The organism is Skermania sp. ID1734, from assembly GCF_007489285.1.
Classification (GTDB): Bacteria; Actinomycetota; Actinomycetes; order Mycobacteriales; family Mycobacteriaceae; genus ID1734.
Genome location: NZ_VLIY01000025.1, coordinates 1 through 47,358 on the forward strand (window position 1 = coordinate 1; position 47,358 = coordinate 47,358).

Annotated in this window: 46 protein-coding genes; 34 read left to right on the plus strand and 12 right to left on the minus strand. The window is 66.5% G+C overall.

The window, feature by feature from the left end:
* Together FOS14_RS22745 and FOS14_RS22750 are read left to right on the plus strand one after the other, a co-directional pair.
* The coding region (locus tag FOS14_RS22745; protein WP_143770502.1) for an HNH endonuclease signature motif containing protein at window positions 1–933 on the plus strand (933 nt) is incomplete at its 5' end.
* 76 nt (window positions 934–1,009) lie between these two features.
* Window positions 1,010–4,378: a DUF499 domain-containing protein gene (locus FOS14_RS22750; RefSeq protein ID WP_143773147.1), complete on the plus strand. Its 3,369-nt coding sequence runs from the start codon at window positions 1,010–1,012 to the stop codon at window positions 4,376–4,378.
* A gap of 3 nt (window positions 4,379–4,381) precedes the next feature.
* Here FOS14_RS22750 and FOS14_RS22755 read toward each other — a convergent pair whose 3' ends face one another.
* A complete protein-coding gene (locus FOS14_RS22755; protein ID WP_143773148.1) occupies window positions 4,382–5,653 on the minus strand; it encodes a hypothetical protein in 1,272 nt (423 codons plus the stop codon).
* A 177-nt stretch (window positions 5,654–5,830) separates the two neighbouring features.
* On the opposite strand from FOS14_RS22755, the gene FOS14_RS22760 reads away from it, so the two are divergent.
* The 11 genes from FOS14_RS22760 (at window position 5,831) to FOS14_RS22810 (ending at window position 16,509) form a co-directional block, all read left to right on the plus strand.
* A complete protein-coding gene (locus FOS14_RS22760) occupies window positions 5,831–7,612 on the plus strand; it encodes a dynamin family protein (protein WP_255450536.1) in 1,782 nt (593 codons plus the stop codon).
* Window positions 7,609–9,039 carry a dynamin family protein gene (locus tag FOS14_RS22765; protein ID WP_143773149.1) on the plus strand — a complete coding sequence of 477 codons (1,431 nt, stop codon included), beginning with the start codon at window positions 7,609–7,611 and terminating at the stop codon, window positions 9,037–9,039. The genes FOS14_RS22760 and FOS14_RS22765 overlap by 4 nt, the downstream gene beginning before the upstream one ends.
* A 38-nt stretch (window positions 9,040–9,077) precedes the next feature.
* Window positions 9,078–9,611 (plus strand): RNA polymerase sigma factor, encoded by a 534-nt coding sequence (locus tag FOS14_RS22770; RefSeq protein WP_143773150.1) that lies wholly within the window; start codon window positions 9,078–9,080, stop codon window positions 9,609–9,611.
* Between the two features lie 31 nt (window positions 9,612–9,642).
* Window positions 9,643–11,349, plus strand: coding sequence for an Hsp70 family protein (locus tag FOS14_RS22775; RefSeq protein ID WP_143773151.1), 1,707 nt, complete (start codon window positions 9,643–9,645; stop codon window positions 11,347–11,349).
* A 103-nt stretch (window positions 11,350–11,452) separates the two neighbouring features.
* Entirely contained in the window at window positions 11,453–12,079 is a 627-nt protein-coding gene (locus tag FOS14_RS22780) for a hypothetical protein (protein ID WP_143773152.1), read from the plus strand.
* A 26-nt stretch (window positions 12,080–12,105) separates the two neighbouring features.
* Window positions 12,106–12,924 (plus strand): C39 family peptidase, encoded by an 819-nt coding sequence (locus tag FOS14_RS22785; RefSeq protein WP_185981904.1) that lies wholly within the window; start codon window positions 12,106–12,108, stop codon window positions 12,922–12,924.
* Window positions 12,925–12,952: 28 nt separating this feature from the next.
* Complete coding sequence (locus tag FOS14_RS25340) at window positions 12,953–13,369, plus strand: hypothetical protein (protein WP_255450537.1); 417 nt, start codon at window positions 12,953–12,955, stop codon at window positions 13,367–13,369.
* A gap of 124 nt (window positions 13,370–13,493) precedes the next feature.
* Window positions 13,494–14,228 (plus strand): UMP kinase, encoded by a 735-nt coding sequence (pyrH, locus tag FOS14_RS22795; RefSeq protein ID WP_143773154.1) that lies wholly within the window; start codon window positions 13,494–13,496, stop codon window positions 14,226–14,228.
* 56 nt (window positions 14,229–14,284) lie between these two features.
* Entirely contained in the window at window positions 14,285–14,842 is a 558-nt protein-coding gene (gene frr / locus FOS14_RS22800) for a ribosome recycling factor (RefSeq protein ID WP_143773155.1), read from the plus strand.
* 31 nt (window positions 14,843–14,873) lie between these two features.
* Window positions 14,874–15,800 carry a phosphatidate cytidylyltransferase gene (locus tag FOS14_RS22805; RefSeq protein ID WP_143773156.1) on the plus strand — a complete coding sequence of 309 codons (927 nt, stop codon included), beginning with the start codon at window positions 14,874–14,876 and terminating at the stop codon, window positions 15,798–15,800.
* A 7-nt stretch (window positions 15,801–15,807) separates the two neighbouring features.
* Window positions 15,808–16,509 (plus strand): class I SAM-dependent methyltransferase, encoded by a 702-nt coding sequence (locus FOS14_RS22810; protein WP_143773157.1) that lies wholly within the window; start codon window positions 15,808–15,810, stop codon window positions 16,507–16,509.
* Here FOS14_RS22810 and FOS14_RS22815 read toward each other — a convergent pair.
* Window positions 16,495–16,836: a lipopolysaccharide assembly LapA domain-containing protein gene (locus tag FOS14_RS22815; RefSeq protein ID WP_143773158.1), complete on the minus strand. Its 342-nt coding sequence runs from the start codon at window positions 16,834–16,836 to the stop codon at window positions 16,495–16,497. The two genes, FOS14_RS22810 and FOS14_RS22815, sit on opposite strands and share 15 nt — an antisense overlap.
* A gap of 90 nt (window positions 16,837–16,926) precedes the next feature.
* Between FOS14_RS22815 and rlmN the strand changes: the two genes are divergently transcribed.
* Together rlmN and FOS14_RS22825 are read left to right on the plus strand one after the other, a co-directional pair.
* Window positions 16,927–18,078: a 23S rRNA (adenine(2503)-C(2))-methyltransferase RlmN gene (gene rlmN / locus FOS14_RS22820; protein WP_143773159.1), complete on the plus strand. Its 1,152-nt coding sequence runs from the start codon at window positions 16,927–16,929 to the stop codon at window positions 18,076–18,078.
* Window positions 18,079–18,179: 101 nt separating this feature from the next.
* The gene (locus FOS14_RS22825; protein ID WP_143773160.1) at window positions 18,180–19,571 is read left to right on the plus strand and encodes an acyl-CoA dehydrogenase family protein; all 1,392 of its coding nucleotides are present in this window, start codon (window positions 18,180–18,182) and stop codon (window positions 19,569–19,571) included.
* Window positions 19,572–19,581: 10 nt separating this feature from the next.
* Here FOS14_RS22825 and FOS14_RS22830 read toward each other — a convergent pair whose 3' ends face one another.
* Window positions 19,582–19,827: a DUF2631 domain-containing protein gene (locus FOS14_RS22830; protein WP_143773161.1), complete on the minus strand. Its 246-nt coding sequence runs from the start codon at window positions 19,825–19,827 to the stop codon at window positions 19,582–19,584.
* A gap of 113 nt (window positions 19,828–19,940) precedes the next feature.
* Between FOS14_RS22830 and dxr the strand changes: the two genes are divergently transcribed.
* The 3 genes from dxr (at window position 19,941) to ispG (ending at window position 23,574) form a co-directional block, all read left to right on the plus strand.
* The gene (gene dxr, locus FOS14_RS22835) at window positions 19,941–21,095 is read left to right on the plus strand and encodes a 1-deoxy-D-xylulose-5-phosphate reductoisomerase (protein ID WP_143773162.1); all 1,155 of its coding nucleotides are present in this window, start codon (window positions 19,941–19,943) and stop codon (window positions 21,093–21,095) included.
* A gap of 27 nt (window positions 21,096–21,122) precedes the next feature.
* Window positions 21,123–22,349: an RIP metalloprotease gene (locus tag FOS14_RS22840; protein WP_143773163.1), complete on the plus strand. Its 1,227-nt coding sequence runs from the start codon at window positions 21,123–21,125 to the stop codon at window positions 22,347–22,349.
* Between the two features lie 79 nt (window positions 22,350–22,428).
* The gene (gene ispG, locus FOS14_RS22845) at window positions 22,429–23,574 is read left to right on the plus strand and encodes a flavodoxin-dependent (E)-4-hydroxy-3-methylbut-2-enyl-diphosphate synthase (protein WP_143773187.1); all 1,146 of its coding nucleotides are present in this window, start codon (window positions 22,429–22,431) and stop codon (window positions 23,572–23,574) included.
* A 42-nt stretch (window positions 23,575–23,616) separates the two neighbouring features.
* On the opposite strand, the gene FOS14_RS22850 is transcribed toward ispG, so the two are convergent.
* Window positions 23,617–24,039, minus strand: coding sequence for an Hsp20/alpha crystallin family protein (locus tag FOS14_RS22850; protein ID WP_304944905.1), 423 nt, complete (start codon window positions 24,037–24,039; stop codon window positions 23,617–23,619).
* Window positions 24,040–24,194: 155 nt separating this feature from the next.
* Here FOS14_RS22850 and FOS14_RS22855 point away from each other — a divergent pair, with 155 nt between their 5' ends.
* From FOS14_RS22855 to FOS14_RS22865, 3 genes are all read left to right on the plus strand, one after another.
* A complete protein-coding gene (locus tag FOS14_RS22855) occupies window positions 24,195–24,518 on the plus strand; it encodes a heat shock protein transcriptional repressor HspR (RefSeq protein WP_143773164.1) in 324 nt (107 codons plus the stop codon).
* Window positions 24,519–24,625: 107 nt separating this feature from the next.
* Window positions 24,626–25,462, plus strand: coding sequence for a GNAT family N-acetyltransferase (locus FOS14_RS22860; RefSeq protein WP_143773165.1), 837 nt, complete (start codon window positions 24,626–24,628; stop codon window positions 25,460–25,462).
* Window positions 25,463–25,516: 54 nt separating this feature from the next.
* A complete protein-coding gene (locus tag FOS14_RS22865) occupies window positions 25,517–27,310 on the plus strand; it encodes a penicillin-binding transpeptidase domain-containing protein (protein ID WP_143773166.1) in 1,794 nt (597 codons plus the stop codon).
* Here the strand turns inward: FOS14_RS22865 and FOS14_RS22870 are convergent.
* Both FOS14_RS22870 and FOS14_RS22875 read right to left on the minus strand, forming a co-directional pair.
* Window positions 27,304–27,792, minus strand: a complete 489-nt coding sequence (locus FOS14_RS22870; protein ID WP_143773167.1) for a peroxynitrite isomerase — start codon at window positions 27,790–27,792, stop codon at window positions 27,304–27,306. The genes FOS14_RS22865 and FOS14_RS22870 overlap by 7 nt on opposite strands.
* A gap of 18 nt (window positions 27,793–27,810) precedes the next feature.
* On the minus strand, window positions 27,811–28,677 hold the full coding sequence (locus FOS14_RS22875; protein ID WP_143773168.1) for a LuxR C-terminal-related transcriptional regulator: 867 nt from the start codon (window positions 28,675–28,677) through the stop codon (window positions 27,811–27,813).
* A gap of 105 nt (window positions 28,678–28,782) precedes the next feature.
* Here FOS14_RS22875 and FOS14_RS22880 point away from each other — a divergent pair, with 105 nt between their 5' ends.
* Genes FOS14_RS22880 through FOS14_RS22890 form a run of 3 tightly spaced genes read left to right on the plus strand, consistent with a single transcriptional unit; the run spans window position 28,783 to window position 32,850 of the window.
* A complete protein-coding gene (locus FOS14_RS22880) occupies window positions 28,783–30,384 on the plus strand; it encodes an AMP-binding protein (protein WP_143773169.1) in 1,602 nt (533 codons plus the stop codon).
* 58 nt (window positions 30,385–30,442) lie between these two features.
* Window positions 30,443–31,300 (plus strand): type I methionyl aminopeptidase, encoded by an 858-nt coding sequence (gene map / locus FOS14_RS22885; RefSeq protein WP_143773170.1) that lies wholly within the window; start codon window positions 30,443–30,445, stop codon window positions 31,298–31,300.
* Between the two features lie 44 nt (window positions 31,301–31,344).
* On the plus strand, window positions 31,345–32,850 hold the full coding sequence (locus FOS14_RS22890) for a cobyric acid synthase (RefSeq protein ID WP_143773189.1): 1,506 nt from the start codon (window positions 31,345–31,347) through the stop codon (window positions 32,848–32,850).
* Here the strand turns inward: FOS14_RS22890 and FOS14_RS22895 are convergent.
* Genes FOS14_RS22895 through FOS14_RS22905 form a run of 3 tightly spaced genes read right to left on the minus strand, consistent with a single transcriptional unit; the run spans window position 32,847 to window position 34,848 of the window.
* On the minus strand, window positions 32,847–33,590 hold the full coding sequence (locus FOS14_RS22895) for an ABC transporter permease (protein WP_143773171.1): 744 nt from the start codon (window positions 33,588–33,590) through the stop codon (window positions 32,847–32,849). The genes FOS14_RS22890 and FOS14_RS22895 overlap by 4 nt on opposite strands.
* Entirely contained in the window at window positions 33,587–34,489 is a 903-nt protein-coding gene (locus FOS14_RS22900; RefSeq protein ID WP_143773172.1) for an ABC transporter ATP-binding protein, read from the minus strand. Before FOS14_RS22900 ends, FOS14_RS22895 begins: the two co-directional genes overlap by 4 nt.
* Entirely contained in the window at window positions 34,486–34,848 is a 363-nt protein-coding gene (locus FOS14_RS22905; RefSeq protein ID WP_143773173.1) for a GntR family transcriptional regulator, read from the minus strand. The genes FOS14_RS22900 and FOS14_RS22905 overlap by 4 nt, the downstream gene beginning before the upstream one ends.
* A 202-nt stretch (window positions 34,849–35,050) precedes the next feature.
* Here FOS14_RS22905 and FOS14_RS22910 point away from each other — a divergent pair, with 202 nt between their 5' ends.
* Window positions 35,051–35,605: an alpha/beta hydrolase gene (locus FOS14_RS22910; RefSeq protein ID WP_143773174.1), complete on the plus strand. Its 555-nt coding sequence runs from the start codon at window positions 35,051–35,053 to the stop codon at window positions 35,603–35,605.
* 24 nt (window positions 35,606–35,629) lie between these two features.
* Here the strand turns inward: FOS14_RS22910 and FOS14_RS22915 are convergent, their stop codons facing one another.
* Complete coding sequence (locus tag FOS14_RS22915; RefSeq protein WP_370512286.1) at window positions 35,630–36,673, minus strand: alpha/beta hydrolase; 1,044 nt, start codon at window positions 36,671–36,673, stop codon at window positions 35,630–35,632.
* A gap of 125 nt (window positions 36,674–36,798) precedes the next feature.
* Between FOS14_RS22915 and mqo the strand changes: the two genes are divergently transcribed.
* Together mqo and FOS14_RS22925 are read left to right on the plus strand one after the other, a co-directional pair.
* Complete coding sequence (mqo, locus tag FOS14_RS22920) at window positions 36,799–38,364, plus strand: malate dehydrogenase (quinone) (RefSeq protein ID WP_143773176.1); 1,566 nt, start codon at window positions 36,799–36,801, stop codon at window positions 38,362–38,364.
* 14 nt (window positions 38,365–38,378) lie between these two features.
* Complete coding sequence (locus FOS14_RS22925) at window positions 38,379–38,828, plus strand: GNAT family N-acetyltransferase (protein WP_143773177.1); 450 nt, start codon at window positions 38,379–38,381, stop codon at window positions 38,826–38,828.
* 1 nt (window position 38,829) lies between these two features.
* On the opposite strand, the gene FOS14_RS22930 is transcribed toward FOS14_RS22925, so the two are convergent.
* Complete coding sequence (locus FOS14_RS22930) at window positions 38,830–39,321, minus strand: pyridoxamine 5'-phosphate oxidase family protein (RefSeq protein WP_143773178.1); 492 nt, start codon at window positions 39,319–39,321, stop codon at window positions 38,830–38,832.
* A gap of 247 nt (window positions 39,322–39,568) precedes the next feature.
* Here FOS14_RS22930 and FOS14_RS22935 point away from each other — a divergent pair, with 247 nt between their 5' ends.
* The 7 genes from FOS14_RS22935 (at window position 39,569) to FOS14_RS22965 (ending at window position 47,024) form a co-directional block, all read left to right on the plus strand.
* Window positions 39,569–39,985 (plus strand): globin domain-containing protein, encoded by a 417-nt coding sequence (locus FOS14_RS22935; RefSeq protein ID WP_143773179.1) that lies wholly within the window; start codon window positions 39,569–39,571, stop codon window positions 39,983–39,985.
* A gap of 110 nt (window positions 39,986–40,095) precedes the next feature.
* Entirely contained in the window at window positions 40,096–41,946 is a 1,851-nt protein-coding gene (locus tag FOS14_RS22940) for an ATP-binding protein (RefSeq protein ID WP_143773180.1), read from the plus strand.
* A gap of 12 nt (window positions 41,947–41,958) precedes the next feature.
* Window positions 41,959–42,573 (plus strand): cob(I)yrinic acid a,c-diamide adenosyltransferase, encoded by a 615-nt coding sequence (gene cobO, locus FOS14_RS22945; RefSeq protein WP_143773181.1) that lies wholly within the window; start codon window positions 41,959–41,961, stop codon window positions 42,571–42,573.
* Window positions 42,567–43,928, plus strand: coding sequence for a cobyrinate a,c-diamide synthase (locus tag FOS14_RS22950; protein WP_143773182.1), 1,362 nt, complete (start codon window positions 42,567–42,569; stop codon window positions 43,926–43,928). The genes cobO and FOS14_RS22950 overlap by 7 nt, the downstream gene beginning before the upstream one ends.
* Window positions 43,916–44,272, plus strand: coding sequence for a cobalamin biosynthesis protein (locus tag FOS14_RS22955; RefSeq protein WP_143773183.1), 357 nt, complete (start codon window positions 43,916–43,918; stop codon window positions 44,270–44,272). Before FOS14_RS22950 ends, FOS14_RS22955 begins: the two co-directional genes overlap by 13 nt.
* Before the next feature lie 3 nt (window positions 44,273–44,275).
* Window positions 44,276–45,523: a uroporphyrinogen-III C-methyltransferase gene (gene cobA, locus FOS14_RS22960; RefSeq protein WP_143773184.1), complete on the plus strand. Its 1,248-nt coding sequence runs from the start codon at window positions 44,276–44,278 to the stop codon at window positions 45,521–45,523.
* Window positions 45,516–47,024: a DHA2 family efflux MFS transporter permease subunit gene (locus FOS14_RS22965; protein WP_143773185.1), complete on the plus strand. Its 1,509-nt coding sequence runs from the start codon at window positions 45,516–45,518 to the stop codon at window positions 47,022–47,024. The genes cobA and FOS14_RS22965 overlap by 8 nt, the downstream gene beginning before the upstream one ends.
* A gap of 132 nt (window positions 47,025–47,156) precedes the next feature.
* Here the strand turns inward: FOS14_RS22965 and FOS14_RS22970 are convergent.
* Window positions 47,157–47,358, minus strand: a 202-nt coding sequence (locus FOS14_RS22970) for a transposase (protein ID WP_185981746.1), incomplete at its 5' end; no start/stop codon positions are given.

Consider the following 47,358-nt stretch of genomic DNA (forward strand, 5'->3'; position numbering starts at 1 on the left):
CACGCACTGGCCACGGCGGCGGCCACATTGCGCCCCGACGAGCTGCGCCGGGTGGCCAACCGCCTCGACGGGTATTTGAATCCCGACGGTGACTACGACGAACACGACCGCGCTCGTAAACGCTTCTTCCACATGGACCCCCAGGGTCCGGACAAGATGACCAGCGGGCGGTTCTGTGTCGAACCCGAACTCGCCGCCTACCTGGAGGCGATCTTCGCCAAATGGGCCAAACCCGGCGCCTGCCACCCCGACGACGAACACCCGGCCGTCGACGAGGAACCCTCCGAGGACGCCGTCAAACGCGACCGCCGCACCACCGGACAACGCCAACACGACGCGCTCAAGGCGTTGTGCCGGGCCATGCTGGCCTCCGGCCAACTCGGCCAGCACCGCGGGCTGCCGGTCACCGTCATCGTCTCCACGACTTTGAAGGAACTCCAAGACGCCACCGGCCACGCCGTCACCGGCGGCGGTGCCCTCCTGCCGATCCGCGACCTCATCCGGCTGGCCGGCCACGCCCACCACTACCTGGTGCTCTTCGACGACCACGGCCGCCCGCTGTATCTGGGCCGGTCCAAACGCATCGCCAGCCCCGATCAACGCATCGTGCTGCACGCCAAAGACCGCGGCTGCACCGCACCCGGCTGCGCCGCCGCCGGCTACCGCTGCCAAGTCCACCACCTCGCCGAATGGGCCGACGGCGGGCCCACCGACATCGACCAACTCACCTTCGCCTGCGACACCCACCACCGCGACATCGACACCGAAAACGGCTGGCAGACAATCAAAGACCCCAAAACCGGGCGCACCCTGTGGATCCCACCCGCCATCCTCGACCCCAACCAACTACCCCGACGCAACAACTACCACCACCCCGGCGAATACCTCACCACCGACGACGACCCCGACGACCAACAACGCCGCGCCGGGTAGCTGCCACTTGATTCGGCGCACCCCCTACAGTGAGACACACAACACGTTGTGCGCTTGTGTAGAGGGGGAATCTTCCGTGGCAATCAGCAACCGCGACCGGATCGACCGTGCGCTGAGTCTGCTCGGCACGGCGCTCGACGCGTTCATAAACCGGGTCGTGGGTCCAGAGCTACCCGCGGGCCTCGACTGGACGGCGCTGCTCGCGGCCAAAGACTCCGGCAAGGGGGCTACGAACAAGACCTACAACCGCCTTGACCCCCAGAACGGGCTGCGGGTCCTCACCGAAAAGGCCACCGCTGCATATAAACCGAGGTGGTACCCGTTCGGACAACACCTGTCTCGCGCTGAGGAGAGCTGGGCCAGCGAACTGCGTGACGTCCGTGATCGTCACGCTCACCACCAACCCTTCTCCGTCGACGACGCCTACCGCGCACTCGACACGACGGAACGGTTCCTGCGCGCGATCGGCGCGCCCAAGGAAGCCGACGAAGTCAACAAGAGTCGAATCGACCTACGCCGCATATCGTCCGAGCAAGAAGACCGAAAGGCGGTCCGCTCCATACCAACTGCGGACGTCGGATCCGAGAACCTCCTACCATGGCGTGAAGTCCTCGTGCCTCACCCCGACGTCGCCAGCGGAAACTTCCACGCCGCCGAGTTCGCAGCCGACCTCGCCATGGTTGCTCGCGGCGAAGGCGACTCCGAATACACCGACCCGGTCGAATTCTTCAGCCGAACCTTCCTCACCGGCGGACTGAGCGACCTCGTCAAACGGATGGCACGTCGCGTCACCGGCGACCGTAACGCCTCGCCAGTCATCAATCTGCAGACCAACTTTGGTGGCGGCAAGACGCACTCGATGCTGGCGCTGTGGCACTTGGCGTCGGGTCGCAGGCTGATCGAATACCCACAGGAACTGCAAGATCTGCTCAAGGACATTCCCTTAGACAGTGTTTCTGGCCGTGTGCAGCGAGTTGCGCTGGTGGGCAACGATCTTGCGCCAGCCGAGCCGCTGGTCAAGCCTGGCGGGATCAGGGTGAACACGCTGTGGGGCGAACTTGCCTGGCAACTCGGTGGACGCGACGCCTACGAGCTGCTTGCCGAGGCCGACCGTACCGCTACCAATCCCGGCCACACCCTGCGTGAGCTGTTCGAGCTCTACAGCCCCGCAGTGATTCTCGTTGACGAGTGGGTTTCCTATGCGCGCCAGCTCTACGGCCGCGACGACCTGCCAGGCGGCACCTTCGACACGCAGTTCACATTCGCTCAGACGCTCACGGAAGCGGCAAAAGCAGTGCCCGGCATCCAGGTGGTCATCTCGATCCCGGCCTCCGATGACGCCAACGACGACACCGGCGCCAGTGACGAAGAAGTCGGCGGCGAATACGGCCGCGAGGCACTGCGCCGCCTGCAAAACGTCGTCCGCCGCACTGCTGATCAGTGGCGCTCGGCCAACCCCGAGGAAAGCTTCGAAATCGTGCGACGGCGCCTGTTCGTGGCACCCGACGGTGCCGCGTTGGCGAAGATCAGCGCGACCGCCAATGCGATGGTCAAGTTCTACCGCGAGCACGACAGCCAGTTCCCCCGCGAGGTGCGGGACAACGCCTACATCGACCGGATCAAACGGTCTTATCCAGTCCACCCCGAGTTGTTCGACCGGCTATATGAGGACTGGTCCACCCTCGACCGTTTCCAGCGCACTCGCGGCGTCCTGCGTTTGATGAACACAGTGGTCGGGGAGCTGTGGCGATCCGATGATGTTGCACCACTGATCATGCCCGGCTCAGTGCCGCTGGCCAACGACAATGTCGTCACCGAGCTCACCCAATACCTCGACGACCGGTGGAAGGCGATCATCGACGCTGACGTCGACGGTTCCAGTTCCACGCCAGCGAAGGTCGACGTCAACCCCCTGTTCGGCAAGCGGCGCGTGACCCGTCGACTCGCACGAGCCACCTTTATCGGCGCGACTCCGACACTGCACACTGCGCACAAGGGCATCGAAAAGGCCCGGATGTTCCTTGGCGTCGCTATCCCGGGCGACGTGCCGGGAAATTTTCACGCCGCGCTCGACAGCCTCTCGAACTCTGCCACCTATCTCTACAACGATGGTGCGAAGTATTGGTATGACACGCAAGCCAATACGACCCGCACCGCGCGCGACTACGCCGAACAACTACACGCCGAAGACGTCTGGCAGGAAGTGGTCAGGCGGCTGGAAGAACACCGGCGCACGAGCTCGGACGGGTTCACCGCCGTCCATGTCGCACCGGGGAATTCCGCTGACGTCCCTGACATTCAGGAAGCGCGACTGGTCATCGTGCCGCCCGCCTTCGCCTACCGCAAGCAGGGCAACGATTCCCCGGCGGCAAAGTGGATCGAAGATGTTCTCCAGCACCGTGGTTCGGCGGCGCGCACGTACGCCAACACGCTTTGCTTCCTCGCTCCCGATGCGACCCGCATCCCCGAACTCGATGTCGCTACCCGCGAATACCTGGCATGGAAGTATGTTGCGTCGAACGCAGTTGCGCTGGATTTGAAGCCGCAGCAAATCGAGCAAGCGGTCAAGCGCAGGGATCGCGCGGATGAAACGGTCCGCCATCGCCTGCTGGACTGTTACACCTGGCTGCTCTACCCCGAACAGATCAGTAGCCCTAAGCCCGTGCTCAGCGCTATCAAGGCGGAGGGAACCACCACCAACCTCGCTGAGCGCGCGGCAAAACGCGCGAAAGATCAGAATCAGCTCGTCACCTCGCGGGCTGCCCCACTTCTGCGTTACGACCTCGATACCCATCTCGCGGCGGTGTGGCAGCGCGACGGACACATCAGCGCGGGCGAGCTTTGGGCGCTCTACACCACCTACGCCTATCTTGCGCGCCTACGCGATCGCACGGTCTTCGAGCATTCCGTGCTCTCGGTCTTCGACCAGATGATCTGGCAGCAGGAAGGTTTCGCGCTCGCTGACTCCTTCGACGGAGAGCAATACCACGGTTTGGTGCTCCCTAGTGACGACGTCACGCCGCCACAAATGATTGACACCTTGCTCCTCGTTGAGCCGAGTCGTGCACTGGCACAGCGCGAGCGCGAGATCGCGGAGTTCTCTGCGCCAGAGCGGGAACCAGCTGAGCAGACCACCAGCGTTACTATTTCGGCTCCGCCAGCCCATGGGTTCGGGAAATCGCCCGCTCCCACGCACGTCGGTCCCAAACCAAAAACCCGCTACTTCGGCTCCCGCACGCTCAACCCTGAAAAGTACGCGGCCGACTTCGGCAAGATCAGTATGGAAGTGCTGCAACACCTGGCCGCTCAGCCAGGTGCGCAGCTCGATGTACGGATCGAAATCTCCGCGACCGCTCCCAATGGATTCGACGACCATCGAATCCGCACCGTCTCGGAGAACGCAACCACTCTGAAGTTCGAGCAGTCCGGATTCGAGGAAGCCTGACCCCTACTTCTGCCCGGCCAACACTTCATACTGCGCGGCCGCCATCTGCTGGGCCTGCGTCAGGTCGGTGCCTTTGTTCTGGACGTCGGTCGCATTGATCTGAGCGACGAACCGGCCGCGGGCGAGCAGGCAGGTGGTCTGCGAATCGCTCATGTTACCGTTGCCGACCCAGCACTTCGCACCGGGCACGCCGACCGGCGCCGGGCCGACGTGCATCGTCTTGCTGAACTGCTTGCCGAACCCGTCGAGCAGCACCTGCGCGCCCTTGTCGTCGCGTGTCCGGTAGACGGTGGAGGCGCCGATCGCGATCCGGTCGGTGCCGGACTGCTGCAGCAGGAGTTGGTCCTGCACCGGGCTGCCCGAGAAGTGCAGGAACCCGCTCGGGCCGTACACCGCCTGCTGGCTGGTGCTGGTCTGGCCCAGCTTCGTCGGCAGCGTCAGGCGCAGCACACCGTCAACGTCGATCGGCAAGTCGGCGAGCTTCGCCGGGTCGGTCGCCGGGAAGGCGTCGATCTTGGGCGTCTGCAGCTTGACGGACCTGGCCACCGACTTGTTGGCCCAATCCTTGGTCGCCGCCAACTCGCTGCCATCATTGCCCTGGAACCAGTCGTAGAGCACGTACGGGCCGTGCACGGTCAGCGCGTCGACGCTGTACTTACCGAAGTAGTCGTGGCTGACGGCGAGAGTGTCGGGCAGCCCCGGAATCTGTGCCTCGGTACCCACATTCGGCGGCGAGGTCGGCGTCGGCGGGTTGATGGTCGGATCGTTCAGGTCCGTGGTCAGGATCGACTGGTGCAGGTCTTGGGCGGCCTTGGCGGCGCTGGCCGGGTCCGCGAAGCGCAGCACCGCGTGCACGGTCGAATGCCCGACGTCGCCAACCTCCCCGGCTGCCGTCGAAAAGCCGGTGACGAAGTTGTCATTGCGGATCGAATCCGGAATCGGCTTGGCCAGAATCGCGCCCAGCGCGGCGGAATTCTTGATCACGTAGGTCCCCATCATGCCGACCTTCGTGAGGTTGATGTCGATGTCGAACGGGTGGATGACGAACTCGGCCATCCGCTGCCCCTCGATGATCGCGCCCATCGCCGGGCTGCCGGCCTTACCGAAGTCGGGCTGCGGGGTGGTGCGGTAAGAGCCGGTGTCGAGCTTGGCGGTCGCGGGACCGCTCGACGCCGCGCGTGCCGACCCCTCGTCCGACTTCGAGCACCCGGACAGGGCGACGGCCGTGACAGCAGCCAGCGCGGAGACTGTCAGCAGAGCAGAGTTGGTCTTCATCAATGGTCCTTACGTCGATTTCCAGGCAGTTCGCACGTTCGATGCACCGAACCCGCGAAAAGTTCCCACCCCGTTGCGCGGCACGGTCGCAGCGCCGCGCGGTCGCGCCCGATATCTTGACAGAAATCTACCGGCCAGCAGGGGAGTGCACGTTTGCAGAGTCCGCAGCCCACACCGGTGCCCAGTGTTGGCCCGGCCGCCGTGCTAGGCGACGCGACCAAGATCCTGCGCACCTTCGGCCTCGACGCCACCGCGGACTTGGCCGAGCGCAAGCTCGCCGCCGGGCCGCCCCTGCGCGCAGTGGTGATCGTCGGGGAGGTCAAGCGCGGAAAGAGCGCACTCGTCAACGCGCTGATCGGCGAACGTGACGCCGCGCCGGTCGATGTCGACGTCGCGACGTCCGCGGTCGTGCAGTTCGTCGCTGCAGATCACGATCATCCCGCTGACGCGGTCGAGCTTGTCTTCCCGGGCAGCGCTCAGCGCGTACCGCGTTCGGAACTTGCCGACTGGGTCACCGCGTCGGGCAAGCACGTCGCCGATCCCCTCGCCGAGTCCCTGCCCACCCGGGCCGTCGTCGCTGTGGACGCGCTCGTCCCGGGCGATCCGATGATCATCGACACCCCGGGCGTGGGCGGGCTCGACCCGATGTATGCCCAGTTGGCCGTGCAATCCACCGAGCGAGCCTGTGTCGTGGTTGTCGTTTGCGACGCCACCTCGCCGATCACGGCCCCCGAAATGAACTTCGTCAAGCAGGCAGTCGCGACGGTGGAGTCGGTGATCGTGGTGGTCACCAAGACCGACAAGAACATTCGCCGGTGGCAGCCCATCGTCGCGGAAAACCAGCGACTGTTGCGTGAGCACCTGCGCCGCGACATTCCGGTGCTCGGCGTCAGCAGTACGCTCGCGGTGGCCGCGGCCCAAATGACTGATCTAGACCGCCGGCACCGCCTCGAACAAGCCTCGGGCGTAACACAATTGCGTGCTCTGATTGCCGCCCGACTGGCGATCGGAAACCAGCTAGGCACTGCCGATGCGCTGCGCACCGCCGCCGAGGGCCTGCGTGAGGTACACAAGCGAATCACCACCGACATCGCGATCACCTCGGACGCACAGGTCGCGGTTCCCGACCTCACCGCCGAGCGTGACCGGCTCCAGAAGCTCAAAGATCAAGCCTCGCAATGGGAACACTATCTTGCGCGCGACATGACGCTCGCCCGGCAGGCCGCGATGAATCACCTCGACGAGCAACTCGAGCAGGTCCGTACCAAGTGGAACAAGCGCCTGGCCAAGAACGGCTTTGCGGTCCTGCGCCGAAACCCGCAGGTATTCACCGCCGAGATCGAGGCAGACCTGCTTGCCGCCATGACCGCGACCTGCCAGCTGTATCTCGACCGCTTGCAAGAGATCGTCACTCCGCTGTGCAGCGGACCCGAAGACTGGCAGGCCATTTCGGAATTCGTTGTTGCCGCACTGCAAGTCGGACCTCTCAATGCCGGTGAGGTGGCCAAGAAGCGACAAAACTTGCTCGATCCGACCGTCTTGTCCATGGGGACGCTCGGCACCAGTGCGCTCGGGACAATGCTGGGCATCGGACCGCTGGCCGGGGTGCTGTGGATCGCCGTCAATCTGTCCTACCGCGCCATGCGTAACGGCAAACAGCACCTGTTGACCTGGCTTCGAGAAACGTTGGTACTCGCCAAGACTCAGGTCGGTCGGATGCTGGAAGCCGCCACTTCGATTGCCCGGCCGGAAATCGTCATCCGCTACCGCGAGGATCTGCGCAGACAAATGGAAACCGTGCAGCGCCAACTCGCCGAGGCCGCGGAGGCCGCCAAGATGGATGCCGCGAAACGGGACGCGACGCTCAAGCGCCTGGCCAGCAACCAACGTGCGGTCACCGCCCGCCTCAACGCCTTGGAGAGCGAAATCGCCGCGCTGACAGCGGGACTGGCATCATGAACGACCCACTTGTCGCCGTGCTGGACCGGTCGTTGCACGCGCTGGCGGGACTGAGCCCGGATCTTGTCCCGCACGCGAACCGGATCGGCGCGATGCTGTGGTCGCCGCCGCGGATCGTGGTGGTCGGTCGGCTCAAGGCCGGTAAGTCGACGCTGGTCAATGCGTTGATCGGGGCGCCGATCGCCGAGACCGCCGCGCTCGAGGCCACGAACGTGGTCACCGTCTACCGCGACGGCGCACCCTCGCGGGCAGAAATCGTCGGGCACGACGGCACCAGGCACATCGTCGCGATCGACAACACGGCGGCGCCGCACACCATCGACCCACTGCAAACCGCCTGGGTGGACCGGTATCTGCCGTCCGCGGCGATCCGCGACATCAGCCTCATCGACACCCCAGGCCTGGCGACGCTGACGGTGGCGAACGCCGACACGACCCGCCGGGCGTTGATCGACGGCTTCGCGCAGACCCAGTCCGCCTCGGTCGACGCCGACGCCGCCGTCTTCCTCTTCGACTCGGCGCCACGGGCCGACGAAATGGAATTCATTGCGCGACTCGGGTTTACCCCGCTGAACACGCTGGGCGTGCTCTCCCGCGCGGACGGATTCGGGGAAGGTGCGTTCGGTGCTCGCGACCCCATCGAGCACGCGAGCCGGCACGCCGAGGCGTTGGCCGCGAAGCTGCAAGGGCAGGTGCTGACGGTAGTCCCGGTCGCCGGATTGCTCGCCGAGTCGACGCGCACCGGCCGCATCACCGAGGCCGACGCCAGAGCCTTGTCCCCGCTGGCCGGGATCGACGGCTGGGATCTTTACAGCCTGCTCAACTCCACCGACCCGCACCCGCTTTCGCCACAGCAGCGTGATCGGCTGCTCGACATCGTGGGGGAGTACGGCGTCGTGCGCGGACGGGCCGTCGCCGCCGGCGGCGCCCACGCCCTGGCCACCTGGCTCGACCAGGCCAGCGGTATCAGTGCGCTGCAGTCGGTGCTCTACGCGACCATCGGCTGGTTCGCGGCTATCCATCGAGCGGGGCGGATCCTGGCCCAACTCGAAGCGCTCACCTATAGCCATCCAGCGCGGGAACAGATCCGCTCGATCACCCGGCAGGTGCGGGCTGACCCCGCGATGAACCCGGTGCTGTTGCTCGACGCGCTGAAATCCATGCTCGCCACCGATCCGGCGTCGCCCGTGGTGGCCGAACTGGTTGCGGTCTTGCGGGCGACCACGGATGCACAACGCGTCGGCGCGGCCGGTGATGCCACTGTCGAGCAGCTGCTCGCTGCGACGATCGACAGGCGCAACCGGGTCGCCCACGCTGCGGTCGCCACCCGCAGCGCGGCCGAAGACGCCGCATTGACTGCGCTGGCCAGCGCCTACGACCTGCAGCGCCGCCGCCTCAGCGCGTTGACGGGCGATCTGCACCGATAGGATCGGTGCCTGGCGGCGGGAAGGAGCGGTAGGGACTCATGGACGAATCCGAACTGCTCGCGCTGTGCCGGGAAGGACATTCCCACGCGTTTGCCGAGTTGGCGGGGCGGTGCAAACACGCCATGTGGTCGATCAGCTACCAGATCACCGGCAACGTCGAGGACGCCCAGGACGTCATGCAGGAGGCACTGACTGCGGCGTGGCAGAACCTGCACCGCTTCCGCGGCGAATCGGGCTTTCGCACCTGGATGTACCAGATCGCCAGAAATGCTGCGCTGCAGCATGTTCGGCGCCGCCGTGAAATTCTGCATGACAATCCCGACGACGAGATCCTGCTCGCCGACGACGCGCCCAGCACGGCAGACCGGGTGGTCGACGTGGACGCCGTGCGCTGGGCACTGACCCAACTACCCGAGGACTTCCGCGAGGCGCTCGTGCTGCGCGAATACGCCGACCTGTCGTATGCCGAGATCGCCGAGGCGCAGGGCGTGCCGGTCCAGACCGTTCGCAGCCGGATCAACCGGGCGCGCAACAAGGTCGTCGAGCTGCTGACGCCGTCGCAGCTGCTCTGAGGTCGACGCAGCCGGGTGCCGACCAGCGGTCATGGAATACTTGCCGCTCGGAAAGCAGTTGGGAGGTGGTTCGGTGGCGTCGGGTTGGGCACTGGCGATCGATTTCGGGACGTCGAATACCGCGGCTGCGCAGCTGGCGGCCGGTTCGAATGCCGTTGATGCCGTCGCGCTGTCGCACGCGAGCAACCTCATGTCGTCGGCGGTCTACGTCGAGGGCCCCGAGTCGATCCTGGTCGGCGATGTCGCGCTCGACCGCGCGCTGGGCAACCCGGCAGCGTTCCTGCCCGCCCCGAAGCGCACGATCAGCCATGGCATGACTTACGTGGCCGGTTACGACCTGCCCAGTTCGATGCCGGTGGCTGCGGTGCTGCGATCGGTGATCTCCCGGGCTGTCGCCCAGCATGCGGGTCAGTTCCCCGAGCGGGTGGTGTTGACTCACCCGGAAGCCTGGTCACGGCCTGAAGTCGACGTGCTCATCGACGCCGCACGGCGGGCCGGGGTTCCCGTCGAGCGGATCGCCACCGTGTCCGAACCCCGGGCGGCTGCGGCCTGGTACGCCCGGTCGGCGTCGACGCCCACCGGCGCCCGTATCGCCGTGTTCGACTTCGGCGGCGGCACGCTCGATGTCGCCGTGTTGGCCGCGGCAGCCGACGGCACGTTCAGCGTGCTCTCGGCGCGCGGCGACAACGGACTGGGCGGCAAGAACCTCGACAGCTTCATCCGTCGCTGGGTCGACGACCAACTGCAGCAACGCAATGCGCGATTGCTTGCGACGATGCGTGCGGGGGCAAGCCCCGATTCTGTTCGCATGCTCGACGACTCGATCCGCCGCGCCAAAGAACTGTTGTCGGAGGCGCCGTCGGCGAGCATCGCCGTCACCGTGGGCGGCGAGCGGGAAGTGTTCGTGCTCACCCGGGAGGAATTCGACGACATTATCGGGCCCGAGATCGACCGCGCGGTGGCGCTGACCCGGGCGGCGCTTGCGGATGCGGGTGTCGGCGCCGACGGTGTGCAAGCGCTCTACCTGACCGGTGGTTCGTCGCGAATTCCGTTGGTGCACTCCCGGCTCGGCCAGCTCGGCGCCATCGCTACCCTCGACGACCCGAAGACTGTGGTCGCCAAAGGCGCGCTCGTCGCGTTGGCGGCGGGAGCGGCAACGCCGGCGGTCGCGCGCCCAGAACCGCCACAACGCCCGGCACCACAGGCACCCGCGCCGCGAACTGTTGCGCCGCCAGCGGCGGTGCAGGCGCCGGGTCCGTCCGCTCCGCCGAAGAACCGCCGGAAGCTGGTGCTGGCCGCGGTGGGAATAGCGGTGGTCGCAGTTGCGGTGGGCGTCGGAATTGTCGTCAGCACCCGCGGTGGCGACAGTTCGCCGAATGTGCCCGCGGTCAGCGAATCACGTTCGCCGGCCGCAGATGAGCAGGCGATTCGGGACCTGATCGGCAAGTACATCGTCGCCGTCAACAACTCCGACCACGCTACGTTGACCGCGCTGCGGTGCTCGAGTTTTGTCGCCGAGACGACCACCACCGATCCGTTCGACGCCGCACCGAACACCACGAAGTACACGGTGACGCTGCAATCGGTGTCCTCGCTGACGATCATCGGCGACAACGCCACCGCACGGGCAACGGTCAACAGCGTCGCCCAGACCGCCGGCGCCACCCCCTCGTCGATCGACTTGCTCTTCGATCTCAGCAGGGAAGGCGGGCAGTGGAAGGTGTGCCGGGCGGAATAGCCGCGAAAACTTTTCACGAACCCGGGAACTTTCCGCAGTGAGCGTGCATCTCACCTTCGACAAGCCGAGAACAACGTCTTGGCGACAACAAGGGAGGCACCACATGTCCGGCAACACCAACTCCAGCACCAACGACGACCCGACGACCGGCACCAGCGACTACTCGAGCACCTATCCGAGCACGACCGGCAGCAACGATTACTCAGGCACTGACAGCCACTCGGGCACGCCGGGTTTCGGCGCCTACAGCGCTTCGGAGACGACGGTGACGACCACCACGGTGACCCGCACGTCCGTGTTCGGTGTCGGGGGAACAGATCCGTCCACCGACGACACCTCGTCTTCCTCGTACGGCACCCACGACCCCGCCTACTCGTCGAGCGATTCCTACCCTTCGGCAAGCTCCACACACGACACCAGCGGCACGTCTTCGCACGGCTACGTCCCGGTCGACCTTGACGGCGACGGCTCTGCCGACACCGTGGTCCCGATGGGCGACGACGCAAGCGGATACTCCGCGGGTGACTACGGCTCCGACGGCCAGGGCCCGACCGGCACCGGCGTGGCCGTCGAGCACTACGAGTTCGAGACCACCTCGCACTACGACTACACGGCCGCCTACGCCGACGGTTCGAGCTTCGACACTCCCGAGACCGACCCCAGCAGCCACTACGGCAGCGGCGACACCGACGACTACTCGGACCTGCACCAGGGCCACGGGCAGTACTGAACACCGACCCGAACAAGGTGACCACGGTGCACACCTTCGACACCGACCCGGCCGAAGATCCGGGTACGGACTGGTTCGACAGCGGGTGGTTCGACGACAGCGTCAGCGCTGCATCGGGCCACTCGCTGCTCGACGACGCACTCGGCGGGATAGAGGAACTGCTGCGGTCGATCACCGGGTGGCTGCATGAGCCGACCCCGCCGGGCGCGCACGAGGAACACGCCGCGCCCGCCGACGGAATCGATGGCAACCCGACCGCATGGCAGGCGGACTGGTTCTTTCAGGGCCGCGACGGGTATTGCGGGCCGTCGAGCATTGCCCAGGTCGTTTCCGAATACACCGGAGTGCACGCGCACAATCCGCAGGAGATGGTCGATCATGCCGTCGCATTGGGCGTGTTCGATCCGGACCACCCAGAGCAGGGGATGAGCTTCCAGGGCATGCAACGCTTGATGCAGGATGAGGGTGTGCCGTGCCACCTCGAACACAGCTCGATGAGCGATCTCGAAGCCAAATTGGACGATGGATACGGCGTGATCGCCATGGTCAACGCGGGCGCGATCTGGGGCGCCGGGCACGATTCGGGTCATGGCGCCGACCACGCGCTGGTGGTCGCCGGCATCGATCGGGAGCACGGAACCGTGATCCTGTCGGACCCGGGAAACCCGAACGGAAATCAGGAAACGGTGCCGATCAGCCAGTTCGAACAAGCCTGGCAGGCCTCGGGTGACACGATGCTGGTCGCGGACAATCCCGATCCCGACCTCGCGGACAGTTCGGCAACCGACACAGCCGACGCGGTGTATCAGCGCTGGGCCATCGCCGACCTGACCGCAGCGCACTGACATTGCCCGACCAGAAAGGACCACCGCGATGGGCGAGCCCGACTCGGATCCCAGTCTGTGGGAGATGCTTGGCATCCCGCGAGATTCGGTGCTGCCCGAACTCGATGACGATGCCTGGGACCGGGTCGTGCACGCAGCCGTTGACCCGGCCGCACCGGAAGTCGATGACACGCTCGTGCCGGTGCATGATCCGGCCGACGACCCGGCCAGCTGGTCGGGCGACGATCTCACCGATCATGCGTCTCTCGACGCCCACGATGCCGGCGGTCACCACGATGGCATCGGTGACCTCGGGTGGGCCGACGACACGGGACACCAGCACGACCACGGTGTCCACGACCACGGGGTCCATGACCATGACGCGCATGACCAGGGCGACCACGACCCCGGACACGACAGCGGGTTCGGCTATGGCTTCGACGACGGCAGCCAGCACGAGTTCTGAACCCGGCTTGCCGCACCTGCGCGGTTGGAATAGGGCAGGATAGGAGAGCCGTCCCGCGCGTAGGCGGGATGGCTGTTTCGTGTGGCGCGCCACCCGCAGACGAGTTCACCCCGTGAGGAGATCCATGAGCCAACCGCACTCGGACGGTCCCCGTCACCCGTATCGCCGCGTGCTGCTCAAGCTCGGCGGCGAAATGTTCGGCGGCGGCAAAGTCGGGCTCGACCCGGACGTGGTGACCACGGTTGCCGCGCAGATCGCCGAGGTGGTCAAGTCCGGCGTCGAGGTGGCTGTGGTGATCGGCGGCGGCAACTTCTTCCGCGGCGCCGAACTCGAGGAGCGTGGCCTCGAGCGCGCCCGCTCGGACTACATGGGCATGCTCGGAACCGTGATGAATTCGCTTGCGCTGCAGGATTTTCTGGAGAAGCAGGGAGTTCAGACGCGGGTGCAGACGGCGATCACCATGGGTCAGGTGGCCGAGCCGTACCTGCCGCTGCGGGCGCGTCGTCACTTGGAGAAGGGCCGCGTGGTCATTTTCGGTGCCGGCATGGGGATGCCCTACTTCTCCACGGACACCACGGCCGCCCAGCGTGCGCTCGAGATCGGCGCCGAAGTGGTCTTGATGGCCAAGGCCGTGGACGGCGTGTACAGCGCGGACCCGCGAATCGACCCCGATGCGACGCTGTTCACGGAGATCACCCACCGCGAGGTGATCGAGCGCGGTCTCAAAGTCGCCGACGCGACCGCGTTCAGTCTGTGTATGGACAACCAGATGCCGATGCTCGTGTTCAACCTGCTCACCGAGGGGAATATCGCTCGCGCAGTGTCCGGTGAGAAGATCGGAACATTAGTCCGGTCATGATCGCGGCGGAAAAACCGCCGATCGTGACGCCAGCAGTTTCATGGGAGGAAGCAACCGTGATTGATGAAGCCCTCTTCGACGCCGAGGAGAAGATGGAAAAGGCAGTCGCGGTAGCCAGGGACGATCTCGGCGGCATTCGGACGGGTCGGGCGAACCCCGGCATGTTCAACCGGATCGTCGTCGACTACTACGGCGCGCCCACCCCGATCACCCAGCTGTCCAGCATCAATGTGCCCGAGGCGCGGCTGGTGGTCATCAAGCCCTACGAGCAGTCCCAGCTCGGCCCGATCGAGACAGCGATCCGCAACTCCGACTTGGGCGTGAACCCGACCAACGACGGCAATCTCATCCGCATCGCGGTCCCGCAACTCACCGAGGAACGCCGCCGCGAACTGGTCAAGCAAGCCAAGAGCAAGGGCGAGGACGCGAAGGTCGCCATCCGCAACGTCCGGCGCAAGGCCAACGAGGAGCTGCACCGCATCCAGAAAGACGGTGAAGCCGGCGAAGATGACGTTCTCCGCGCCGAAAAGGAACTCGACAAGACCACGGCGCGCTACGTTGGGCAGGTTGATGAGCTTGTCAAGCACAAGGAAGCCGAACTGCTCGAGGTTTAGCCCCCCACCGCGACACGAATCGACCCGGTAGATGAGCGTGCCCACACACGAAGACCCCGTCGAGCAGGACGGCTCTGCAGTCACCGCCAACAAGGCGCCGGATCCGGAGTCCGGCGCGCCGGCCACGCCTGAGAAGAAGCCTTCGCGCGCCGGCCGGAACCTGCCCGCGGCACTCGGTGTCGGCTTTGGCCTCGGCATCTCCTTGATCTTGGTGCTGGTCTTTGTGCCCAAGGTGATGATTCCGATCGTCGCCGTCGCGATGGCAATCGCGACCTGGGAGGTGACCCAGCGGCTGCGGGAAGCAGACGTGCAGGTGCCGCGGATTCCGTTGCTGGTCGGCGGGCAGGCGATGATCTGGCTTGCGTGGCCGTACGGCACCACCGGCACGCTCGGCGCCTTCGCTGCGACCGTGCTTGTCACGATGACCTGGCGGTTGTTCGACCACGGCCTGCACGCGACACCTAAGAACTATCTGCGCGACACGGCGGTCGCGGTGTTCGTCGCCGCGTGGATCCCGTTGCTGGCCTCGTTCGCGACACTGCTGGTTCTCGAGGACGACGGCGGCAAGCGGGTGCTCACCTTCATGATCGGTGTGGTCTGCTCCGACGTCGGCGGATACGCCGCCGGGGTGCTGTTCGGTAAGCATCCGATGGTTCCGGCCATCAGTCCGAAGAAGTCCTGGGAAGGTTTCGCCGGATCATTGCTGTTCACGATCGTCGGCGAGGTGCTGACGGTCACCTTCCTCCTCGGTGCGAGTTCGTGGATCGGCGTAGTGCTCGGCGTGGGACTGGTGATCGTGGCGACGCTGGGAGACCTGCTGGAATCGCAGTTCAAGCGCGACCTCGGCATCAAGGACATGGGCACCCTGCTGCCCGGCCACGGCGGCATCATGGACCGGCTGGACTCGTTGCTGCCCTCGGCATTCGTCTCGTGGGCGGTCTTCTCTGCGCTGATCTAGCGCTGCCATGCCGATCATCCCCAGCCCCGACATCTGGTACTGGCCCGATGTCTACGAGCGGGAAAACGCCGCCCAGGACGTCGACGGTGTCATCTTCGCGACATTGCGGGAAGTGGCCGACTGGACCGGTCGCGACGTCGTGGACATCGGTTGCGGCACCGGATTCCACCTGCCGATCTTCGCCCGTGACGCACGATCCGTCCTCGGCGTGGAACCGCACGCCAAGTTGCGCAAGATCGCGGCCGACCGCGTCGCCGGAACTGGGATCGGTGTGTTGGCTGGCTCCGCCGAGGCGTTGCCGCTGCCCGATTCCAGCGTGGACGTCCTGCATGCGCGCACCGCGTACTTCTTCGGCGCCGAATCGGCACCCGGGCTCGCCGAGGCCAACCGGGTTTTGCGGCCCGGGGGAGTGCTGGTCATCGTCGACCTCGATACAACTGCCCACGATTACGGTTCGTGGATGCGCGCGGACCTGCCGCATTACAACGCCGTGGCGGTGGAAAGGTTCTTCGCGGACAACGGATTCGACCTGCGCCGCGTCGACACCCGCTGGGAATTCCCAGACCGGCCGACCCTTGCCTGGGTGCTGGCAATCGAGTTCACGGCCGCGACGGCCGCGCGCGCGTTGGTATCCACGCCCGGGCTGGCCCTGACCGTGCGCTACCGCATCCACACCCGAGTCAAGCCGCGCGGCTTAGCGTTGCGGTAGCTTCGGCCCGCGCTTGGCGACCCGCCTGATCTGCACGATCCGCGCCCCACCGACCACCGTCATGATGAGCGCGCCCACGATCGCCGATAGCAACACGGTCACTCCGAGCGGCAGCGACACGTCCCAGAAATACAAGTGAATCTGGACCGTGTCGAGGTTCTGCAGGATGAACACGAGCAGCAGAATCAGCACAATGATGCCGACCACCAGGCCGGTCCACGCCCAGCTGACCCGGGTTCGTTCGATCTTGATCTTTCCGTGGTCCACCGGCGGGGTGTATGCGGGCTCGCCGGGTTCCTCGGGCGGCTGCTGGGGATCCGTCGACATAACTCGATCTTGACCTAGCCTGTGGCGCAATGCACGCCATCTTTGATGAATTCGCCAGTCTGTTACCCGGAATGGGACACTGGGAAAACTATGGCTGCCTCCCTCCCGTTGGTTTTCGACGCCCCGCGCCGCGGGATGCCGCCGCGGCACCTGGCCGACCTCGACGCCGACGGCCTGCGTGCGGCGGTCCGCGAACTGGGCCTGCCCGCGTTTCGCGCCGACCAGTTGGCCCGGCACTACTACGGCCGGCTGGAAGCCGATCCCGAGCAGATGACCGATCTACCGGCAGCAGCGCGCACCCGCGTGGGTGAAGCCTTGTTCCCGCCGCTGCTGACGCCCGTTCGCGAGATCAGCTGCGACGACGGTCAGACCCAGAAAACGCTGTGGCGGGCCGGCGACGGCACGCTGCTCGAAAGCGTTTTGATGCGCTACGGCGGCGGTGCTGATCGGTCGCTTCGCGGGCTGCGCTCCGGTGCTGACGGGTCCCGGTCCGCGCGGGCGACTCTGTGCATCTCCAGCCAGGCCGGCTGCGGCATGGCGTGCCCCTTCTGCGCCACCGGGCAGGGTGGGTTGCAACGCAATCTGTCGACTGCGGAAATCGTTGACCAGGTGCGGGCGGCGTCAGCGACCATGCGTGACCTTGGGGAGCGCCTGTCGAACATCGTCTTCATGGGCATGGGTGAGCCGCTGGCCAACTACAAGCGCGTGGTCGCTGCAGTCCGGCGCATCGTGTCGCCCGCACCCGCGGGCTTCGGCATCTCGGCCCGGTCGGTGACGGTGTCGACCGTCGGGCTGGCGCCCGCGATCCGCAAGCTAGCCGACGAGGGCCTGAGCGTCACCCTCGCGGTCTCCCTACATACCCCCGACGACGAGCTGCGCGACACCCTCGTGCCCGTCAACAATCGCTGGCCGGTCGCGGAGGTGCTCGACGCCGCCAAGTACTACGCGGACCGGACCGGGCGGCGGGTTTCGATCGAATACGCCCTGATCCGCGACGTGAACGACCAACCGTGGCGGGCGGATCTGCTCGGCAAGAAACTGCATAAAGCGCTCGGGCCGCTGGTGCACGTGAACCTGATTCCGCTCAATCCCACCCCCGGCAGCGAATGGGATGCCAGTCCCAGACCGCGGCAGGACGAATTCGTGCGCCGGGTGCAGGCCCAGGGCGTCACCTGCACAGTCCGCGACACGCGCGGTCGTGAGATTGCCGCCGCGTGCGGTCAGCTGGCCGCGGAGGGTTGAGCGCTTAGTTCTTCAGGCCGATCCGCGTCGCATTGCCTGAACAAGAACACGCTCAAGTGGGCAGACGTTTAGACGAGCGTCCAATTGCCCATCCCCATGCCGTGAGCTTCGATCTGACCTTGACTCCGGCGCAGCACGAGCTCGTGGAGCGCACCCACCGCTTCGCCGAGGAGGTGGTGCGACCGGTCGCCGCGGAATACGACGCCAAGCAGGAATTCCCGTGGCCCGTGCTGGAAGAAGCTGCGAAGCAGGGCTTCTACAGTCCACTTTTCTACCGGGACCTGATCGGCGACAAGACCGGCCTGTCCCTGCCGGTGTTCATGGAAGAGCTGTTTTGGGGTTGCGCGGGAATCGGGCTATCGATCGTCATGCCGGCTCTGGCGCTGTCGGCAATCGGGCAGGCCGCCACGCCTGAGCAGATGCTGCGTTGGGCGCCGGAGTGCTTCGGTGAACCCGGCGACATCAAGCTCGCTGCCCTGGCGATCTCCGAACCGCAAGGCGGCAGCGACGTCCGAAACCTGCGCACCCAGGCCCGGCGCGACGGCGATGACTGGGTGATCAGCGGCCACAAGATGTGGATCGGCAACGGCGGCATCGCGAACGTGCACGTGGTGAACGCTGTCGTCGACCCGGAACTCGGTCACCGCGGGCAGGCGCTGTTCATCGTGCCCGGCGGCACGCCTGGCCTGGAACTGGTCCGCAAGCTCGACAAGTTGGGCTGCCGGGCCTCGCACACCGCGGAGTTGCTCTTCGACGAATGCCGGGTGCCTGCCGAGAATCTGCTCGGCGGCGAGGAGCGACTGCAGCGCAAACTCGAGCATGTCCGCGAGCGAATGTCCGGCCGCGACGGCAAACGCTCCTCAGGATCGGCAACGCTGAGCACCTTCGAGCAGACTCGACCGATGGTCGCCGCCCAGGCGCTCGGAATCGCACGTGCCGCTTTGGAATTCGCCACCAACTACGCCAACAAAAGGGAGGCGTTCGGTGCGCCGATCATCGACAACCAGGGTGTGTCGTTTCCGCTCGCGGACCTGGCCACACAGATAGACGCTGCGCGTCTGCTGACTTGGCGGGCGTCGTGGATGGCCGCGAACGGGATTGAACTGACCCGAGGTGAGGGCTCGATGGCGAAGCTGGCCGCGAGCGAGGTCGCGGTTCGCGCCACCGAACAGGCGATTCAAACGTGCGGAGGGTGGGGCTACATCACCGATAATCCGCTGGAGAAGTGGTACCGCGACGCGAAGCTCTACACCATTTTCGAGGGCACCAGCGAGATCCAGCGCCTCGTCATCGGGCAGTCCCTCGGCGCGGCAGACGGCGCCCCGCCGCTGCACGTCGACATGGAGCCCGAAGGGTTCGCCTTCGGTCGGCACTTCGGTCGCGGCAGCAGGCTGCGAACCCGGCTTGGACAGGCCGCGATAAGCGCGAAAGACAAAGTGCCACAGCCGGTGTTGCGACAGGCGATGCGAGTGCTCAGCCCGCCGGGGCGTTAATACACCCCGGCTAGCGCTCCTTGCGCCTGATGATCGCGCCGCGGATCAAGATGGCGAAGATCGCCGCCGCGAAACTCGCGAGGTAAACGTTTCCGACGTTGCCGCTGCGGCTGCCGAAGCTGACCAGCATCGCAATCAGGATCAGCGCGACGATGATGCCACCGGCGTAGTAGCTCTTGCGGGACTCTCCGCTCCAGCCCCAGCGAGCCGATGGAACCTCGGCTTCGGTAATGGGATCGATCTCCTTACCTGCCACGTCTGCTCCTCGAGTTGATCGGCGCTACTGGCCAATATCGTGACATACGACCGAACGTCGTACATACGGGAGTCGCAAAACGGCGCGCATGAGCCACACCGCGGCGGTGCCGCATGAGCCACAATGTGGCGGTGACAGACACAGTGCGGGTGCTGCTTCTCGGCAGTACCGGTTCGATCGGTACCCAGGCGCTCGAGGTCATCGCGGCGAATCCGGACCGATTTTCGGTGGTCGGCTTGGCGGCGGGCGGCGGAAGTCCCGATGTGCTGGCCAAACAGATTGAGGACACGGGTGTGTCCAACGTGGCGGTGGCCGATCCGGACACCGCCCTGGACGTGCCGCTGAAGGGCCCCGACGCGGCCACCGAGCTGGTCCGGCGCACCGACGCCGACGTCGTACTGAACGCGCTGGTGGGCGCTGTGGGACTGGGCCCCACGCTGGCGACGCTCGAATCCGGGACCCGGCTGGCACTTGCCAACAAGGAGTCGCTGGTCGCCGGCGGTTCTCTGGCCACGCGGCTGGCCGCGCCGGGCCAGATCGTGCCGGTGGACTCCGAGCACTCCGCCCTCGCGCAATGCCTGCGTGGCGGCACCCGCGCGGAGGTGGCCAAGCTGGTGCTCACCGCCTCGGGCGGGCCGTTCCGCGGCTGGCAGGCCGCCGACCTGGAATCGGTGACACCGGAGCAGGCCGGGGCGCATCCCACCTGGTCCATGGGGCCGATGAACACGCTGAACTCGGCGACCATGGTCAACAAGGGACTGGAAGTCATTGAAACGCATTTGCTCTTCGACGTGCCGTATGACCGCATCGAGGTGACGGTGCACCCGCAGTCGATCGTGCACTCGATGGTGACGTTCACCGACGGTTCGACACTGGCCCAAGCCAGCCCGCCGGACATGAAGCTGCCGATCTCTCTCGCGCTGGGCTGGCCGGACCGCGTGCCGGGTGCGGCGCTGGCGTGCGACTGGTCCAAGGCAGCGACCTGGGAGTTCGAGCCGCTCGACAATGTGGTGTTCCCCGCGGTGGACCTGGCCCGTGCCGCCGGCACCGCGGGCGGTTGCATGACCGCGGTCTACAACGCTGCCAATGAAGTGGCCGCGCACGCCTTCCTTGACGGCGCTCTGGCCTTCCCGAGAATCGTGCAGACGGTGGCGCGCGTGCTCGACGGTGCGAGCGAATGGTCGGCCGAACCCGCTACCTTGGAGGACGTGCTCGCAGCCGACAGCTGGGCGCGCGGCCAAGCGCGCGCTGCGGTGCGGGCCGGCTGATTGCCAACCTAGGAGGACGGGCACCGGATGATTTTTGTGGTGGGCGTGGTGCTGTTCGCCCTGGGCATCGCCGCATCGGTTGCCCTGCATGAGTGCGGCCACATGTGGGCTGCCAAGGGCACGGGCATGATCGTGCGCCGGTACTTCGTCGGCTTCGGACCCAAGATCTTCTCCTGGCGTCGCGGCGAAACCGAATACGGACTCAAGGCGATTCCGGCGGGCGGGTTCTGCGACATTGCCGGCATGACCATCCACGACGAGCTGGAGCCCGAGGAGATCGGGCGCGCTATGTATCGGCAGAAGACGTGGAAGCGGTTGCTGGTGATGTTCGCCGGCATCGCCATGAACTTTGCGCTCGGGTTGCTGCTGATCTTCATCCTCGCCGTCACCTGGGGGCTGCCGAACAACAATTCCAACGACGCCAAGGCGCAGGTCGGCACCCTTGGGTGTGCCGCGGCGACCCAGTCCCCGGACGGCACGCTCGCCGCGTGCACCGGTGCCGGCCCGGGTGAGACGGCCGGCATCAAGACGGGCGACATCATCACCGCGGTCAACGGGGTGCCCACGCCGACCTCGACGGACGTGGTCAAGCAGACCCAGGATGCCAAGGGAACCGCGCAATTCAGCATCACCCGCGACGGCCACGACCTGACCATTCCGGTGCAGGTCCAGCCGGTGCAGCGCTGGGTGGTCGACTCCAGCACCGGGCAGAAACGTTCCGAGACCGTCGGCGCGGTCGGGTTGAGTATCGAGACCGTGCCGCCGGCGCCGCTGACCTACAACCCGCTGGCGGCCGTGCCCGCCACCTTCGCCTTCACCGGCAACCTCATGGTGCAAACGGTGCACTCGATGGCGCAGATGCCCAGCAAGGTCGTGGATCTGTGGCATGCCGTCACCGGCGGGCAACGGGACATGGACACTCCGGTCAGCGTCGTGGGCGCCAGCCGCATCGGCGGCGAGGTCGCCCAGCACGGCTTGTGGGGCATGTTCATCCTGCTGCTGGCCATCCTCAACTTCTTCCTGGGCGCGTTCAACCTGCTGCCGCTGCTCCCACTGGACGGCGGGCACATGGCGATCACGCTGTACGAGAAGATCCGCAACAGCTTGCGCGCCTGGCGCGGGTTGCCGCCCGGCATGCCGGTGAACTACCTGAAGCTGATGCCGGCCACGTACGTGGTCATCGTCATCGGCGGCGCCTACATGCTGCTGACCGTCACCGCGGACATCGTCAACCCGATTCGACTGTTCCAGTGAGAGTTCCGCCGCCGACTAGACTTGCAGGCAGCGAAGCACATCCAGCGACAGGGAAGGCGCGATTGTGACCGCTCTGGGCATGCCGGCGCTCGGGAATCCGGCCGAGCCGTCCGCTGTTTTGGCGCCCCGACGTAAGACCCGGCAATTGCATGTCGGCTCGGTGGGCGTGGGCAGCGATTATCCAATCTCGGTGCAGTCGATGTGCACCACCAAGACGCACGACGTCAACGCGACTCTGCAGCAGATCGCGGAGCTCACCGCGTCCGGTTGCGACATCGTCCGGGTCGCGTGCCCCCGCCAGGAGGACGCGGACGCGCTGGCGACCATCGCGAAGAAGAGCCAGATCCCGGTGATCGCGGACATCCACTTTCAGCCGCGCTACATTTTCGCGGCCATCGACGCCGGATGCGCTGCGGTGCGGGTGAATCCGGGCAACATCAAGGAGTTCGACGGCCGGGTCAAGGAAGTGGCCAAGGCCGCGGGCGAGGCGGGTATTCCAATCCGCATCGGCGTCAACGCCGGTTCGCTGGACAAACGGATGCTCGAGAAATATGGCAAGGCCACCCCCGAGGCTCTGGTCGAGTCGGCGCTGTGGGAGGCCAGCCTCTTCGAGGAGCACGGTTTCGGCGACATCAAGATCTCGGTGAAGCACAACGACCCGGTGGTCATGGTCGAGGCGTACCGCCAGCTCGCCGCCCAGTGCGACTACCCGCTGCACCTCGGGGTTACCGAGGCCGGTCCCGCATTTCAGGGCACCATCAAGTCCGCGGTGGCGTTCGGCGCGCTGTTGTCGCAGGGCATCGGGGACACGATTCGGGTGTCGCTGTCCGCGCCGCCGGCCGAGGAAGTGAAGGTCGGCGCGCAGATCCTGCAGTCGCTGAACCTGCGCCCGCGCAAGCTCGAGATCGTGTCCTGCCCATCGTGTGGCCGCGCGCAAGTGGACGTCTACACGCTGGCCAACGCGGTTACGGCGGGGCTCGAGGGTCTCGAGGTGCCGCTGCGGGTCGCCGTGATGGGTTGCGTCGTCAACGGTCCGGGGGAGGCGCGCGAGGCCGATCTCGGTGTGGCGTCCGGCAACGGCAAGGGCCAGATCTTCGTCAAGGGCCAGGTGATCAAGACGGTGCCGGAGGCACAGATCGTGGAGACGCTGATCGAAGAGGCGATGCGCATCGCGGCGGACATGGACGAAGCGTCCGCCGGCGCGCCAACGGTAACCGTCACATAAGCAAGAATGCGGCCGCCCCCGACGGCCGCATTCCTTATTCCATCAGGCGTCGATTGCCTTGTGATGGCCGTTGCTGGTGATCGCGATCTTGCGCGGCTTGGCCTGCTCGGCAACCGGGATGGTCAGGCGAAGGACACCGTCGGAGTACTCCGCCTCGATCTTGTCGGTGTCCAGAGTTTCACCCAGGAATAGTTGCCGGCTGAACACGCCGCGGTTTCGTTCGGCCGCAATCATTTCGCGGCTTTCGTCCAGCGTCGGCCGTTCGGCTCGCACGGTCACCACGTTGCGTTCCACATCCAGATCGATCGAATCCGGCGCGACACCCGGGAGATCGAATTCCACAACGAACCGGTCGCCCTCGCGCCAGGCGTCCATCGGCATCACCGTCGGCCTAGCGGCCGTTCCGAGCACTTGCTGGGCGAATCGGTCGAGGTCACGGAACGGATCGGTACGCATCAACATCATGTCCACCTCCAACACGCTCCATTCGTTGTATGTGGTGCTTCCTGTCCCTTATGTAGCGTCGGTATCAGATGATCTATTCCATCTGGTACAGATTTTTTATACCTCTTGTGCTAGCCTGACCGCAAGGGGGTGCAACGGAGATTTCGAGGAGCGCGATGAACCCGACCGACGACCCATTCTCGGTGAGCCGCGGCGTGTATGCGATCTCCGTTGCCGCCGAGCTCACCGGTATCGGCGTGCAGTCGCTACGCCTCTACGAACGCCACGGACTGGTCCAGCCGGAGCGCACCGACGGTGGCACTCGGCGTTACAGCGCGGCCGACCTGGACCGCCTTCGCCGCGTCAGCGAACTCCTGGCGGAGGGCATCAACCTGGCCGGGGTGGCCCGAATCCTTGCGTTGCAGGATGCCAACGACGCGTTGACAGAGGCCAACGCCCGCCTGGAAGACACCCTCGACGCCCAGCGCGAGGAGGACTGACCACTCTTTCGGCGTTAGATGTGCCGTCGCAATAACGACGCATATCTACGCCAGCGGCCCAGGTCGTGGCACGCTGGTCACGTGCATGTCGATCCGAGGCCGCACCCATGCTGAAGCTGCTCGGTGCGCGTCAACTCGGTAACCGCGATACCGCGGCTGTCCTGCGCGTATTGGACAACGATCCGGTCGCCAACTGCATGATCGCCGCCCGGGTCGAAGAGTTCGGCGTGGCGGGCCGGGGCCTTCAGGGTGAGCTCTGGAGCCGCGGCGGCCCAACCGATTCCTTGTGCTACTCGGGCGCGAACCTGGTGCCGTTGCTCGGTGACCAGTTGGATCTGCGGGCCTTTGCCGATCGGGCGATCCGCGAGCCGAGGGTCTGCTCGTCGCTGGTCGGCCGGCGCGAACTGGCGTTGCCGCTGTGGGACATGCTCGTCGCCGAATGGGGGTCGCCGCGCGAATTACGCCCCGACCAGCCGTTGCTGGCGACGCGCGAGCGGTCGCAGGTGGCCGGCCACGAGCGGGTTCGCCAGGTCCGGCCGGAGGAGATCGAGAACTACCTGCCCGCTGCCATCGCCATGTTCGTCGAAGAGGTAGGGGTGGATCCGCGAATCGGTGACGGCGGGCGCGGATACCGCCGCCGCGTGGCCCACCTGATCGCCGCCGGCCGCGCCTGGGCGCTTTTCGAGGACGGCGAGGTCGTATTCAAGGCGGAGGTTGGTTCCGTCTCGCGCAGCGTCGGGCAGATTCAGGGTGTGTGGACTCATCCCGATGTCCGCGGGCGCGGAATCGGCTCGGCGGGGACGGCGACGGTCACCAACGCTGTCGTCGCGGGTGGGCGCACCGCGAGTCTGTACGTGAACAGCTACAACGCCGCGGCGCGCCGCGTGTACGAGCGAATCGGCTATCACCAGGTAGCGACTTTCGCCACAGTACTGATCGAATAGCCGCGGGCTTGTCGCTACCCGGTGCCGGGCGGCGCCGGACGTAGGATGCCAGCGATGTCCTACCGCAGTATCGTCGCCGTTTGCGCAGTTCTCGTCTCGATGGCCGCGGTAGTGACCGGATGCACGCTCAGCTCCGACGGGCCGCTGCCGGCCGCGCAGACCTTCCTGTCCGATCTCGCCGAAAACGACACCGACGCCGCCGCGCAAGCCACCGACCAGCCGGCTGCGGCCAAGACCGCGATGGCGCAATCATGGTCCGGCCTGCAGGCCGAATCGCTGCGTGCCAGTACGGGTTCCGTCCGGGTGATCGGTGACACGGCCACCGTCGACTACACCTACGAGTGGCACCTGCCCAAGGATCGAGTGTGGCGCTACGACGGCCAACTGCAGATGGGCCGGCGCAACGGCGGCTGGATTGTGCGCTGGACGCCCACCGACCTGCATCCCAAGCTCGGCGGTGCCCAACACATGGTGCTGCATTCGATCCCGGCGCCCCGGGCCCGCGTCAACGAGCATTCCGGCACCGATGTGCTGGTCCCGGGCGTGGTGCACCGCATCCACCTCGACGCGAAGCAGGCCGGTGACATCGTCAAGGTCGCCACCCAACTGGCCGCGGTTCTCGCGCCCTTCGACCCGACCCTGACGCCGCAGTCGATCGCGGAATCAGCCACCTCTGTCAAGGGCAGCTACGTGGTGGCGACGCTGTCGGAGGACCAGTTCGACCAGGTGCAGTCCCGAGTGGTCACGTTGCCCGGGGTGAGCGCCACCGATGAAGCCGACCTGGTCAACACCGATCCGAACTTCGCGCCCGCGTTGGTGAATCAGGTGAAGAAGACGGTCGCCGACGAGGTCGACGGTAAGGCCGGCTGGAGCGTCGTCACGGTCAACAGCAACGGCGCCGAGACCGATGTGCTCACCGAAACCGACCCGCAGCCCTCGCCGTCGTTCTCGATCAGCCTGGACCGCTCGATTCAGAACGCCGCCCAAGCGGCGGTGGACCGGCGCCAAGAGCAGGCGATGATGGTGGTGGTGCAGCCCTCGACCGGTGCCATTCTCGCGATCGCGCAGAACAAGGCCGCCGACAAGGAGGGGTCACTGGCCACCACAGGCCTGTATCCGCCCGGTTCGACGTTCAAGATGATCACCGCCGGGGCCGCCATCTCGAGCGGGCTGGCGACCCCGGCAACAACGGTGCCATGCCCCGGACACATCGTGATTGGCGAACGAACCATTCCGAACTACGACGAATTCGCGCTGGGCAACGTGTCGATGGCCACCGCGTTTGCCCGGTCCTGCAACACCTCGTTCGCCAAGCTGGCCAGTGAGATGAAGCCCGATGCGCTCACCATCGCCGCGTCTCAATACGGGATCGGCGCGAACTATCACATCGACGGTCTGACCGCGGACACCGGATCCGTGCCGGTGGCCACCGACACCACCGAACGGACCGAGGACGGATTCGGCCAGGGCAAAGACCTGGTGACGCCGTTCGGTATGGCGCTGGCCGCGGCCACGATCGCGCACGGCTCTACGCCCGTCCCGTTTTTGATCGTCGGGCACGACACGAAGGTCGACGGCGACCACCGGCCGATCAGCAAAGCGATGGTCGACGGTTTGCGCCCGATGATGCGACTTGTGGTCACCGACGGCACCGGCGCACGCATTGCCGATCAGGGCCAGGTGTACGGCAAGACCGGTGAGGCCGAATTCCCCGGTGGATCACACGCATGGTTCGTCGGCTACCGCGGCGACATCGCGTTTGCGACGCTGGTGGTCAACGGCGGCAGTTCCGACAACGCGGTCGCGGTGACGCGGGACATGTTCACGGCGTTGCCCGACGGCTACTGAGGTTGCTGGCGCCGCAGCGTAGCCGAGAGGTGGTGCTGCAGCGGCTGTCCCACCGCGCCCATGGCCAGGTTGTAGGCGAGCTCGTCGCCGCGGATCCGCAACGAACGAGTTAGCGCGGTAACGTCTTTGGCGGTCGAGGTCAGCCCGATGCGGGTCGCGGACAGCTCCAGCGTCAGGGTCTCGCCGGACATCTCGAAGGTGCCCTCTTCGATCTCGGTGATGCCGGTCGGGTGGGACAACACCCATTCGACGCGACCCGGCGCGGGGACGCGCAGATATCCGGTCTCGGCGTGCAGCGGCCGGCCGTCGTCGGCGGCCTTGGTGCGCTGACCGTAGGCGAGGAACGGCTTGCCGACGTGGCCGAAGGTGATCTCTTCGAGGTACTCGAACGGTTCGATCGTCGGATACTCGCCCGACCCGCGGCCGGACCAGGTTCCGAGCAGGACAGCCAATGGAGCGAGAGCGGGCAGGAGGTCTGGCATCCGCTCAGCGTACGGGAGTCAGGGCAACAGACCGAGACTGCGCGCACGCACCACTGCTTCATGCCGGGAATGGGCGTCCAACTTGCCCATGGCGCTGCGCAGGTAGCTTTTCACCGTTTCCGGTCGCAGCGAAAGCCGCTGTGCCGCATCTGAATTCGTGCACCCGAGCGCGACCTGGGCGAGCACGTCGAGCTCGCGCGGAGTCAGCTCGACCTCGCTCGACCCGGCGGTGTCGCGCATCGCGTCGGCGAGCCGACGGGTCAGCGCGTGTAACTGGCGTTGCACATCGCCGGGTGCGGCATGGGCGATAGTGCGCAACTCGGCGTGGATGCTGCGCAGTTCCTCGGCCAGCGGGCCGGAGGCAACCGCGGGTCGCGGTGGGCTCATCTGCAGCCGCCGGTCGACTTCATCCCGGATGCGTAGTTCTGCGGTGAGTCGTTTGCTGGCCTGGATAAGGGTGTCGGCCGTGCGGCCGGGCACCGGGGCGGCGAGTCGCTGCGCCGCATAGAGCACGGCCCGCGCGACGCCGTCGACGACCACCGGAACGGCCAACACCGAGCGGATGCCTTCGCCCAGCACGGGCCCGTCGTAGTGGTGGGTGATCGTCGAGGCACTCGAGTAGTCGGCCACCGAGGCGGGCCGCAGCAGGTCGATGACCTGGCCGCCGAGACCGGACAGCCGCGGGATCGTCAGCCCGCGCAAGCCTGCAGTCCTGGTGCCGACGAACTCGCTGAGCAGCAGTGTGTCGTTGTGTACCTCACCGCCGAACAGGATCGGGGTGGTCGCGGCGCGGGCCGCCCGGCGCAGCTCTGCAAGCACGGCGTCACCGTCACGCGGGCGTAAAACACTGTCGCGGGGGCGCAGCAGTGACGCGGCGGTACTCATGGACGCCTTTCTCCAGTGCCACCCCATTTCGGGGGTAGTGCGATGAGAGGTGTGACATAGATCCTATCGGTAGCCACCCGATCGAGGCGTTGGGAAGGATTGCCGATGGTTACCACGAGTGCCGACCCGGACGTACGCGTCCGCGAACTGCTGGCCGACTACGACACGCCGACCGCGTGCGCCGCCGAACTGCTCTGCGACCGGCATCCCGCCGAGGCGGTGGCATGCACGGTGATCGACGAGGATCTCTCCGCCACCGACCTGACCTACGGCCAACTGCGCGAGCAGTCCGCGCGATTCGCCACCGCGCTGGCCGAATTGGGTGTTGGGCCTGGTGATCGGGTCGCCACGCTGATGGGCAAGTCGGCCGAACTGGTCATTACGCTGCTGGGCATCTGGCGCTGTGGTGCGGTGCACGTGCCTCTGTTCACCGCGTTCGCGCCGCCCGCTATCGCCTTCCGGCTGCAGGCGAGCGGCGCCAAGCTGGTGGTGTCCGACAGCAATCAGCTCGCCAAACTGGCGGCCGGCGACGACATCCCGGCCGATCCGCCGTGGCGGGTGATCGACGCCGGATCCGAATTCGCCGGCCTGGTGGCCGGGCACGAGCCGATGGAATCGGCGGTGGCGGTCGGCGGTGACGGCCTGCTCATCGAGCTGTTCACCAGCGGCACCACCGGCACGCCGAAGGGGGTGCCGGTGCCGGTGCGGGCGCTCGCGTCGTTTGTGGCCTATCTCGAATTCGGGCTCGACGTCCGCCGTGACGACGTCTTCTGGAACGCCGCCGATCCCGGCTGGGCTTATGGGCTGTACTTCGCCATTGCCGGTCCGTTGGCCGCCGGCGTGCGGACGTTGCTGCTGCACGCGGGGTTTTCTGCGCCGTTGACGTGGCAGGTGCTGCAGCGGTTCGAGGTGACGAACTTCGCGGCGGCGCCGACGGTGTACCGCGCGCTGCGCGCCGGCTCGGCGCCCGACGGCGTGCGGCTGCGGCGGGCGTCGTCGGCAGGGGAGCCACTGACGCCAGACGTCGTGGGCTGGTCCAAGGAGGTGCTCGGCGTGGCCGTGCGCGACCACTACGGGCAGACCGAGCACGGCATGTTCATCGTGAACGCCTGGGCGGAGCAGCTGGCAGTCGATGCGCCGGCGGGCTCGATGGGCAAGACACTGCCCGGATGGTCGTGCGAGGTCCTTGCCGACAACGCCGACGAGATAGCACCGGTAGGCACGGTCGGTCGGGTGGTTATCGACGTGCACGCCAGCCCGCTGCTCTGGTTCACCGGCTACCTCGACGCACCGGAGAAGACCGCGCAGCGCTACACGGCCGACGGGCGCTGGTATCTCACCGGGGACGCCGGATCGGTCGACGAAAACGGCTACTACTTCTTCTCGGCGCGCGACGACGACGTGATCATCATGGCCGGCTACCGGATCGGGCCGTTCGACGTCGAAAGCGTCCTGGTGATGCACGACGCGGTGGTCGAGGCCGCGGTGGTGGGCAAGCCGGACGAGCTGCGCGGCGAGGTGCTCGAGGCGTACGTGGTGCTGCGCGATGCCGATGCGGCGTCCGACGATTTGGTCGCCGAGCTGCAGCAGCTGGTCAAGCGCAAGTTCGCGGCCCACGCCTACCCGCGGCGGGTGCATTTCGTCGAAGCGCTGCCCAAGACGCCGAGCGGGAAGGTGCAACGGTTCCTGCTCCGGTCCCGTGCGTGAATTTTCACCGCCCGCGGTGAAAATTCACGCACGGGGTCCACGACGTACCCTTTTCGGTATGTCCACCCGCACCGCCCTTCGCCCCGGCGTCGTGTCGCCGACTCGTCCCGTTCCGCGCGCCATCGAACGGCCGGAGTATGCCTGGAAGGCCACCGCCAACGAGGGCCACGAACCGTGGGTGCAGACACCGGAGACCATCGAGGCAATGCGCATCGCCGGCAAGATCGCCGCGCAGGCGCTGGTCGAAGCGGGCAAGGCGGTCGCTCCCGGCGTCACCACCGATGAGCTCGACCGGATCGCCCACGAGTTCATGTGCGACCACGGTGCCTATCCATCGACGTTGGGCTACAAGGGGTTTCCCAAATCATGCTGCACCTCGCTGAACGAGGTGATCTGCCACGGCATACCGGACTCGACGGTGATCGAAGACGGCGACATCGTGAACATCGACGTCACCGCCTACATCCACGGCGTGCACGGTGACACCAACGCCACCTTCCTGGCCGGCGACGTCTGCGAGGAGGCGCGGTTGCTGGTCGAGCGCACCCACGAGGCGACCATGCGCGCGATCAAGGCGGTCAAGCCCGGTCGGGCGCTGAACGTGATCGGCCGCGTCATCGAGTCCTACGCCAACCGCTTCGGCTACGGCGTGGTGCGCGACTTCACCGGCCACGGCGTGGGGCCCACCTTCCACAGTGGGCTGGTGATCCTGCACTACGACCAGCCTGCCGTGGACACCATCATCGAACCGGGCATGACCTTCACCATCGAGCCGATGATCAACCTCGGCACACCCGACTACGAGATGTGGGACGACGGCTGGACCGTCGTGACGCGCGATCGCAAGTGGACCGCACAGTTCGAACACACCCTGGTGGTTACCGAGACGGGCGCTGAGATCCTCACGCTGCCGTGAGCGGCAAATCCGATACTGCCGTGAGCGGCAAATCCGATACAGCCGTGAAGGGTGCGTTGCTGGTCGCCGGTACCACCTCCGACGCCGGCAAGAGCGTCATCGCCGCCGGGCTGTGCCGACTGCTGGCCCGGCGCGGGGCGAAGGTGGCGCCGTTCAAGGCGCAGAACATGTCCAACAATTCGGTCGTCACCCTCGACGGCGGCGAGATCGGGCGGGCGCAGGCTCTGCAAGCGGCCGCCTGCGGGCTCGAGCCGAGCGTGCGGTTCAATCCCGTGCTGTTGAAGCCCGGCAGCGATCGGCGCTCGCAACTAGTGGTGCGCGGCAAGGCGATCGGCACGATCGGCGCGGCTGATTACCTGGCTTGGCGGGAGAAGCTACGCGGTGTCGTGGCCGACGAACTGGCGTCGCTGCGCTCCGAGTTCGACGTGGTGATCTGCGAGGGCGCCGGGTCGCCTGCCGAGATCAACCTGCGCGAAACCGATATCGCGAACATGGGACTGGCGCGCGCGGCCGACATCCCGGTGATCGTGGTGGGCGACATCGATCGCGGGGGAGTATTGGCCCACTTGTTCGGGACGGTGGCCGTGCTCGACCCCGAGGATCAGGCGTTGATCGCCGGCTTCCTGATCAACAAGTTTCGCGGCGATCCGGCATTGCTCGAACCGGGTTTGGCGCAACTCGAAAAGCTCACCGGGCGACCGACGCTCGGTGTGGTGCCCTACTCCGATGAGCTGTGGATCGACGCGGAGGATTCGCTGTCGACGGTGTCCGACGCGCCAGTGGGGCGGCCCGCGCCGCCGCTTGGTTCGGAGTGGCTCAATGTCGCGGCGATCCGGTTACCGCGGATCTCCAACAGCACCGACGTCGAAGCTTTGGCGTGCGAGCCGGGAGTGGCGGTTCGGTGGGTGACCGAGCCGTCCCGGGTCGCCGACGCCGACGTCGTGGTGGTGCCGGGAACCAAATCGACCGTCAGCGATCTGGCGTGGTTGCGGCGCACCGGTCTTGCCGAGGCCTTGGTCTCTCGCGCTGCCCGAGGCAGGCCGATCATCGGTATCTGCGGTGGTTACCAGATGCTCGGGCGAACGATCGTCGACGATGTCGAATCCCGGTGCGGCGAGGTGGCCGGCCTGGGGTTGCTGGACCTGCAGGTGCGCTTCGACCCGGAAAAGACGCTGCGCCGGGTATCGGGGACTGCGGACGGAATTGCCGTGCGCGGCTACGAGATTCACCATGGGCAAGCGTGCGCCGCCGGCGATGAAGCGTTGCTGCACTACGCCGACGGCACGCCGGAGGGCAGCGTAAAAGGCGCCGTGCGCGGCACCCACTGGCACGGATTGCTGGCCTGCGACGACTACCGGCGAGCGCTGCTGCCGGTGCTCGCCGCCGAAAGCGGTCGCGGTGGCTTCGTCGTCGCGCCCGATACCTCCGTGCACCGAATCCGGCTGCGGCAACTGGATTTACTGGCCGACCTGATCGAGCGTCATGTAGACGTGAGTGCCGTGCTCTACCTGATCGAGCACGGCGCCCCGTACGACCTGCGGACGATCTAGGCGGGAGCCGTCCGGCGCAGGATCACCCAGGCTCCGGCCAAGGCAACCGCGGCTGCGAGCGCCGGAAAAACCACCAGGGGATAGGCGCGCGGAATGTCGGCGAACCAGTGCCCGATGTCGAGCCACCACCGTTGCCAGGTCACCACAATGGCCGAAATTCCCAGCGCCACTGCAACGGTCAGTCCTGCGGTCAGCAGTCCTTGGGTGCGCCAGCGCTGGTGGATACAGCCAACGAAGAGCCCGATCGTTGTGACCAGGAACAGCGAAACGATGGGCGTGAGTAGCTGCAGGATTGGATTGTCGGTCCAGTACGCGGGGATGTCGAACATGCGCATGTGCACGCCCCATCCGTTCGTCACCCGTTCGCCGAGGGCGAGTACGAACAGTGCGGCGCCGAACACCGTCGACTGGCTGACCGCAACGAGTGTTGTGGCGGTGAAGTATTCGCGTCGGGTGACGCTCAGTCCCAGCGCAAACGGGAAGGTCTGCGTCAGTGCCTGCAGGTAGAACGCCAGCGTGAAGGCGTACAGCGAAAAGACTCCGCCGGTGAAGCTCGAGTCGCTGGCGTCGTCGCCGGTGACGAAGAAGATCGCCAGCGCGATCGCGAAAGAGACCGCGACGACACCGATCGGCCAGACGATCAGCAACGGGCTTGCGGCGTGGTGGAGCCGGGCCACGTTGAGCAGTCGGGTCGAGGTCCGGCGGGCCGGGATGCGACGACCGAAAGTGGTGGCAGTCATGCGGACTCCTTGGCTGCGGTGGTACTCCGGACGACGAGTTGCTGCAACGAAACTGGTTCGAGCTGCAGGCCCGCGGCGAGGGCGCGGTTGCGCTCGGCGTCGGTGAGTTCGACGGCAACGGTCGCGCGGGCCAGGCTGCTCAGCGACTCCCGATGCAGCACAGCATGATCCGCAGCGAACGCCTCGACCGTGCGAGCAGGCCCGGACACCATGACGGCACGCGACCGCAGCGCATCGGCGTTGTCATCGAGCAAAATCCGGCCCTTGTCGATTACCAGCACGTGCTCGATCAGATCGCTGACCTCATCGATCAGATGTGTGGAAAGAACTATGGTGCGCGGGTTTTCGCTGAAGTCTGCAAGCAGACGGTCGTAGAACATGGTGCGAGACACCGCGTCCAACCCGAGGTAGGGCTCGTCGAAAATGGTGAGCGGCGCGCGCGATGCCAGCCCGACGGTGACGCCGACAGCCGACGTCGTGCCGCGGGAAAGCTTCTTCATCTTCCGGTCGAGCGGGATGTCGAAGTCCTTGATGAGTTCGTGGGCAAAGTCGTTGTTCCAGTTGGGCAACAGCTGACTTGCCGCGGCCAGAACGTGTTTGACCCGGTAGTCCTCGGGGTAGCGCTGGCTTTCCTTGACGAAGCAGACGCGGGCGAGCGCAACGGGGTTCTCGAAGGGCTGCTGCCCGAATATCGAGATGTCGCCGCTGGTCTGCCGGAGTTGGCCGGTGAGCATCTGCATCACCGTCGTCTTTCCAGCGCCATTGCGGCCGAGCAGACCGTAGATGCGATCGGGGTCGATGTCGAAATCGACGTTGTCCACGGCCGTGAACCGCCCGAATCGCTTGGTCAGCCCGCGCACCGAAACGGCGGGAATGCTACTGATCCGGCTGGTGCTCATAGGTTCTTCTCCCATTGATCGAGCATCGATTTCAGTTCGGCGATCCCGACGCCGAGCTTGTCCGCCTCTGCGACGAGCGGTTCGATGTACTGGCGGGCAAAGCGTTCGCGGCGCCGCGACTTCAGCGCTTCGCGGGCGCCGGCGCTGACGAACATCCCGATTCCTCGTTTCTTGTAGATGATCCCTTCGGCGGCAAGCTGATTCAGCCCTTTCGCGGCGGTTGCCGGATTGATCCTATGAAATGCGGCGAGCTCGTTCGTCGACGGCACCTGCGTGTCCTCGGCCAGTGTCCCGTCGATGATCGAGTTCTCGATGAGTTCGGCCACTTGCGCAAACAGTGGCCGGCCGTTCTCCATCACGGTTAACCAGCCACGGCTAGCTGCTTAAGTGGTTCATTACTCATGTAACTAACCATAGAGGCTCTTCGCGTCACCGGCAACCTGTCGTCAGCCTTGACTCCTGCTCGAAGTCACCCGCGTTTTGTGGTGAGACTGCGCTCGATCAACTGCAGTTCGAGTCGAAAAGGCGGGTGACTAGGCACGTGGCGTACCGTCGGCAGGCATGGAGCTCAGGCAGATCGGTGCTCGCACGGTTCGCATCGATGGCCCCGAGAGCCGTCACAGCGTGTTGTTGTTGCCCGCCGCTGCCGAGCCGGGAACTGTCTACGACGACGTCTGTACCCGGCTGCACAACTCGGGATTGCGCACGATCGTCGCCGAGACTCTCGACGGCCTCGACGAAGCCGGTATCGCCGCGATCCTCGACGAGCTGAAGATCGGCTGGGTGAATCTGGTGGGCAGTCGCGAAGGTGCTGGTCTCGCCTGGCTTTTCGCCGCCCGTACCTTCGGTCGGGTGGCCAGTCTGGTCGTGGCGGACTGCTGCCATCCGGCGGTGCCGGATCTCAACGGCGAAGTCCTGGCGGCGGACTGCCCGCCGGTGGAACTGCCGACCACGCTCATCATCGGTAGTTCGCTGCTGCGCCCGCAGGCGGATGTCTCGGGCCGAAAGGTCTACGCCGACTTTCGGATTGTCCAGCTCGACGGTGTCGACAATGTGCCGCTGAAGGCGGCCGCCGAAATGGCCACCGAGATCGTGCTGCGCACGAGTTCCTGGTAGCGGGTCAGCTTGCGGGGTAGCTGGTCAGCTTGCGGGCAACGGCCCCAGCGACTCGAGCCAGCGGTCGAGTTCGCCGAATGCCTGTGCCAGCGGCCCGGGCGTGGAGAGAAACACATCGTGGCGCGCGCCGTCGACCGGGACGATCGTCGTGCGGTCACCCAGACAACCCGACCAGCGCTGAATCTGGCGGACGTCGAGGACCGCGTCGGCAAGGTCGACGTCGGGGCCGTCGCTGGTGAAGCGGGTGAGCTTGGACCGCAGTATCAGCGCCGGAACGCCGACGTCGAGCCCCCGGTGTAACTGCGTGTGCCCGGCGCGAACGGCCCGCAGCCATCCGAAGCGCACCGGGAAGCCGTCGAGCGGTTTCCAATCGAGCTGGTAGTGCCATTCGCCGTTGGCGCTCGCGTGCAAGCTCGCGCCGTAGGTATCCAGTCGCTTGCGGGGAATGGCCGTTTTGCCGCGGAACCGGCCGACGACGTTGATGACGGCGGTGCCGATATTGCGCGCCACCGACGGGCCCTGCAGGTCGAACCACGGACTGTTGAGAATCAGTCCGGCGACCCCGGCCTTCGCGCTGCCGCCCTCACGACGGCCGAGCCGGTCCAGCCACAGCGGCAGGATCAGCCCGCCGGTCGAGTGCGCCATCAACAGCACCGACCCGCCGTCGACCTGTTCGCGCACGATGTTCAGGGCGAGTTCGAGTTCGTTGTCGTAGAGCGCGAGATCGCTCACATAATGCGGAGTCTGGCCCGGGCGGAGCGAGCGGCCACACTTGTGCAGGTCTAAAGCGAAGAATTCGTAACCGAGCGCCGCGAAATGTTCGGCCACATGCGTTTGAAAGAAATAGTCGGTGTAGCCGTGCACGTACAAAACAGCCGCCGCGCCAGGCGGTCGATGCGCAGCATGATTTTCCGGCCGATATCGAATCAACGTGGCCACGATGTCGCCCTCCCCGTCAGGGTCGGGGCCGAGTTCGAGCACCAGCTGTTGATATCCCGGCCCGAGATGGTCCGGGGTCCACGCCGCCGGATTCGGCGTGGATTGGGCGCTTTGCGTCACATTCTCAATTTATGACATGGCCGCCGTACTGGCGAGGCGCACAATTGAGTTGAGTTAATCGCCCGGTAACCTAAGCCGAGCCGTCCTCACGGACCACACGTTCCCGGCTATGAGACAAGGAAGTCGAAGCTCCAGTGTCGAACGCAGCAGAGTCGCAGAAGAAGGCCGCCACATCGGAAAAACAGCAGGTCGATGTGGTTCTGGTAGGCGCTGGCATCATGAGCGCGACGCTGGGAGCGTTGCTACGCCAGCTGCAGCCGAACTGGTCGATTGCGGTTTTCGAACGGCTCGACGCGGCCGCGGCCGAGAGCAGTGATCCGTGGAACAACGCCGGAACCGGGCACTCCGCGCTGTGTGAGCTCAACTACACGCCGCAGAACTCCGACGGCAGCGTCGACATCAGCAAGGCCATCAACGTCAACGAGCAGTTCCAGGTTTCCCGGCAGTTCTGGTCGCACGCGGTCGAGAACGGGGTGCTCAGCGATCCCAAGGACTTCATCAACCCCATCCCGCACGTCAGCTTCGTGCACGGCGAAGAGAACGTGAAGTACCTGCGTGCCAGGTATGACGCGCTGGCCGGGCATCCGCTGTTCGGCGGGATGGAGTTCATCGACAGCCCCGACGAGTTCAGCCGCCGCTTGCCGCTGATGGCCAAGGGCCGCGACTTCTCCGAGCCCATCGCGCTGAACTGGACCAACGCCGGCACCGATGTCGACTTCGGCGCGCTGAGCAAGCAACTGCTCAACTACATCAGCTCCTCGGGCGGCCGGGTGTACTTCGGCCACGAGGTCCGCGACATCACCAAGCAGTCCAACGGCTCCTGGGATCTGAAGGTGCGTAACCTGCGCACCGGTGACAAGCGAGTGATCAACGCCAAGTTCGTTTTCGTCGGCGCCGGCGGCGGTGCGCTGCCGTTGTTGCAGAAGTCGGGCATCAAAGAAGCCAAGGGCTTCGGTGGCTTCCCGGTCAGCGGGGCGTTCTTCCGCTGCCTCAACCGCTCGCTCATCGACCAGCACCACGCCAAGGTGTACGGCAAGGCCGCCGTCGGTGCGCCGCCGATGTCGGTGCCACACCTCGACACCCGCGTGATCAACGGCAAACCGGGGTTGCTGTTCGGGCCGTACGCGGGCTGGAGCCCGAAGTTCCTCAAAGAAGGCAGCAACGCGGACCTGTTCAAGTCGATCCGTCCGGGCAATCTCGCCTCGCTGCTCGGCGTCGGCGCGACCGAGATGCCGCTGGCCTGGTACCTGCTGACCGAGTTGGTCAAGACCAAACCGGCGCAGGTGCGCACGATGATGGAGTTCGTGCCCGAAGCCGAGGGCGATGACTGGGAGCTCACCATCGCCGGCCAGCGCGTGCAGGTGATCCGGCCGCAGGGACACACCGGCGTGCTGGAATTCGGCACCGCCGTCATCTCCGCCGAAGACGGCTCGATCGCAGGTCTGCTCGGCGCGTCGCCCGGCGCGTCGACCGCTGTGCCCGCCATGCTCGACGTGCTGTCGCGCTGCTTCCCGAACCGCTACCGCTCCTGGGAGCCGCGACTCAAGGAAATGATCCCGTCGCTCGGCGTGGAACTTTCCGACAACCCGAAGCTGTTCGGCGAGGTCTGGGACTGGACGTCCAAGGCGCTGGAGCTGAAAACCGACATCGTTCCGGGCCCGCATGGCGAGTCGGAGTTAGCGGCATCCACCACTGTGTGATAGGCATCATGCCCATGATGGCAACAGCAACGCTGAAGCGGTCGTGGGCTTATGACCTAAGCACGGCCACTCTCTATGACCTGCTCAAGCTGCGGGTCGAAGTCTTTGTGGTGGAGCAGAAGTGCGCCTACCCGGAGCTCGACGGGCTCGACCTGCTGCACGAGACCAGGCACTTCTGGCTGGAAGAAGACGGAGAGGTCATCTGCACCCTGCGTCTGACGGAGGAATACTCCAACGGGCGCAAGTCTTTTCGGATCGGGCGACTCTGCACGGCGCCGAACGCGCGCGGCCGTGGTCACACCACCCGGCTGTTGCAGGCGGCGTTGGCTGAGGTCGGCTTGGCGCCGTGCAAGATCAACGCGCAGACCTACCTGGTGGACATGTATGCCAAGCACGGGTTCAAGATCGACGGTGCGGAATACCTCGAGGACGGCATCCCGCACGTCCCCATGCGCAAGCGGTAACTCAATGCTTGCGGACCACGCGTTCGCACTCGCCGGGCTTCCAGATGGTGATGTCTAGGTGGTTGTCGGCGACCTCCACTGACGACGCGCCGACCAGGTCCGCGATGAAGAAGTGGTCGAACTTCTGATCGCGAATGTCGAATCCCGTCTCCTCGAACAAGGCCGTGGCAAAGCGCTGGTGCAGCGCGGTGTCGTCGTTGTCGGTGACCGTGCCCCACAGCTTCACATCGCCGTCGCGCACCTCGGTGTCGACGGTGGCGGTGTGCAGGCAGAAGCGCGGATCGCGGGCCAGATCGGCGAACTTGGTGGTGTGCGGCATCCCGGCCAACACCAGCTGATCTTCGAAGATCCGCGGCTCGATCGGGCTGATCCGCGGAAAGCCATCCGATCTCAGCGTCGCCAGCATGCACAGGTTCTTCGTCGCCGCATGCCGGCGCTGGAAAATCTCGGCGATATGGGGTGCTTGGGTGGTGAACTCTGTCCAGGTGGTCATCCCTGGAAGGTAGCCCTGCGGGCCCTGTGCGTGATTTTCCACCGCCCGCGGTGGAAAATCACGCACAGGGGGAGGAGGCGCCGACGGATTTCGTGCGCCCTCACTTGCGCGCCCGGTGAACCGTGAGACCACCGTCATCAGCGTTCACCAACACCACACTTGGCACTATCGGCACCGAAACACCACGGCGGCAGTCTGATTGACGAGCCGGCAACTCGCCGTCTCGCAACCAACGTGAGGAGCCACCATGGACACCGAGACGTTGATGTCGAGTCTGTCGCTGGTCGATGACGACGAGGACGGCCTGACCCTACGGTTCTACGAGATCTTGTTCGAGCGTTATCCCGCCGTGCGGCCGCTGTTTTCCCGCGACGTGCGCCCGCAGGCCGCGATGCTGCGCCAAGCCATCGTTGCCGTGCTCGAACACCTCGACGACAGTGCGTGGCTCGGCACCAACCTTGCCGCGCTGGGCGCCAAACATGCTGGTTACGGCGTGACCGAACCGATGTACGCGGCGGTGGGCGAGTGCATGATCGCGGCGATGCAGGAACGCGGTGGACAGGAGTGGACGCTGGCCATGACCGATGCGTGGACCGAGGCGCTGACCGCGGTGTCGCAGTTGATGCTCGCCGGGCACCCGAGCGAGGAGGAACTGGCGAGCTGAGGGGGCCAAGACCCCTGTGCGTGATTTTCCACCGCCCGCGGTGGAAAATCACGCACAGCGAGAGCGCAGGAGATTTGCCAGACGGGCCCTGCGTGGCATAGGCAAGTCCCATGGGATCGCAAGCCGAGGTCGGTTACCCGTTCAGTGCAGTGGTCGGACACGACCGGCTTCGGCTCGCCCTGATCCTGTGCGCGGTCCACCCCGGCATCGGCGGCGTACTGGTCAGGGGTGAAAAGGGCACGGCCAAATCCACGGTCGTGCGCGCGTTCGCGAGCCTGCTCCCACCGGTCGACGACGGGGACGAACCACGCGCGGCCCGCATGGTCGAACTCCCGGTCGGCGCCACCGAGGACCGCGTGATCGGCTCGCTCGATCTAGAAAAGATGTTGCTCGGCGGCGAGCACGCGTTCCGGCCCGGACTGCTGGCCGCAGCCCATCACGGCGTGCTTTACGTCGACGAGGTCAACCTGTTGCACGACCACCTGGTTGACGTGCTCCTCGACGCCGCCGCGATGGGCCGGGTTCACGTCGAGCGCGACGGGGTGTCGCACTCGCACCCGGCACGATTCCTGCTCGTCGGCACCATGAACCCGGAAGAGGGCGAGCTGCGGCCGCAGCTGCTCGACCGGTTCGGCCTCACCGTCGACGTGTCGGCCTCCCGCGACGTGGACGTCCGGATGGAGGTCATTCGCCGGCGGCTCGACTACGAGCGCGATCCGGCCGCGTTCGCCGCGCGGTTTGCCGACGAGGATGCAGAGATCGCACGCCGGATCGTGCAAGCCCGGGCCGCGCTGGATTCGATCAAGCTCGACGACACAGAGCTGCGCCGCATCGCGGCCCTGTGCGCAGCTTTCGACGTCGACGGGATGCGCGCGGACCTCGTTGTCGCGCGGGCGGCGACGGCACACGCAGCGTGGCGGGGAGCCGACGCGGTCACCGCCGACGACGTCCGCGTGGGCGCCGAGCTGGCCCTTCCGCACCGGCGCCGCCGGGACCCCTTCGACGAGCCGGGCCTTGACCAGCAACAGCTCGACGACGCCATGAACGCCGCGGAGGACGAGGCGCGGGCGGCCGGAGACACCCCCGACCCGGAAGACGCCCCACCCGAGCCTGACCCGAGCGGACCTGACGGCGGTGGCGGTGAGAAACCTCACTCCGGCAGTGGCAACGGGGTTGCGTCGTACGCACCGGCATCACGGCCGCGTCGGCTCGAGGTGCCGGGCGTCGGCTCCGGTGCGCCCGGCCGCCGTTCCCGCGCGCAGGCCGGTCATGGCCGAATCATCAGCTCCACCAAGGACACTCGCGACGGGGTGCATGTGCTCGCGACGATCACCGAGGCAGCCAGGCGGGGTCCGCGCCGGGGTCGGCTGGCGTTCGCGCCCAGCGACCTACGGGGTGCCGTCAAGGAGGGCCGGGAGGCCAACCTCGTGATCTTCGTCGTCGACGCGTCCGGCTCGATGGCCGCTCGCGACCGGTTGGCCGCGGTGACCGGCGCAGTGGTGGCGCTGCTGCGCGATGCTTACCAGCGCCGCGACAAGGTCGCGGTGATCACGGTGCGCGGCCACGAGGCGACGTTGGTGCTGCCGCCCACCTCGTCGGTGGACATCGCCGTGCGACGACTGACCAACCTGCGTACCGGTGGGAAAACCCCGCTGGCCGAAGGCTTCCTGCGGGCCCGGCAGGTGGTCCTCGCCGAGCGGGTGCGCGACCCGAACCGCCGTGCCCTCGTCGTCGCCTTGACCGACGGCCGGGCCACCGGCAGTCAGGACGCCGTACACCGCGCGAAAGTGGCGGCCGGACTGCTGGCCCGGATGGACGTCGGCTCGGTGGTGGTCGACTGCGAACGCGGGATGGTCCGGCTGGGGCTGGCGGTCGATCTGGCTCGCGCCTTGGGCGGTGAGTATCTTCGGCTGGCGGAGTTGAGCGCCGATTCCGTCGCCGGAGCCGTGCGCGCCGCCTGAGGAGGTCGACGAGTGCCTAAAGGAGTTCCCGCGGTCCTTCCCAACGACGGCCTGACCACAAGGCAGCGCCGCAACCAGCCGATCCTCGCGGTGCACACCGGTGAAGGCAAAGGAAAGTCGACGGCCGCGTTCGGAATGGCGTTGCGGGCATGGAACCAGGGCTTCGACATCGGCGTGTTCCAGTTCGTCAAGAGCGCCAAGTGGAAGGTCGGGGAGGAAGCTGCCTTTCGGGCGCTCGGGCAGGTGCACGAGGAGACCGGCGCCGGCGGAGCCGTCGAATGGCACAAAATGGGCGAGGGCTGGTCGTGGGCCCGCAAGTCCGGCAGCGAAGACGACCATGCCGCCGCGGCCCTGGAAGGCTGGCGCGAAATCGCGCGCCGGCTGCGCAACCAGACTCACCGGTTCTACGTGCTCGACGAGTTCACCTATCCGTTGAAGTGGGGCTGGATCGACACCACCGAGGTGGTCCAGACGCTGCTCGATCGGCCGGGCAACCAGCACGTCGTCATCACCGGCCGCGACGCCCCGCAGGCGCTGATCGACGCGGCAGACCTGGTCACCGGAATGACCAAGGTGAAGCACCCGATGGACACCGGCCGCAAGGGTCAGCGCGGGATCGAATGGTGACTCCTGCAGTCGTCATCGCGGCGCCCGCGTCGGGGACCGGAAAGACAACCGTCGCAACGGGTTTGATGGGTGCGCTGCGTCGGGCCGGGCACCGGGTGGCGCCGTTCAAGGTCGGGCCCGACTACATCGACCCCGGCTACCACGGCCTGGCGGCCGGTCGGGTGGGCCGCAACCTCGACCCGGTGCTGACCAGCCCGCAGCTGATGCAACGGCTGTACCGGCACGGCAGCGCGGGTTGTGACATTGCCGTGATCGAGGGCGTGATGGGGCTGTTCGACGGCCGGATCAGCGATGGTGACAACCCGGTCGCCGAAGGATCGACCGCCCAGGTGGCCGCGCTGCTCGGGCTGCCTGTGGTGCTGGTGGTCGACGCCCGCGGACACAGCCAGAGCCTGGCCGCCACCCTGCACGGGTTCGCCACCTTCGACTCGCGGGTCCGCCTGGCTGGGGTGATCCTCAACCACGTCGGCAGCCCTCGCCACGAACAGGTGCTGCGGCAAGCGGCTGCGCGCGTCGGCCTGCCCGTGCTCGGCGCGCTGCCGCGGCGCGCCGACTTGGCGGTGCCTTCTCGTCACCTCGGGTTGGTCACCGCGGCCGAACACGGCAGTGCGGCGACGCAGGCGGTGCAGGCCATGACCGATCTGGTGGCGCGTCACGTCGACGTGGCCGAGATCGCCGCGCTGGCCTCGGCAACCGTGCGAGCCGAACCCTGGGATCCGGCCGCCGCCGTGGAGAAAGTAGCCGGTGCACCAGTGGTCGCCGTCGCGGGTGGCCCGGCGTTCACCTTCGGTTACGCCGAGCACCGGGAGCTGCTCGCCGCGGCGGGCGCCGACGTTCGGGTGTTCGACCCCCTGCACGACCGATTGCCTACCGGCACTGCGGGTTTGATCCTGCCCGGTGGATTTCCCGAGGAACACGCGGCAGCGCTGGCCGACAACCGGCCACTGTGCGCGGCCGTCGCGGCAGCGATCGAGCGCGGCATGCCCGTGCACGCCGAGTGCGCCGGACTGCTGTATCTGTGCCGGTCGTTGGACGGGCACCGGATGGTCGGCGTAATCGACGCCGACGCCGAGTTCACCTCGAGCTTGACGCTTGGCTACCGCGACGCCGCCGCACTCACCGACTCGGTGCTGTGGGACGCCGGGGCGCGCGTGCGCGGGCACGAGTTTCACCGCACCCGAATTCGGGGCGCAAGCGGAACCGCCTGGGGCTGGCGCGGTCCCGGCGGCGCCGCGCGGGACGGTTTTGTCAGCGGGGGAGTGCATGCCTCCTACCTGCACACGCACCCGGCCGCACATCCCGAAGCGATACAACGGTTCGTTCGCAACGCGGCGCGGATCGCGTGCCCGAGCTGATCGTCGGGATCGGCGCCCGGCCCGCCACACCCGCGTCCGACCTGCTGGCCGCAATACATACCGTCACCGACCAGCCGATCGCGGAACTGGCCACCATCGACCGCCGCGCCCGGGAATCCGGCGTGCGGGAGGCGGCAGCGTCGTTGGGCGCCGAGGTCGTTTCTTTCACGGCAGCCGAATTGGCACAGGTGCCGGTCGCGACCGAAACATCGCGCACCCGCGACGCGGTGGGCACCGGAAGCGTTGCCGAGGCGGCGGCGTTGCTGGCCGCGGGGGCGAGCGTTCTGGCGACACCGCGGCGAACGGTAAATGGCGTCGTAGTGGCTCTGGCGCTTAAGGTCTGACGCGTGACCGAAGACCCTGCACCCCCCGACTCGAATTACCTCGTCGGCATCAACCTCAGCGGTCGGCGAGTGGTGGTGGTCGGTGGCGGGACCGTTGCCCAACGGCGCCTGGGCCTGTTGATTTCCAGCGGCGCGAAGGTGCATCTCATCAGCCGCACGGTAACGCCCGCGGTGGAGGGCATGGCCACCTCCGGTCAGATCACTGTGGACCTGCGTGAATACCGCGACGGTGACCTCGCGCAAGCCTGGTATGCGATCGCCTGCACCGACGAACCGGACACCAACGCCGCGATCGTGGCGGAGGCCGAACGGCACCGCATCTTCTGCGTGCGCGCCGACATCGCCCGACTCGGCACCGCCGTCACGCCGGCTACCGCGCGCTTCGAGGGATTGACCCTCGGCGTTCTTGCCGGCGGCGAGCACCGCAGATCAGCGGCCGTGCGCACCGCGCTGGTGGAGGCGCTGCAGTCCGGAGTCATCGCCGACACGGCCGAACCGTTGGCACCCGGGGTCGCGCTGGTCGGTGGTGGGCCCGGTGATCCCGATCTCATCACCGTGCGGGGGCGCCGACTGCTCGGCCGCGCCGATGTGGTGGTCGCCGACCGTTTGGCCCCGCCGGAACTGCTGGCCGAACTCGGCCCGCACGTGGAGGTGATCGATGCCGCCAAGATCCCCTACGGCCGGGCCATGGCCCAGGAGGCGATCAATAACGTCCTCATCGACCGGGTGAAAGCCGGCAAGTTCGTGGTGCGGCTCAAGGGCGGTGACCCGTATGTGTTCGGCCGCGGCTACGAGGAGTTGCTCGCCTGCGCCGAGGCCGGGGTGCCGGTCACCGTGGTTCCGGGCGTGACCAGTGCGATCTCGGTTCCGGCGTTGGCCGGTATTCCGGTGACGCACCGAGGGGTCACCCACGAATTCGTCGTGGTCAGCGGCCACGTCGCTCCCGATCACCCCGATTCGCTCGTTGACTGGCCGGCGCTGGCCCGGCTGCGCGGCACGATCGTGCTGCTGATGGCCGTGGAACGGATCGAACAGTTCGCCGCCGCGCTCGTCGATGGCGGCCGGCCGGCAGACACGCCGGTGACGGTCATCCAGGAGGGCAGCCTGCGCAATCAGCGGGTGCTGCGTGCGACCCTGGGCACTGTCGCCGAGCGGGTGCGCGCCGAAGGTATTCGGCCCCCGGCGATTGTCGTGATCGGGACCGTTGCCGGATTCGAGACTGAGGTGGGTAGCGTTGAACACCATGTCTGAGACCGCGCCGGAGGAGTATCCGGTCACCTACAGCGCGATCGGTCTGGCGATCGTCGCCCTTGGTGGAATGCAGTTGATGGCGACGCTGGACGGCACGGTAGCCAACTTAGCGCTGGCGAAGCTGCAGAACGATCTCGGACTCAGCGACGCTGGACGCAACTGGGTGCTGACCTCCTACGCGCTGGCCTTCGGCGGTCTGATGCTGCTCGGCGGTCGGCTCGGCGACGCCTTCGGCCGCAAGCGCATGTTCGTCGGTGGGGTCGCGCTGTTCACGTTGTCGTCGCTGTTGTGTGGTCTGGCGGTCAACGAGGGCACACTCGTCACTGCCCGCGCATTGCAGGGAATCGGCGCCGCGGCTGCCGTTCCTGCGGGATTCGCGCTGGTGGCAACGACTTTCGCGCCGGGGCGTGCGCGCAATCAGGCGGTGGCCATTTTCGCGGCGATGACGGGCGTCGGATCGGTGACGGGTCTGATCCTCGGCGGCGCGCTCACCCAGTTCTCGTGGCGCTGGATCTTCATCATCAACGTGCCCATCGGGTTCGTCATCGTCGCACTTGCTGTCGTGGCGCTGCGCGAGACGGCGCCGCACCGGCTGACCCTCGACGTCCAAGGCGCGGTGCTGGCGACGTTGGGCTGCACGGCGATCGTCTTCGGACTCAGCGAAGGCCCAGAGCTCGGCTGGGTCAGCGGCTGGGTCATCGGCGCACTGATCCTGGGACTGTTGCTGCTGCTGGGCTTCCTGTTCGTGGAACGCACCGCCAACAATCCGCTGCTGCCGTTCGAGCTTTTCCACAACCCCAACCGGGTCGCCACGTTCGTTTCGATCTTCTTTGCCGGCGCGGTCATGTTCTGCGCCGCGGTGTACGTGGCGCTGTTCTTCCAGGACATCCTGCATTTCAGCCCGCTGCGGGCCGGCTTGGCGTTCATCCCGTTCGCCATCGGGCTGGGCGTGGGGTCGGCTGTGGCGTCGAAGCTGGTGCTGGCGGTGCAGCCGCGCTGGTTGGTGATCTTCGGCGCCGTCGTGATGGCCGCCGGACTGCTGTATGGCTCCACCCTGGACGGAACCGCCACCTACCTGAGCAACCTGATGTCGCCGCTGGCCTGCATCGGCTTCGGTGTGGGCGTGGCGGTGGTGCCGCTGCCGCTGTGCGCGGTCGCCGGGATCGGCCAGAAGGAGATCGGGCCGCTGACCGCGATCACGCAGGTCGCGCAGACCATCGGTGGCCCGCTCGCGCTCGCGGTGATCGGCGTGATGGCCACCTCGCGGACCTTGTCCGAGGGCGGCACAAACGGTGCGGCGGTGCAGGACATGACCGCGCAGCAATTGGCGGCACTGAGCGACGGATACACCTTCGCCCTGGTCGGTTGCGCCGCGTGCGCGGTGATCGCCGGCCTCGCCGCCCTGTTCATCCGGTTCACCCCGGACGACGTGGCCGAAGCGCAGGCGCTGCAGGAGGCGGTGCAGGCCGCCGACGCTCGGGTGCCACCACACGTGCCCTAGGTGCACTGCGCGTCCATTCTCTAAGCCCACGCGCGGGATACGGGCTGTTGCGCAATTCGGGGCGGGGTGTGATGGGCTGGTGTCGATGGTGCGGGTGTGTGTTCGTCGTCGTGCCCGGTGGGGGCTGGCGGGTTATGCAGTCGCTGGGGTCAGTGCGCCGGTGGTGATGGCTTTGAACAGGTTGTGCACGAGCGCGTGGAAGCTGAATTCGGCTGTGGCTCTGGTTGTTCGGCGGGATGTGAAGCGTTTGAATCCGAGGTTGTGTTTGGCGTGGCCGAACGGGGTTTCGGCGATGTGGCTGCGCTGGTTGTAGAGGGCTTTGCCTTCGGGTGTG

What these genes read in the sequence shown, in the direction of transcription:
- ispG (WP_143773187.1), top strand. Translation starts at nt 22,429, where the DNA reads ATGCCGGCGCTCGGGAATCCGGCCGAGCCGTCCGCTGTTTTGGCGCCC.
- FOS14_RS22860 (WP_143773165.1), top strand. Translation starts at nt 24,626, where the DNA reads ATGCTGAAGCTGCTCGGTGCGCGTCAACTCGGTAACCGCGATACCGCG.
- FOS14_RS22875 (WP_143773168.1), bottom strand. Translation starts at nt 28,677, where the DNA reads ATGAGTACCGCCGCGTCACTGCTGCGCCCCCGCGACAGTGTTTTACGC.
- FOS14_RS22935 (WP_143773179.1), top strand. Translation starts at nt 39,569, where the DNA reads ATGGACACCGAGACGTTGATGTCGAGTCTGTCGCTGGTCGATGACGAC.
- FOS14_RS22775 (WP_143773151.1), top strand. Translation starts at nt 9,643, where the DNA reads ATGGAATACTTGCCGCTCGGAAAGCAGTTGGGAGGTGGTTCGGTGGCG.
- FOS14_RS22780 (WP_143773152.1), top strand. Translation starts at nt 11,453, where the DNA reads ATGTCCGGCAACACCAACTCCAGCACCAACGACGACCCGACGACCGGC.
- FOS14_RS22770 (WP_143773150.1), top strand. Translation starts at nt 9,078, where the DNA reads ATGGACGAATCCGAACTGCTCGCGCTGTGCCGGGAAGGACATTCCCAC.
- dxr (WP_143773162.1), top strand. Translation starts at nt 19,941, where the DNA reads ATGAGCCACAATGTGGCGGTGACAGACACAGTGCGGGTGCTGCTTCTC.
- FOS14_RS22950 (WP_143773182.1), top strand. Translation starts at nt 42,567, where the DNA reads ATGGTGACTCCTGCAGTCGTCATCGCGGCGCCCGCGTCGGGGACCGGA.
- FOS14_RS22765 (WP_143773149.1), top strand. Translation starts at nt 7,609, where the DNA reads ATGAACGACCCACTTGTCGCCGTGCTGGACCGGTCGTTGCACGCGCTG.
- FOS14_RS22810 (WP_143773157.1), top strand. Translation starts at nt 15,808, where the DNA reads ATGCCGATCATCCCCAGCCCCGACATCTGGTACTGGCCCGATGTCTAC.
- rlmN (WP_143773159.1), top strand. Translation starts at nt 16,927, where the DNA reads ATGGCTGCCTCCCTCCCGTTGGTTTTCGACGCCCCGCGCCGCGGGATG.
- pyrH (WP_143773154.1), top strand. Translation starts at nt 13,494, where the DNA reads ATGAGCCAACCGCACTCGGACGGTCCCCGTCACCCGTATCGCCGCGTG.
- FOS14_RS22840 (WP_143773163.1), top strand. Translation starts at nt 21,123, where the DNA reads ATGATTTTTGTGGTGGGCGTGGTGCTGTTCGCCCTGGGCATCGCCGCA.
- map (WP_143773170.1), top strand. Translation starts at nt 30,443, where the DNA reads ATGTCCACCCGCACCGCCCTTCGCCCCGGCGTCGTGTCGCCGACTCGT.
- FOS14_RS22805 (WP_143773156.1), top strand. Translation starts at nt 14,874, where the DNA reads ATGAGCGTGCCCACACACGAAGACCCCGTCGAGCAGGACGGCTCTGCA.
- FOS14_RS25340 (WP_255450537.1), top strand. Translation starts at nt 12,953, where the DNA reads ATGGGCGAGCCCGACTCGGATCCCAGTCTGTGGGAGATGCTTGGCATC.
- FOS14_RS22900 (WP_143773172.1), bottom strand. Translation starts at nt 34,489, where the DNA reads ATGAGCACCAGCCGGATCAGTAGCATTCCCGCCGTTTCGGTGCGCGGG.
- FOS14_RS22895 (WP_143773171.1), bottom strand. Translation starts at nt 33,590, where the DNA reads ATGACTGCCACCACTTTCGGTCGTCGCATCCCGGCCCGCCGGACCTCG.
- FOS14_RS22940 (WP_143773180.1), top strand. Translation starts at nt 40,096, where the DNA reads ATGGGATCGCAAGCCGAGGTCGGTTACCCGTTCAGTGCAGTGGTCGGA.
- FOS14_RS22965 (WP_143773185.1), top strand. Translation starts at nt 45,516, where the DNA reads ATGTCTGAGACCGCGCCGGAGGAGTATCCGGTCACCTACAGCGCGATC.
- FOS14_RS22910 (WP_143773174.1), top strand. Translation starts at nt 35,051, where the DNA reads ATGGAGCTCAGGCAGATCGGTGCTCGCACGGTTCGCATCGATGGCCCC.
- FOS14_RS22930 (WP_143773178.1), bottom strand. Translation starts at nt 39,321, where the DNA reads ATGACCACCTGGACAGAGTTCACCACCCAAGCACCCCATATCGCCGAG.
- FOS14_RS22870 (WP_143773167.1), bottom strand. Translation starts at nt 27,792, where the DNA reads ATGCCAGACCTCCTGCCCGCTCTCGCTCCATTGGCTGTCCTGCTCGGA.
- FOS14_RS22855 (WP_143773164.1), top strand. Translation starts at nt 24,195, where the DNA reads ATGAACCCGACCGACGACCCATTCTCGGTGAGCCGCGGCGTGTATGCG.
- FOS14_RS22755 (WP_143773148.1), bottom strand. Translation starts at nt 5,653, where the DNA reads ATGAAGACCAACTCTGCTCTGCTGACAGTCTCCGCGCTGGCTGCTGTC.
- FOS14_RS22850 (WP_304944905.1), bottom strand. Translation starts at nt 24,039, where the DNA reads ATGATGTTGATGCGTACCGATCCGTTCCGTGACCTCGACCGATTCGCC.
- FOS14_RS22815 (WP_143773158.1), bottom strand. Translation starts at nt 16,836, where the DNA reads ATGTCGACGGATCCCCAGCAGCCGCCCGAGGAACCCGGCGAGCCCGCA.
- FOS14_RS22925 (WP_143773177.1), top strand. Translation starts at nt 38,379, where the DNA reads ATGATGGCAACAGCAACGCTGAAGCGGTCGTGGGCTTATGACCTAAGC.
- FOS14_RS22880 (WP_143773169.1), top strand. Translation starts at nt 28,783, where the DNA reads ATGGTTACCACGAGTGCCGACCCGGACGTACGCGTCCGCGAACTGCTG.
- FOS14_RS22865 (WP_143773166.1), top strand. Translation starts at nt 25,517, where the DNA reads ATGTCCTACCGCAGTATCGTCGCCGTTTGCGCAGTTCTCGTCTCGATG.